At 64.8% G+C, this 56,260-nt stretch carries 50 protein-coding genes (1 of these 50 cut by a window edge); 27 read left to right on the forward strand and 23 right to left on the reverse strand.

Annotation, left to right across the window (positions count from 1 at the left end; all coding sequences use genetic code 11):
- Positions 1-639 precede the first annotated feature (639 nt).
- A complete protein-coding gene (locus PSEMO_RS19600) occupies positions 640-2,133 on the reverse strand; it encodes a CoA-acylating methylmalonate-semialdehyde dehydrogenase (protein ID WP_075804631.1) in 1,494 nt (497 codons plus the stop codon).
- 62 nt (positions 2,134-2,195) lie between these two features.
- Entirely contained in the window at positions 2,196-3,542 is a 1,347-nt protein-coding gene (locus PSEMO_RS19605; protein ID WP_075804979.1) for an aspartate aminotransferase family protein, read from the reverse strand.
- A gap of 117 nt (positions 3,543-3,659) precedes the next feature.
- On the opposite strand from PSEMO_RS19605, the gene PSEMO_RS19610 reads away from it, so the two are divergent.
- The 3 genes from PSEMO_RS19610 (at position 3,660) to PSEMO_RS19620 (ending at position 5,931) form a co-directional block, all read left to right on the forward strand.
- Positions 3,660-4,577, forward strand: coding sequence for a LysR family transcriptional regulator (locus PSEMO_RS19610; RefSeq protein ID WP_075804632.1), 918 nt, complete (start codon positions 3,660-3,662; stop codon positions 4,575-4,577).
- Between the two features lie 99 nt (positions 4,578-4,676).
- Positions 4,677-5,336 (forward strand): TetR/AcrR family transcriptional regulator, encoded by a 660-nt coding sequence (locus PSEMO_RS19615; protein ID WP_075804633.1) that lies wholly within the window; start codon positions 4,677-4,679, stop codon positions 5,334-5,336.
- A gap of 10 nt (positions 5,337-5,346) precedes the next feature.
- Entirely contained in the window at positions 5,347-5,931 is a 585-nt protein-coding gene (locus PSEMO_RS19620) for an IMPACT family protein (protein WP_075804634.1), read from the forward strand.
- Between the two features lie 276 nt (positions 5,932-6,207).
- Here the strand turns inward: PSEMO_RS19620 and PSEMO_RS19625 are convergent, their stop codons facing one another.
- A complete protein-coding gene (locus tag PSEMO_RS19625; protein ID WP_075804635.1) occupies positions 6,208-6,633 on the reverse strand; it encodes a hypothetical protein in 426 nt (141 codons plus the stop codon).
- Between the two features lie 84 nt (positions 6,634-6,717).
- Between PSEMO_RS19625 and PSEMO_RS19630 the strand changes: the two genes are divergently transcribed.
- The 4 genes from PSEMO_RS19630 (at position 6,718) to PSEMO_RS19645 (ending at position 10,297) form a co-directional block, all read left to right on the forward strand.
- The gene (locus tag PSEMO_RS19630) at positions 6,718-7,083 is read left to right on the forward strand and encodes a MerR family transcriptional regulator (RefSeq protein WP_075804636.1); all 366 of its coding nucleotides are present in this window, start codon (positions 6,718-6,720) and stop codon (positions 7,081-7,083) included.
- Positions 7,080-7,763, forward strand: coding sequence for an SDR family oxidoreductase (locus tag PSEMO_RS19635; protein WP_075804637.1), 684 nt, complete (start codon positions 7,080-7,082; stop codon positions 7,761-7,763). The genes PSEMO_RS19630 and PSEMO_RS19635 overlap by 4 nt, the downstream gene beginning before the upstream one ends.
- A gap of 114 nt (positions 7,764-7,877) precedes the next feature.
- Positions 7,878-9,233 carry an 8-oxoguanine deaminase gene (locus tag PSEMO_RS19640; protein ID WP_075804638.1) on the forward strand — a complete coding sequence of 452 codons (1,356 nt, stop codon included), beginning with the start codon at positions 7,878-7,880 and terminating at the stop codon, positions 9,231-9,233.
- 110 nt (positions 9,234-9,343) lie between these two features.
- Entirely contained in the window at positions 9,344-10,297 is a 954-nt protein-coding gene (locus PSEMO_RS19645; RefSeq protein ID WP_075804639.1) for an adenosine deaminase, read from the forward strand.
- 7 nt (positions 10,298-10,304) lie between these two features.
- Here PSEMO_RS19645 and PSEMO_RS19650 read toward each other — a convergent pair whose 3' ends face one another.
- Positions 10,305-11,024, reverse strand: a complete 720-nt coding sequence (locus PSEMO_RS19650; RefSeq protein ID WP_075804640.1) for an ArsR/SmtB family transcription factor — start codon at positions 11,022-11,024, stop codon at positions 10,305-10,307.
- A gap of 412 nt (positions 11,025-11,436) precedes the next feature.
- The gene (locus PSEMO_RS19655; RefSeq protein WP_075804980.1) at positions 11,437-12,342 is read right to left on the reverse strand and encodes a LysR family transcriptional regulator; all 906 of its coding nucleotides are present in this window, start codon (positions 12,340-12,342) and stop codon (positions 11,437-11,439) included.
- 117 nt (positions 12,343-12,459) lie between these two features.
- Here PSEMO_RS19655 and PSEMO_RS19660 point away from each other — a divergent pair, with 117 nt between their 5' ends.
- Entirely contained in the window at positions 12,460-13,473 is a 1,014-nt protein-coding gene (locus PSEMO_RS19660) for a zinc-binding alcohol dehydrogenase family protein (protein WP_075804641.1), read from the forward strand.
- A gap of 111 nt (positions 13,474-13,584) precedes the next feature.
- Positions 13,585-13,752, forward strand: coding sequence for a hypothetical protein (locus PSEMO_RS33560; RefSeq protein WP_178392027.1), 168 nt, complete (start codon positions 13,585-13,587; stop codon positions 13,750-13,752).
- On the opposite strand, the gene PSEMO_RS19665 is transcribed toward PSEMO_RS33560, so the two are convergent.
- Together PSEMO_RS19665 and PSEMO_RS19670 are read right to left on the reverse strand one after the other, a co-directional pair.
- Positions 13,736-14,917 carry a multidrug effflux MFS transporter gene (locus PSEMO_RS19665; RefSeq protein WP_075804642.1) on the reverse strand — a complete coding sequence of 394 codons (1,182 nt, stop codon included), beginning with the start codon at positions 14,915-14,917 and terminating at the stop codon, positions 13,736-13,738. The genes PSEMO_RS33560 and PSEMO_RS19665 overlap by 17 nt on opposite strands.
- A gap of 178 nt (positions 14,918-15,095) precedes the next feature.
- Positions 15,096-15,293, reverse strand: a complete 198-nt coding sequence (locus PSEMO_RS19670) for a heavy-metal-associated domain-containing protein (RefSeq protein WP_075804643.1) — start codon at positions 15,291-15,293, stop codon at positions 15,096-15,098.
- A 147-nt stretch (positions 15,294-15,440) separates the two neighbouring features.
- On the opposite strand from PSEMO_RS19670, the gene PSEMO_RS19675 reads away from it, so the two are divergent.
- Genes PSEMO_RS19675 through cueR form a run of 3 tightly spaced genes read left to right on the forward strand, consistent with a single transcriptional unit; the run spans position 15,441 to position 18,481 of the window.
- The gene (locus tag PSEMO_RS19675; protein WP_075804644.1) at positions 15,441-15,827 is read left to right on the forward strand and encodes a hypothetical protein; all 387 of its coding nucleotides are present in this window, start codon (positions 15,441-15,443) and stop codon (positions 15,825-15,827) included.
- A gap of 54 nt (positions 15,828-15,881) precedes the next feature.
- A complete protein-coding gene (locus PSEMO_RS19680; protein ID WP_075804645.1) occupies positions 15,882-18,086 on the forward strand; it encodes a heavy metal translocating P-type ATPase in 2,205 nt (734 codons plus the stop codon).
- Positions 18,083-18,481 (forward strand): Cu(I)-responsive transcriptional regulator, encoded by a 399-nt coding sequence (cueR, locus tag PSEMO_RS19685; protein WP_075804646.1) that lies wholly within the window; start codon positions 18,083-18,085, stop codon positions 18,479-18,481. Before PSEMO_RS19680 ends, cueR begins: the two co-directional genes overlap by 4 nt.
- Before the next feature lie 161 nt (positions 18,482-18,642).
- On the opposite strand, the gene PSEMO_RS19690 is transcribed toward cueR, so the two are convergent.
- From PSEMO_RS19690 to PSEMO_RS19700, 3 genes are all read right to left on the reverse strand, one after another.
- A complete protein-coding gene (locus PSEMO_RS19690; protein WP_075804647.1) occupies positions 18,643-19,536 on the reverse strand; it encodes a PA4780 family RIO1-like protein kinase in 894 nt (297 codons plus the stop codon).
- A gap of 131 nt (positions 19,537-19,667) precedes the next feature.
- Positions 19,668-20,459, reverse strand: a complete 792-nt coding sequence (locus PSEMO_RS19695; protein ID WP_075804648.1) for an AraC family transcriptional regulator — start codon at positions 20,457-20,459, stop codon at positions 19,668-19,670.
- Between the two features lie 76 nt (positions 20,460-20,535).
- On the reverse strand, positions 20,536-21,813 hold the full coding sequence (locus PSEMO_RS19700; RefSeq protein WP_075804649.1) for an acetyl-CoA C-acetyltransferase: 1,278 nt from the start codon (positions 21,811-21,813) through the stop codon (positions 20,536-20,538).
- Positions 21,814-21,932: 119 nt separating this feature from the next.
- Between PSEMO_RS19700 and PSEMO_RS19705 the strand changes: the two genes are divergently transcribed.
- Positions 21,933-23,285 (forward strand): 3-oxoacyl-ACP reductase, encoded by a 1,353-nt coding sequence (locus PSEMO_RS19705; RefSeq protein ID WP_075804650.1) that lies wholly within the window; start codon positions 21,933-21,935, stop codon positions 23,283-23,285.
- Between the two features lie 2 nt (positions 23,286-23,287).
- On the forward strand, positions 23,288-24,139 hold the full coding sequence (locus PSEMO_RS19710) for a MaoC family dehydratase (protein ID WP_075804651.1): 852 nt from the start codon (positions 23,288-23,290) through the stop codon (positions 24,137-24,139).
- A gap of 130 nt (positions 24,140-24,269) precedes the next feature.
- Here the strand turns inward: PSEMO_RS19710 and PSEMO_RS19715 are convergent, their stop codons facing one another.
- Positions 24,270-24,566, reverse strand: coding sequence for a DUF3077 domain-containing protein (locus PSEMO_RS19715; protein WP_075804652.1), 297 nt, complete (start codon positions 24,564-24,566; stop codon positions 24,270-24,272).
- Between the two features lie 648 nt (positions 24,567-25,214).
- Between PSEMO_RS19715 and PSEMO_RS19720 the strand changes: the two genes are divergently transcribed.
- The 5 genes from PSEMO_RS19720 to PSEMO_RS19740 all read left to right on the forward strand — a co-directional run bounded on the left by PSEMO_RS19720 (position 25,215) and on the right by PSEMO_RS19740 (position 29,620).
- Positions 25,215-25,520 (forward strand): MazG-like family protein, encoded by a 306-nt coding sequence (locus PSEMO_RS19720; protein WP_075804653.1) that lies wholly within the window; start codon positions 25,215-25,217, stop codon positions 25,518-25,520.
- Positions 25,517-26,266 carry a methyltransferase gene (locus PSEMO_RS19725; RefSeq protein WP_075804654.1) on the forward strand — a complete coding sequence of 250 codons (750 nt, stop codon included), beginning with the start codon at positions 25,517-25,519 and terminating at the stop codon, positions 26,264-26,266. The genes PSEMO_RS19720 and PSEMO_RS19725 overlap by 4 nt, the downstream gene beginning before the upstream one ends.
- A 10-nt stretch (positions 26,267-26,276) precedes the next feature.
- A complete protein-coding gene (locus tag PSEMO_RS19730; RefSeq protein WP_075804655.1) occupies positions 26,277-26,894 on the forward strand; it encodes a DUF4136 domain-containing protein in 618 nt (205 codons plus the stop codon).
- 17 nt (positions 26,895-26,911) lie between these two features.
- Positions 26,912-27,472, forward strand: coding sequence for a DUF4136 domain-containing protein (locus tag PSEMO_RS19735; protein WP_075804656.1), 561 nt, complete (start codon positions 26,912-26,914; stop codon positions 27,470-27,472).
- Positions 27,473-27,670: 198 nt separating this feature from the next.
- Positions 27,671-29,620: a pilus assembly protein TadG-related protein gene (locus tag PSEMO_RS19740; protein ID WP_075804657.1), complete on the forward strand. Its 1,950-nt coding sequence runs from the start codon at positions 27,671-27,673 to the stop codon at positions 29,618-29,620.
- On the opposite strand, the gene PSEMO_RS19745 is transcribed toward PSEMO_RS19740, so the two are convergent.
- Both PSEMO_RS19745 and PSEMO_RS19750 read right to left on the reverse strand, forming a co-directional pair.
- The gene (locus PSEMO_RS19745; protein WP_075804658.1) at positions 29,605-32,262 is read right to left on the reverse strand and encodes a PAS domain-containing sensor histidine kinase; all 2,658 of its coding nucleotides are present in this window, start codon (positions 32,260-32,262) and stop codon (positions 29,605-29,607) included. The two genes, PSEMO_RS19740 and PSEMO_RS19745, sit on opposite strands and share 16 nt — an antisense overlap.
- A complete protein-coding gene (locus tag PSEMO_RS19750) occupies positions 32,259-32,702 on the reverse strand; it encodes a TadE/TadG family type IV pilus assembly protein (protein WP_075804659.1) in 444 nt (147 codons plus the stop codon). The genes PSEMO_RS19745 and PSEMO_RS19750 overlap by 4 nt, the downstream gene beginning before the upstream one ends.
- A gap of 74 nt (positions 32,703-32,776) precedes the next feature.
- Here PSEMO_RS19750 and PSEMO_RS19755 point away from each other — a divergent pair, with 74 nt between their 5' ends.
- A complete protein-coding gene (locus PSEMO_RS19755; protein WP_075804660.1) occupies positions 32,777-33,247 on the forward strand; it encodes a prepilin peptidase in 471 nt (156 codons plus the stop codon).
- Between the two features lie 142 nt (positions 33,248-33,389).
- Positions 33,390-34,166, forward strand: coding sequence for a response regulator transcription factor (locus tag PSEMO_RS19760; protein WP_075804661.1), 777 nt, complete (start codon positions 33,390-33,392; stop codon positions 34,164-34,166).
- 117 nt (positions 34,167-34,283) lie between these two features.
- Here PSEMO_RS19760 and PSEMO_RS19765 read toward each other — a convergent pair whose 3' ends face one another.
- A complete protein-coding gene (locus tag PSEMO_RS19765) occupies positions 34,284-35,297 on the reverse strand; it encodes a type II and III secretion system protein family protein (RefSeq protein ID WP_081430298.1) in 1,014 nt (337 codons plus the stop codon).
- Between the two features lie 22 nt (positions 35,298-35,319).
- Positions 35,320-36,249, reverse strand: coding sequence for a Flp pilus assembly protein CpaB (gene cpaB / locus PSEMO_RS19770; RefSeq protein WP_075804662.1), 930 nt, complete (start codon positions 36,247-36,249; stop codon positions 35,320-35,322).
- 319 nt (positions 36,250-36,568) lie between these two features.
- Here cpaB and PSEMO_RS19775 point away from each other — a divergent pair, with 319 nt between their 5' ends.
- Positions 36,569-36,757 carry a Flp family type IVb pilin gene (locus tag PSEMO_RS19775; protein WP_075804663.1) on the forward strand — a complete coding sequence of 63 codons (189 nt, stop codon included), beginning with the start codon at positions 36,569-36,571 and terminating at the stop codon, positions 36,755-36,757.
- Between the two features lie 75 nt (positions 36,758-36,832).
- Positions 36,833-37,249: a response regulator gene (locus PSEMO_RS19780; protein WP_075804664.1), complete on the forward strand. Its 417-nt coding sequence runs from the start codon at positions 36,833-36,835 to the stop codon at positions 37,247-37,249.
- A 112-nt stretch (positions 37,250-37,361) separates the two neighbouring features.
- Here the strand turns inward: PSEMO_RS19780 and PSEMO_RS19785 are convergent, their stop codons facing one another.
- The 3 genes from PSEMO_RS19785 to pbpC all read right to left on the reverse strand — a co-directional run bounded on the left by PSEMO_RS19785 (position 37,362) and on the right by pbpC (position 43,808).
- Complete coding sequence (locus PSEMO_RS19785) at positions 37,362-39,032, reverse strand: ShlB/FhaC/HecB family hemolysin secretion/activation protein (protein WP_075804665.1); 1,671 nt, start codon at positions 39,030-39,032, stop codon at positions 37,362-37,364.
- A 106-nt stretch (positions 39,033-39,138) separates the two neighbouring features.
- Positions 39,139-41,160: a collagen-like triple helix repeat-containing protein gene (locus tag PSEMO_RS19790; RefSeq protein ID WP_144443597.1), complete on the reverse strand. Its 2,022-nt coding sequence runs from the start codon at positions 41,158-41,160 to the stop codon at positions 39,139-39,141.
- Positions 41,161-41,453: 293 nt separating this feature from the next.
- Entirely contained in the window at positions 41,454-43,808 is a 2,355-nt protein-coding gene (gene pbpC, locus PSEMO_RS19795) for a peptidoglycan glycosyltransferase PbpC (RefSeq protein ID WP_075804667.1), read from the reverse strand.
- Between the two features lie 80 nt (positions 43,809-43,888).
- Here pbpC and PSEMO_RS19800 point away from each other — a divergent pair, with 80 nt between their 5' ends.
- A complete protein-coding gene (locus tag PSEMO_RS19800) occupies positions 43,889-44,182 on the forward strand; it encodes a hypothetical protein (RefSeq protein ID WP_075804668.1) in 294 nt (97 codons plus the stop codon).
- A gap of 91 nt (positions 44,183-44,273) precedes the next feature.
- Here the strand turns inward: PSEMO_RS19800 and PSEMO_RS19805 are convergent, their stop codons facing one another.
- Entirely contained in the window at positions 44,274-49,172 is a 4,899-nt protein-coding gene (locus PSEMO_RS19805) for an alpha-2-macroglobulin family protein (protein ID WP_075804669.1), read from the reverse strand.
- A gap of 220 nt (positions 49,173-49,392) precedes the next feature.
- Here PSEMO_RS19805 and PSEMO_RS19810 point away from each other — a divergent pair, with 220 nt between their 5' ends.
- The 3 genes from PSEMO_RS19810 to PSEMO_RS19820 all read left to right on the forward strand — a co-directional run bounded on the left by PSEMO_RS19810 (position 49,393) and on the right by PSEMO_RS19820 (position 51,945).
- Complete coding sequence (locus PSEMO_RS19810) at positions 49,393-50,727, forward strand: MATE family efflux transporter (protein ID WP_075804670.1); 1,335 nt, start codon at positions 49,393-49,395, stop codon at positions 50,725-50,727.
- Positions 50,728-51,155: 428 nt separating this feature from the next.
- Positions 51,156-51,542 (forward strand): polymorphic toxin type 44 domain-containing protein, encoded by a 387-nt coding sequence (locus tag PSEMO_RS19815; protein ID WP_086937247.1) that lies wholly within the window; start codon positions 51,156-51,158, stop codon positions 51,540-51,542.
- The gene (locus PSEMO_RS19820; RefSeq protein WP_075804671.1) at positions 51,520-51,945 is read left to right on the forward strand and encodes a hypothetical protein; all 426 of its coding nucleotides are present in this window, start codon (positions 51,520-51,522) and stop codon (positions 51,943-51,945) included. The genes PSEMO_RS19815 and PSEMO_RS19820 overlap by 23 nt, the downstream gene beginning before the upstream one ends.
- 329 nt (positions 51,946-52,274) lie before the next feature.
- Here the strand turns inward: PSEMO_RS19820 and speA are convergent, their stop codons facing one another.
- The 4 genes from speA to PSEMO_RS19840 all read right to left on the reverse strand — a co-directional run.
- Positions 52,275-54,188: an arginine decarboxylase gene (gene speA, locus PSEMO_RS19825; RefSeq protein WP_075804672.1), complete on the reverse strand. Its 1,914-nt coding sequence runs from the start codon at positions 54,186-54,188 to the stop codon at positions 52,275-52,277.
- A gap of 149 nt (positions 54,189-54,337) precedes the next feature.
- Positions 54,338-54,709 (reverse strand): translation initiation factor Sui1, encoded by a 372-nt coding sequence (locus PSEMO_RS19830; protein ID WP_075804673.1) that lies wholly within the window; start codon positions 54,707-54,709, stop codon positions 54,338-54,340.
- A 194-nt stretch (positions 54,710-54,903) separates the two neighbouring features.
- The gene (locus tag PSEMO_RS19835; RefSeq protein WP_075804674.1) at positions 54,904-55,440 is read right to left on the reverse strand and encodes an NUDIX hydrolase; all 537 of its coding nucleotides are present in this window, start codon (positions 55,438-55,440) and stop codon (positions 54,904-54,906) included.
- Position 55,441: 1 nt separating this feature from the next.
- Positions 55,442-56,260: the 3' portion of a DUF2333 family protein gene (locus tag PSEMO_RS19840; protein ID WP_075804675.1), read on the reverse strand. Its footprint extends 252 nt past the window's final position; only the last 819 of its 1,071 coding nucleotides appear in the window; its start codon lies off the right edge, out of view; it ends in the stop codon at positions 55,442-55,444.

Here is a 56,260-nt window from a genome sequence, read left to right on the forward strand (position 1 = left end):
TGTGTTAGGCCTGCCGCCAGCGTTCAATCTGAGCCATGATCAAACTCTTCAGTTCAATACTGCTTGGGTTTTGAGAAAACCCTAAACTTGGCTCAGCAATCTCAAAATGAACTATTTCGATTTCTCGCATAGTCACTTGTGATGCTGATAATCTTTCTGACTATCAGTCCATTATCACAAGCACCCACACGAATTGCTTGATTCAGTTGTTAAAGAGCGGTGGTTGAAGTCTTTCGCTTCAACCGAGGCGCGCATTCTACGCTTTCCTCAGAGTCTGTCAAGCGTTTATTTTGAAGTCTTTCAGAATTTCTCTTTGAACTTCAACCACTTGACTCGCTGCGATCTCTCGTTAGCGGGAGGCGAATTCTACAGCGTTACAACCTGCTGTCAACCACCTTTTTCAACCGCTTTCGGAGAAGACCGAAACACTTCCTACACTCTCAAGAACATCTAACTCGTTGAATCTCAAGGAGTTTTCCGTTCCGACTGCGCCGGAAGTGGCGCGAATTATAGAGAGATAAAACGGGGCGTCAAGCACTTATTGCAACAAATCTGTCATTGCGGTCAAAAAGCCCTTAAAAGCACAGCGGGGAGGCCCAAAGGGCCTCCCCGCTTCTTCTATATAGAAGAGAACCGCGCTTACAAGCTCGGGAACGCGAACTGCGAAGCCTCATGGCTTGCACGTTGCGGCCAGCGCTGGGTGATCGCCTTGCGCCGGGTGTAGAAGCGCACACCATCCGGACCGTAGGCATGCAGGTCGCCAAACAGCGAACGCTTCCAGCCGCCGAAGCTGTGGTACGCCACCGGTACCGGCAGCGGCACGTTGACACCGACCATGCCCACTTCGATCTCGTCGCAGAACAGACGCGCCGCTTCACCGTCACGGGTGAAGATGCAGGTACCGTTGCCGTATTCGTGATCGTTGATCAGTTGCATCGCCTCTTCCAGGCTGTTGACCCGAACCACGCACAGCACCGGCCCGAAGATCTCTTCCTTATAGATGCGCATCTCAGGGGTCACGCGGTCGAACAGCGTACCGCCAACGAAGTAGCCATCTTCATGACCGGCCACGCGCAAACCACGACCATCCACCACCAGCTCGGCGCCAGCCGCCAGGCCGTCGTCGATATAGCCCACTACCTTGTCGCGAGCCGCCGCGGTGACCAGCGGGCCCATGTCCAGGCCGCAGGAAGTGCCGGCACCGATCTTCAGGCCCTGGATCTGCGGAACCAGCTTGGCCACCAGCGCATCGGCAACCTGGTCACCCACGCACACCGCCACCGAGATCGCCATGCAACGCTCGCCGCAGGAACCGTAGGCCGCGCCCATCAGTGCGCTGACCGCGTTGTCCAGGTCCGCATCCGGCATCAGTACCGCATGGTTCTTGGCGCCGCCCAGTGCCTGGACGCGCTTGCCGCGCTTGGTGCCTTCGGCATAGATGTATTCGGCGATCGGCGTCGAACCGACGAAGCTCAGCGCCTTCACTTCCGGCGCCTCGATCAGCGCGTCCACCGCTTCCTTGTCACCATGCACCACGTTCAGCACGCCTTTCGGCAGACCGGCTTCCTGCAGCAACTGGGCGATCAGCAGGGTCGAGCTCGGATCGCGCTCGGACGGCTTGAGGATGAAGCAGTTGCCGCAGGCGATGGCCAGCGGATACATCCACAGCGGCACCATGGCCGGGAAGTTGAACGGAGTGATACCGGCGACCACGCCCAGGGGCTGGAAGTCGGACCAGGCATCGATGTTCGGGCCGACGTTGCGGCTGTACTCGCCTTTCAGCACTTCAGGGGCGGCACAGGCGAACTCGACGTTCTCGATCCCGCGCTTCAGTTCACCGGCAGCATCTTCCAGGGTCTTGCCGTGCTCCTCGCTGATCAGCTGGGAGATGCGCGCTTCGTTCTGCTCCAGCAGTTGCTTGAAGCGGAACATCACCTGGGCACGCTTGGCCGGTGGGGTGTTGCGCCAGGCCGGGAACGCAGCCTTGGCCGAATCGATCGCTTGCTGCACGGTGGCGCGGCTGGCCAGGGCCACCTTGTGGATCGCCTGGCCGGTGGACGGGTTGAAAACGTCGGCGGTGCGCTCGTTCGGGGAAACCAGCTCGCCATTGATCAGATGTGCAACGGTGCTCATGCATTAACTCCGGTATTCAGGTTCGAGCGGGCCAGGCGGCCCGCCCCGGGAAGAGGAATCGATCAGTCGATGGCGTTCAGTGCTTCGCCCACCGCATCGAACAGGCGGTCCAGTTCCTGCGGCTGGGTATTGAAGGTCGGGCCGAACTGCAGGGTGTCGCCGCCGTAGCGCACATAGAAGCCGGCTTGCCACAGCTTCATCGCTGCTTCGTAAGGACGCACGATCGCATCACCGTCGCGCGCGGCGATCTGGATCGCGCCGGCCAGGCCGTAGTTACGGATGTCGATGACGTTCCTGGTGCCCTTGATGCCGTGCAGCACGTTCTCGAAGTGCGGCGCCAGTTCGGCGGCGGACTGCACCAGGTTTTCCTTCTGCAGCAGATCCAGCGCCGCGATACCGGCCGCGCACGCCACCGGGTGTGCCGAGTAGGTGTAGCCATGGGGGAATTCCACCGCGTATTCCGGCGTCGGCTGGTTCATGAAGGTCTGGTAGATCTCGCTGCTGGCGATCACCGCGCCCATCGGGATGGCGCCGTTGGTGACCTGCTTGGCGATGCACATCAGGTCCGGGGTCACGCCGAAGGCGTCGGCACCGAACATCGAGCCCAAGCGGCCGAAGCCGGTGATGACTTCGTCGAAGATCAGCAGGATGTTGTGCTGGTCGCAGATTTCCCGCAGGCGTTTCAGATAACCCTTCGGCGGCGGCAGGACACCGGCGGAACCGGCCAGCGGCTCGACGATCAGCGCGGCGATGTTCGACGCATCGTGCAATTCGATCAGCTTGAGCATTTCATCGGCCAGGGCGATACCGCCCTCTTCCGGCATGCCCTTGGTGAAGGCGTTGCCAGGCAGCACGGTGTGCGGAATGTGGTCCACATCCAGCAACTGGCCGAACAGTTTGCGGTTGCCGTTCACCCCACCCAGGCTGGTGCCGGCGATGTTCACGCCGTGGTAGCCACGGGCACGACCGATCAGCTTGGTCTTGGTGGCCTGGCCTTTCAGGCGCCAGTAGGCACGCACCATCTTCACCGCGGTGTCGCAGCACTCGGAACCGGAGTTGGTATAGAAGACGTGATTCAGATTGCCCGGGGTCAGTTCGGTGATCTTCTCGGCCAACTGGAACGACAGCGGGTGACCGAACTGGAAGGCCGGCGAGTAATCCAGCACGCCCAGCTGGCGGGCGACGGCTTCCTGGATTTCCTTGCGGGTGTGGCCGGCGCCGCAGGTCCACAGGCCGGACAGGGCGTCGAAGATCTTGCGGCCCTTGTCGTCGACCAGGTAGTTGCCTTCGGCGGCAACGATCAGGCGCGGATCACGCTGGAAATTGCGGTTGGCGGTGTACGGCATCCAGTGCGCATCCAGCTTCAGCTGGCTGGCCAGACCGACAGGAGCGTTTTCAGGCAGGTTCATCGACAGGACCTCGCAAGGCAGGTTGAACAGCATTCGGTGTATTGCCGATAACTTGTCACGGCTATAAAGTCTGGAAAACTCTACTTTTCCAATCTTTGGATTACCGGACACTAAACTATGAGCCGCCGCCCCGAACCGCTTTCCCAGGTCAGCGATTTCGATATCCGCCTGCTGAAGATTTTCCGCAGCGTGGTCGAGTGTGGCGGCTTCTCCGCGGCGGAGAACGTGCTGGGCATTGGCCGCTCGGCGATCAGCCAGCAGATGGGCGACCTGGAGCAACGTCTCGGCCTGCGTCTTTGCCAGCGCGGCCGTGCCGGCTTCTCGCTGACCGAGGAAGGTCGCGAGGTCTACCAGTCGGCGCTGCAACTGCTCAGCGCCCTGGAAAGCTTCCGCACCGAAGTCAACGGCCTGCACCAGCACCTGCGTGGCGAACTGAACATCGGCCTGACCGACAATCTGGTGACCATGCCCCACATGCGCATCACCCACGCCCTGGCCCAGCTCAAGGACCGTGGCCCTGACGTGCGAATTCGTATCAGGATGATTCCACCCAGCCAGGTGGAACAGGGTGTGCTCGACGGCAGCCTGCATGTCGGCGTAGTGCCCCAGGCCAGCCCGCTGTCCGGCCTGGAATACCAGCCGCTGTACAGCGAGCGCTCGCTGCTGTACTGCGCCGTTGGCCATCCGCTGTTCTATGCCGACGACCGGCAACTGGATGACCAGCGCCTCAACGCCCAGGACGCCGTCGCCCCGACCTACCGCCTGCCCGCGGAAATCCAGGCCCTGCACCAGGCGCTCAACTGCACCGCCAGCGCGTCGGACCGCGAAGGTATCGCCTTCCTGATCCTCACCGGTCGCTATATCGGCTACCTGCCGGATCACTACGCCACCTTCTGGGTCCAGCAGGGTCGCCTGCGCGTGCTCAAGCCGACCGAGCGCTTCTATGACCTGTCCCTGGCGTGGGTCACGCGCAAGGGCCGGCGGCCCCATCTGGTCCTGGAAAGCTTCCTCGAGAGCCTGGCTGCGACACGATAGGGCGCAATTGCGATATTCTCGCGTCTTCGCGCTTGTCTGCCCGCCGTGCCTGGGGTATCAACGCATGTGCCTTAATTTCCTTGCTTGCCGGAATTGCCCATGACCCTTGAAGTGCCCGCCCACCGCACCCTCGCCGCCAAGCCCGCCGGGCGAATTCGTCAGAAGAACGAACAGGCGATCATCCAGGCCGCCGAGGACGAGTTCGCCCGTCACGGCTTCAAGGGCACGAGCATGAACACCATCGCCCTCAACGCCGGGCTGCCCAAGGCCAACCTGCACTACTACTTCACCAACAAGCTGGGGCTGTATATCGCGGTTCTGAGCAACATCATCGAATTGTGGGACAGCACCTTCAACGCCCTCAGTGTCGAGGACGACCCGGCCGAAGCCCTCGCCCGCTACATCCGCGCGAAGATGGAGTTCTCCCGACGCAACCCGCAGGCCTCGCGGATCTTCGCCATGGAGATCATCAGCGGCGGCAATTGCCTTACCGATTATTTCAGCCAGGACTACCGCGAGTGGTTCAAGGGCCGCGCCGGCGTGTTCCAGGCCTGGATGGACGCCGGCAAGATGGACCGGCTGGAACCTGTGCACCTGATCTTCCTGCTGTGGAGCAGCACCCAGCACTACGCCGATTTCGCCACGCAGATCTGCCAGGTCACCGGCCGCAGCCGCCTGACCAAGCAGGACATGGAAGAAGCCGGCGACAACCTTATCCACATCATCCTCAAGGGCTGTGGCCTGACGCCGCCGAACTGAACACCCGCTTATGCCTTCTACCCTGCTGGACACCTGCGAATTTCGCGAAGAGATTCGCAAGAGCCGTTTCATCACCCTCGCCGCGCCGATCAGCACGCCTGCCGACGCCCAGGCCTTCCTCGAACAGCACAGCGACCTCGCCGCCACCCACAATTGCTGGGCCTGGAAGATCGGCGCCCAGTACCGCAGCAGTGACGACGGCGAACCCGGCGGCACGGCGGGCCGGCCGATCCTCGCCGCCATCGAGGCCCAGGATTGCGATCAGGTCGTGGTTCTGGTGATCCGCTGGTACGGCGGCATCCAGCTGGGTACCGGCGGCCTGGCCCGGGCCTACGGCGGCGGGGCCAACAAGTGCCTGCAACAGGCGCCGAAGCGCCTGTTGATAAGTCGTACCGAACTGAAATGCAGCTGCTCGTTCAGTGAACTGGCCCTGCTCAAGCTGCGGGTCGCCGAGGCGGAGGGCGTAATCCTCAACGAGGCATTCACCGCCAACGGCGTCGATGTGCAACTCGCCCTCGGCGCCGAACATATCGCTAGCGTCCAGCGCCAGCTGGCCGACCTCAGCCGCGGCCGCATCCTCCTCGAAACCTGCTGAGCAATTGCCCACATCCACTGTGGGCCTGGCTGTGGATAACCTCTGGGCAGGCCGCTGCAAGCCTTCTGCGACAAGGCTTGCAGGGAAACGATCATATTTTGATCAAAGTTTGATGACAGCGCCTCATTCACCGAAAAATCAGCAGCTTGACTGTGTTTATCGCCGTTCGAAGGCAGCGAATCCGGGCTTATATCCAGCGAAGCGGCTTGCTCACAGATACTGTGGAGCAAGCTGTGGATAAACCGTGCACGCCTGCGCCAATCGCTTGCCGGGCCGTCACGCCAGGGACTTGATCATTTTTTGATCAGGATTGACCACCGGCCACAACTGCAGGACGCCCCAGGCCAACTCCAGAACCAGGAACCCCCAAAGCAGCTGGGTTGCACCGTGCATCAGCGCGTAGCCCTGCCACGATGCAAACAGCAGGCGCCCCACCGCGTCGTAGCGACCGAACTGCAACTGCGGGTCGCGAATCCGCAGGACTGACCATACGCAGATGATCGACCCCATCAGGTTGCCCATCAGCATGTGCAGCGAACCGAACTCGGGGAGATCACCAGACAACCCCAGGTAAGTGCTCACCTGGCCCAGCAGGCCATGCAGCAGCATGAAGCTCCAGGGGGTGACGAATGCCGCCGCCACCAGTAAATCGTACCAGCCGCTCGCCCTGACCAAACGACGGTAACCGCTCTGGCTCCACATGAAACGCTCCTTCCTGAAAAGTGAAGGCGGCAGGCTAAAGCCTGGAGTATGCTCCAAGGTCAACCCCTTCCCCAGGAATTGCCCGTGCGAATCGGAGAACTGGCGCAAACCTGCAGCGTCAGCCGCGACACCCTGCGTTTCTATGAAGAGCGCGGCCTGATCCGCTCCAGCCGCAGCGCCAACGGCTATCGTAACTACCCGGTGGAAACCGTGCAGTTGGTGCTGCTGATCAAGACCGCGCAGAAGCTCGGTTTCAGCCTCGGCGAAATCAGCCAGAACGTCGCCGAGCTGTGGCAGGCGGCCGACCCCGAAGCACTGGTCACCCGCTTTATCCAGGACAAGCTGGCCCTGGTCGAGACCCGCATCGACGCCCTCGTCGAATTGCGCCAGGCCCTCAGGCAGCGCCTGCAGGACCGCTGCCCTCTCACACTGAAAGGAGTTCCCGCATGACCGAGAAAACCGCCCTGATCATCGGCGCCTCCCGTGGCCTCGGCCTCGGCCTGGTACAACGCCTGAGCGAAGACGGCTGGAAGGTCGTCGCCACCGTGCGCGACAGCGCCAAGGCCGACGCGCTCAAGGGCGTGCCGGGTGTCCAGGTGGAAACCCTGGAAATGAACAGCAGCGCCCAGCTCGACGCCCTGCAACAGCGTCTCGCCGGCCAGAACTTCGACCTGCTGTTCGTCAACGCCGGGGTCAAGGGCCCGGACAACCAGGACGCCGAGGTCGCGCAACTGGCCGATATCGGCGACCTGTTCATGACCAACAGCGTGGCGCCGATCCGCGTTGCCCAACGCTTCGCCGGGCAGTTGAACGCCGACACCGGCGTCATCGCCTTCATGAGTTCGGTGCTGGGCAGCGTCGCCATCCCGGACGCTCCTGACCTGGCGCTGTACAAGGCCAGCAAGGCGGCGCTCAACTCGATGATCAACAGCTTTGTGGTGCGCCTCGGCGACAGCCGCCTGAGCGTACTGGCCATGCACCCGGGCTGGGTGAAGACCGACATGGGTGGCGACGGCGCCGATATCGACGTGGCCACCAGCACCCGCGGCATGGTCGAGCAGGTCAAGGCCTACAGCGGCAAGCCGGGCCTGTACTACCTCAACTACAAGGGCGAACCGCTGATCTGGTGATTTTCCGCGCGGTGGGTGTAGACTCGCCCCTCGCCCACCGCGGCGGACCTGGATCAGCAGACAGGGCAACACTGAGCTGGCTTACCTGAACCCACTTTCAGAGGAGCCGGCATCATGCCCGCGAACCGTATCTGGCTGAAAAATCCCCTCGCCATCTTCACCGCCAACGAGCTCGACGCCCGCGGCGGGCTGGTCATCGAAGACGGCGCCATCCGTGAAGTCCTTGCCCTGGGCCAGGTGCCCTTCCTGCGCTGCGAGCAGACCTTCGATGCCCGCGAGCACGTGGTCCTGCCGGGCCTGATCAACACCCATCACCATTTCTACCAGACCCTCACCCGCGCCTGGGCACCCGTGGTCAACCAGCCCTTGTTTCCCTGGCTGAAGACCCTGTACCCGGTCTGGGCACGGCTGACCCCGGCACGTCTGGAACTGGCGACCCAGGTAGCCCTCACCGAACTGCTGCTGTCCGGCTGCACCACCGCCGCCGACCATCACTACCTGTTCCCCGAGGGCCTGGAGAACGCCATCGACGTGCAGGTCGAAGCCGTGCGCAAGCTGGGCATGCGCGCCATGCTCACCCGCGGCTCCATGAGCCTGGGCGAAGCCGACGGCGGCCTGCCACCGCAACAGACGGTGCAGCAGGGCGAAATCATCCTGGCCGACAGCCAGCGACTTATCCACAGCTACCACGAGCGTGGCGCAGGGGCGCGGATCCAGATCGCCCTGGCGCCCTGCTCCCCCTTCTCGGTCACCCCGGAAATCATGCGCGCCAGCGCCGAACTGGCCGAGGAACTGGACGTGCGCCTGCACACCCACCTCGCCGAGACCCTCGATGAAGAGGACTTCTGCCTGCAGCGCTTCGGCCTGCGCACCGTGGATTACCTCGACAGCGTCGGCTGGCTCGGCCCGCGCACCTGGCTGGCTCACGGCATCCACTTCAATGCCGGTGAAATAGCCCGTCTTGGTGCAGCCGGCACCGGGGTCTGCCACTGCCCGAGCTCGAACATGCGCCTGGCCTCGGGTATCTGCCCCACCGTCGAACTGACCGATGCCGGCGCACCGGTAGGTATCGGCGTGGACGGCTCGGCCTCCAACGACGCCTCCAACATGATCCTCGAAGCGCGCCAGGCCCTGTACCTGCAACGCCTGCGCTACGGCGCCGAGGCCATCACCCCCGAACGCGTGCTGAGCTGGGCCACCCGCGGCTCGGCCAGGCTGCTGGGTCGCAGCGATATCGGCGAACTGGCGGTGGGCAAGCAGGCCGACCTGGCGCTGTTCAAGCTCGACGAGCTGCGCTTCTCCGGCAGCCACGACCCGCTCTCTGCCCTGATCCTGTGCGGCGCCGACCGTGCCGACCGGGTGATGATCGGCGGCCAGTGGCGGGTGGTCGATGGCCAGGTCGAGGGCCTGGACCTTCAGGAACTGATCCTCAAGCATCGCAAGGCCGCCGCACAACTGATCGCCGGCTGACGGCCTGCGGGGCACGGCGCTTGCAGAGTTGAACTTGCCGGTCAGGTTTCACCGCACCGGCCTGACAACCCCTGTAGAATGTGCCGATTGCACCTGATGAGATTTCCCACATGTACGACTGGCTTAACGCGCTGCCCAAGGCAGAACTGCACCTTCACCTGGAAGGTTCGCTGGAGCCCGAGCTGCTGTTCGCCCTGGCCGAACGCAACAAGATCGCCCTGCCGTGGAACGATGTCGAAACCCTGCGCGGGGCCTATGCGTTCAACAACCTGCAGGAGTTCCTCGACCTGTACTACCAGGGCGCCGACGTGCTGCGCACCGAGCAGGACTTCTACGACCTGACCTGGGCCTACCTGCAACGCTGCAAGGCGCAGAACGTCATCCACACCGAGCCGTTCTTCGACCCGCAGACCCACACCGACCGTGGCATTCCCTTCGAAGTGGTGCTCGACGGCATCACCCGCGCCCTGAAGGATGGCCGCGAGCAACTGGGCATCGGCAGCGGCCTGATCCTCAGCTTCCTGCGTCACCTCAGCGAGGAAGAAGCGCACAAGACCCTCGACCAGGCCCTGCCCTTCCGCGATGCCTTCGTTGCCGTCGGCCTCGACAGCTCGGAAATGGGCCATCCGCCGAGCAAGTTCCAGCGCGTCTTCGATCGCGCCCGCAGCGAAGGCTTCCTGACCGTGGCCCACGCCGGCGAAGAAGGCCCGCCCGAGTACATCTGGGAAGCCCTCGACCTGCTGAAGATCCAGCGTATCGACCACGGCGTGCGCGCCATCGAGGACGAACGCCTGATGCAGCGGATCATCGACGAGCAGATCCCGCTGACGGTGTGCCCGCTGTCCAACACCAAGCTCTGCGTGTTCGACCATATGAGCCAGCACAACATCCTCGACATGCTCGAGCGTGGCGTGAAGGTCACCGTCAACTCGGACGACCCGGCCTACTTCGGTGGCTATGTCACCGAGAACTTCCACGCCCTGCACACCCACCTGGGCATGAGCGAAGACCAGGCCCGCCGTCTGGCACAGAACAGCCTGGACGCCCGTCTGGTCAAGGCCTGAGGCACACTCAGCCCATCCGCAGGGGCGGCGGCATCCGGGCGATCTGCTGGATGCCGCGCAAGCCTACGGTGGTCACCTGGGCAGCGCGGGTTTCGTCCGTGACCCGCACCCAGCCGGACTGCACGAACAACTTGAGCACGCTGCTGCCCAAGGCGCCTCCCAGGTGCGGGCGGCGCTCGTCCACTTCGCTGCAACAACTGCACAGGCTGCACAGCCGGCGATCACGTTGCGCCAGGGCATCGATGAAGATGCCCTGGCTGGCGAACTCCTCGCGTCCGGTCAGGGTGATCTCCAGTTGCTGCTCGGTCTGCTGCAGCCATTGCGCGTCCAGCAGACGCTGGAGCAGATCCGCCGCCACTTCCCCGCCCAGGTGGTCCCGACACAAACGCGCCTTGCGCATCGCCAGGGGCACGGCGATGACCGGCTGCCTGGTCGGCAACGACTCGTGCTCGCGGATCGTCACGCTGGCCAGGGCCTCGACGGCGGTACCGATTTCCGGGGCCGCCAGGCGGAAATAACGCTTGCGCCCACGGGCTTCGCGCTTGAGCAGACCACTGGCCGACAACCGGGCCAGGTGCGCGCAGGCCGATGAAGGGGTAAGCCCGGCAAGCAGGGCCAACTCCTCCGACGGACGCGCCACTCCATCGATCAGTGCCCAGAGCATGGCGCTGCGTTTCGGGTCGGCCATCAAACTGGCCACCTGGCTGATGCTGGCTATCGGTTGCATGTGTCCACTCCCTGCGTAATCGTCATTGGCGAATTAGGTTCCCCTCTATCCAGGACTGGACAGGAGTTGCTGCGCGACAGGGCATCCAGCCCTGGTCCAGCCGAGGAAACGTTGTCTTGATGGCGCTGATTGCCCGGCCCAGTATAAGCATGCTGACTTTCGAGAATCGCGGCTGTTTTGCGACAGATCGCCGAAGGTTTGCCAACCCTCTGCGTCCACGTGACAGGGCGCTGCCGGCCACGCAAGTGCCTGGAAATGCCCGCAAGAGCCCATGAATTCACGGATGCGTGGAATGTGGGAAATAGTGCTCGAGAAGTTCGCCCGAGTAGTCGCCCTACATGGGAAGTAATGATGTCTCTCAAGCAAATGCGCAGTGGATGTAAGACCCTGCCAATAATCAAACACGCTGCGTTTAAAGTTCATCGAGCAAGGTACGACAACGCTCCTTGAGCAAAGCGCTCAAGAGTTGTACCGGCTTGCCCAGCTGGGCCCGATGGGTACACAAAAGGTTTAGCGGCGTTGACTCGCCACGGTAGTGCGCAAGCACTACCCGCAAGCGCCCGGCACGCACATCGGCGGCGACGTCCAGCCAGGATTTGTAGGCAATCCCTGCGCCCGCCAGGGCCCAGCGCCTGACCACGTCGGCGTCGTCGCAGAAGCGGTCGCCGCGGACCAGCACGCCCTCCTCCTGCCCATCCAGATGAAAGCGCCAATGGTCATGCACACCGCTGCCCAACTGGTACAGCAGGCAATTGTGCTCGCCCAGTTGCGCCACGCTGCGCGGTTCGCCATGTCGCGCCAGGTAATCCGGCGAAGCGCAGACCACCCGGCGGTTGTCCGGGCACAGCGGCACCGCCACCAGGCTGGAATCTTCCGGCGCACCGTAGCGCAGGGCGATATCCACCGGCTGGCGGAACAGGTCGGCATTGCGATCGCCGAGCAGCAGGCGCACGTTGAGCAGCGGGTGATCCCTCTGCAATTCGTCAAGCCAGGGCAGCAAGACATTGCGTCCGAAGTCCGACGGCGCCGACAACTGCAGGACGCCGCTGATCTCGTCCTGCTCCCGGGCCAGCAGGCGCCGCCCCTCATCGAGGCTGGCCAGGGCCACCCGCGCATGGGCAAGAAAGCCCTCGCCCTCGGCGGTCAGGCGCAGGCTGCGGGTGGAGCGGGCCAATAAACGCGCGCCCAGTTGCGCCTCCAGACGCTTGAGCGCCGCGCTGGCTACTGCCGGCGACAGGTCCAGCAGGCGCGCCGCCGCCGACAGGCTGCCCTGCTCGGCAGCGCGGACAAAGAGTTGCAGGTCATCGAAACGCAGCACGGGCGCCGCCTCCATTTTCAAAATAATTTTGAAAGTTTCTGCGGTTTTAGCGGCTTTTAACCGGAAACGAAAGGATCAATCATGGCCGCCATCCACTTCTTCACAAGGACTCCCACAATGAAAGCCATTGCCTACTACCAGTCGCTGCCGATCGAGGACGCCGCCGCGCTGCAGGACCTCGAACTGCCCGCGCCCCAGCCAGGCCCGCGCGACCTGCTGGTGGAAGTCCGGGCGATCTCGGTCAACCCGGTGGACACCAAGGTGCGCCGCAATGTCCAGCCGGAGAACGGCGCCGCCAAGGTGCTGGGCTGGGACGTCGCCGGTGTGGTCACGGCCGTGGGCAGCGAGGTCAGCCTGTTCCAGCCGGGTGACAAGGTCTACTACGCCGGCTCCATCGCCCGTGCCGGCGGCAACAGCGAACTGCACGTGGTGGACGAGCGCATCGTCGGCCATATGCCGAAGACCCTGGGCTTCGCCGAAGCCGCTGCCCTGCCGCTGACCGCGATCACCGCCTGGGAGCTGCTGTTCGAGCGCCTGCAAATCGCCGAAGGCCAGGATGACCTGGGCGAGAGCCTGCTGATCGTCGGCGCCGCCGGCGGTGTCGGTTCGATCCTCACCCAACTGGCCAGCCAGTTGACCGGGCTGAAGGTGATCGGTACTGCATCCCGTCCTGAAACCCAGGCCTGGGCCCGCGAGCTGGGCGCCGACCTGGTGATCGACCACCGCCAGCCGCTGGCCGAGGCCCTGCGTGCAGAAGGCGTGGCGCAGGTAACCCATGTCGCCAGCCTGACCCAGACCGACCTGCACCTCGATCAACTGGTCGAAGCCCTGGCCCCGCAAGGCAAGCTGGCCCTGATCGACGATCCGAAGCAGCTCGACGTGGTCAAGCTCAAGCGCAAGAGCCTGTCGCTGCACTGGGAGTTCATGTACACCCGCTCGCTGTTCGAAACCCCGGACATGCTGGAACAGCACAAGCTGCTCAACCGGGTCGCCGAGCTGATCGACGCAGGCACGCTGAAGACCACCCTGGGCGAGCATTTCGGCACCATCAACGCGGAAAACCTGCGTCGCGCCCATCAACTGCTGGAAAGCGGCGCGGCCAAGGGCAAGATCGTCCTCGAAGGCTTCTGATCACCCGACGCACGGCATGACCGCCAGTCCGTGATTTGCTCCAGGTCATGTCGCGCGCAAGAGGCTCGCGCCTACAATCCAGCGACCTTTGCCAACCGGAGGTATGCCGCGATGAAAGTAGTGCTCGATGCGTCAGGCAAAAAACCGGACCGCCCATGGGAAGTCCGGCTTGATCAGCATGTCGTGAGTTTTCGCAGCGAGGCCGAAGCCCGGGCCTTCATCAGTACCTTGCAGGCGCGGATCCGCGCCCCGCATCCGTTGTTCAGGCAGGCCGGCTGAGCTGCAGGCGGCGGGTCAGCGTAGCCGCTGTCACCGCCGCCACGCCGCACAGGGTGATGACCATGGCCATGGGCATCGCGCTGCCATCGTGCAATACCCCCACCAATGCCGCCGCACCCGCGGCGACGCTGAACTGCAGGCAACCCAGCAATGCCGAAGCACTGCCCGCCCGTGCGCCCTGGCCATTCATGGCGCAGGCCGAAGCATTGGGGATGATGCAGCCGAGGCTGGCGATACAGACGAACAGCGGAATCAGCAACGGCCACAGCGCCTCGGTATGCAGGGCGCTGACGCCGAGCAGCACCAGGCCCGCCGCCAGGTACAGCCAGACCATCCGCGCCAGCAGGAAGGCCGGGCCACGCTTGGCCAGCAGGCGTGCATTGATCTGTGCAACCAGGATGAAGCCCGCCGCATTGGCGCCGAACAGCCAGCCATAGTGCTCGGCCGGCACGCCGTAGAGCTTGATGAAGACGAAGGGTGAGCCGGCAATATAGGCGAACATCCCGGCCATGGAGATCCCGCCGGTGATGGCATGACCGAGGAAACGCGGGTCCTTGAGCAGGCGCCAGTACTGGCCCAGGGCGCCGGACAGTGGCGGACGCGGCTGGTTGGCCGGCAGGCTTTCCGGCAGGCCGAGGGCCACGGCCAGGGTGCACAGGGCGCTGAACAGGGTCAGGGCGATGAAGATCGACTGCCAGCCATACACATTGACCAGCACCCCGCCGAGCATCGGCGCAAGGATTGGCGCCAGGCCCATGACCAGCATCAGTTGCGAGAAGACCTTGGCCGAGCCGACTGCATCGCACTTGTCGCTGACGATGGCCCGGGACAGGACCATCCCGGCGCAACCGCCAAGGGCCTGGACGAAGCGGGCGGCGATCAAGGCGTCGAGGGTGGGCGCGTAGGCACAGGCCAGGGAGGCGACGGTGAACAGCACCACGCCGCCAAGCAGCGGGATACGCCGGCCGAAGCGGTCGGCAATCGGTCCGTAGGCGAGCTGGCCGATGGACAGGCCGAGGAAATAGGCGGCCAGGGTGCTCTGGATATGTTTTTCGTCGGTGCCGAAAGCCAGTGCCATGGCCGGGAAGCCGGGCAGATAGAAGTCGATCGCCAACGGCCCGAACGCACTCAGGGCGCCGAGGATCAGGATGGTTCGCAGGTTCATGGGAATCCGTAGCTAGCTAAGCAAGTTGGCTAGTCTACCGGGGCACTGCTGGAGAGTTGTGAAAATTTGAGGGCCTCATCGCTGGCAAGCCAGCTCCCACAGGTTTTGCGGTGCACGCGATACCTGTGGGAGCTGGCTTGCCAGCGATGAGACCCGAAAGATCGATGAAGCTCCCGGATCAGATCACCCGAGCCTCATACCCCTCATCCCGGATCAACCCGAGAATCTGCTCGGTCGGCAGTTCACTCTTCACCGACACCTGCTTCTGCGCCAGGTCCACCTTGACCTCGGCACCCGCGTCCTCGCGCTGCACCGCGTTGGTCACCGCCTTGACGCAGTGGCCGCAGGTCATCCCTTCCACGTTGAATACTTGCATCGTTGCTGACTCCTGGTTGGATTTGTCCGCAGTCTCAAGCTTGCCACCGGGGCAAGGTCAAGTTTGCCGTGATGCTGCCGGGCTGGAAATCCTTGCCCGGGTCGGCCAAGCTGCGTGCTTGTCGATTTATCAGCAGGAGTTTCAGCCATGGGCAAGGCAGCACTCGGCCTTCTCGGTCTGCTCGGACTGTTCAGCCAGATCCCCCTGGCCAGCGCCGCAGGCCCGTCGGATTACAGCGTGATGATCATTTCCCGCGAGCGCCTGGAAGTGGCCACGTCCTGCGAGATCGGGATCTACCTTAACGACCAGCTCGCCGGACGCCTGTTCCAGGAGCAATCCACCTCCTTCAACCTGCCTGCAGGCAATGTCGCGGTGCGCCTGCGCCTGTTGCCGGGCCAGGCCCCGGGCTGCCTCAATGGCGTCGAGAACCAGCAAAGCCAGACGTTCACCCTGAAAGCCGGGCAGATCACCAAGTACCGCATCGCTACGGGCCAAACCGGCCTCTACCTGAAACAGGCCAGCCTGGGCTATTGACCTTGCCAGCGTGGCAAGGTTGATGCTGGAGGCCAGTCCACGGAGGAGAGCCCCATGCCCGAGTCAATCACCTTCGACCTGCCGATCAGCGGCATGACCTGCGCCAGTTGCGCAGGTCGGGTCGAACGCGCGCTGAACAAGGTCCCCGGCGTGCAGTCGGTCAGCGTCAACCTGGCCAATGAACGCGCCCACGTCGAAACCAGCGCCGGCCTCGACGGCGCCATCCTGGTCGCTGCGGTCGAACGCGCTGGCTACAGTGCCAGCCTGCAGCAGGATGAACAGACCACCCAGGACGACAGCGAACGCCGCCTGCGCAACGAGCGCTGGGCCGTGGCCCTCGCCGTGCTGCTGGCCTTGCCGCTGGTCCTGCCGATGCTCCTGCAACCCTTCGGCATCAGCTGGATGCTGCCGGCCTGGGCGCAGTTCGCCCTGGCTACCCCGGTGCAGTTCATCCTCGGAGCACGCTTCTATGTCGCCGCCTGGAAAGCCGTACGCGCCGGGGCCGGCAACATGGACCTGCTGGTCGCCCTCGGCACCAGCGCCGGCTACGGCCTGAGCCTCTACGAGTGGTCCCAGGCCATGCCCGGCATGATGCCGCACCTGTATTTCGAAGCCTCGGCGGTGGTGATCGCCCTGGTCCTGCTCGGCAAGTATCTGGAAAGCCGCGCCAAGCGCCAGACCGCCAGCGCCATCCGTGCCCTCGAAGCACTGCGCCCAGAGCGCGCGCTGCAGGTGGTGGACGGGGTGGAGCGCGACGTGCCGATCAGTGCCCTGCGCCTGGACGACTTGGTGCTGGTCAAGCCTGGCGAGCGCTTCCCGGTGGACGGTGAAGTGGTCGAAGGCCAGAGCCATGCCGACGAAGCCCTGATCAGCGGCGAGAGCCTGCCCGTGCCGAAACAGCCCGGCGACCGCGTCACTGGTGGCGCCATCAACGGCGAAGGCCGGCTGCTGGTGCGCACCCTGGCCTTGGGTACGGAAACCGTGCTGGCGCGGATCATCCGCCTGGTGGAAGACGCCCAGGCCGCCAAGGCACCGATCCAGAAGCTGGTGGACCGGGTCAGCCAGGTGTTCGTCCCGGCAGTGCTGGTCCTGGCCCTGGTCACCCTGACCGGCTGGTGGCTGGCCGGTGCGCCCATGGAAGTGGCGCTGATCAACGCCGTCGCCGTGCTGGTCATCGCCTGCCCTTGTGCCCTCGGCCTGGCGACCCCGACCGCGATCATGGCCGGCACCGGCGTCGCCGCCCGCCACGGCATCCTGATCAAGGACGCCGAGGCCCTGGAGCGCGCCCATGCGGTGAACCGCGTGGTCTTCGACAAGACCGGCACGCTGACCTCCGGCAGCCCGCGCATCGTGCATCAGCACGCGCTGGACGGCGACGAGGCGCACCTGCTGCAACTGGCCGGCGCCCTGCAGCGCGGCAGCGAGCACCCACTGGCGAAAGCCGTGCTGGACGCCTGTGCCGAACGGAACCTGAACGTCCCGGATATCCGCGACAGCCAGTCCCTGACCGGCCGCGGGATCGCCGGGAGCCTCGACGGTCGCACCCTGGCCCTGGGCAACCGCCGCCTGCTCGACGAGAGCGGCCTGCAGCCCGGCGCACTGGCGGACGACGCCAAGGCCTGGGAAGCCGAGGGTCGCACCCTGTCCTGGCTGATCGAGACCGGCTCGCAGCCCCGGGTCCTTGGCCTGTTCGCCTTCGGCGACAGCCTCAAGCCCGGCGCAGAGCAAGCGGTGAAGCAACTGGCCGAACAGAACATCAGCAGCCACCTGCTGACCGGCGACAACCGTGGCAGCGCCGCCGTGGTCGCCAGGGCCCTGGGCATCGAAGACGTGCACGCCGAAGTGCTGCCGGCGGACAAGGCGGCGGAAGTGGCCTCGCTGAAGAAATCCGGGGTGGTGGCGATGGTCGGCGACGGCATCAACGACGCCCCGGCCCTGGCGGCTGCGGATATCGGCATCGCCATGGGTGGCGGCACCGACGTGGCCATGCAGGCGGCCGGCATTACCCTGATGCGTGGCGATCCGCGCCTGGTGCCGGCGGCCTTGGAGATCAGCCGCAAGACCTACGCGAAGATCCGCCAGAACCTGTTCTGGGCCTTCATCTACAACCTGATCGGCATTCCCCTGGCGGCGTTCGGCCTGCTCAACCCGGTACTGGCCGGCGCCGCCATGGCCCTGTCCAGCGTCAGCGTGGTGAGCAACGCCCTGCTGCTGAAAACCTGGAAACCGGAAACCCCTGCGGAGGAACACAAGGCATGAACATCGGTCAGGCAGCCAAGCGCACCGGCCTGAGCGCGAAGATGATCCGTTACTACGAATCCATCGGCCTGCTCAAACCCGCCTCGCGTACCGACAGCGGCTACCGCCTCTATGGCCCGGACGACCTGCACAGCCTGACCTTCATCAAGCGCTCGCGGGACCTGGGGTTCTCCTTGGAGGAAGTGGCGAAGCTGCTGACCCTGTGGCAGGACCGCCAGCGCGCCAGTGCCGATGTGAAGGCACTGGCCAACGAGCATATCGCCGACCTGAACCGGCGTATCGAGGAGCTGGTGAGCCTGCGCGACACACTGAGCGAACTGGTTGCCCATTGCCATGGCGACGACCGGCCGGACTGCCCGATCCTCAAGGATCTGGCGGCCGGGTGTTGTCACTGAAAACGCGAGGGTGGGCTCACTACCGCCATCGCTGGCAAGCCAGCTCCCACAGGGTCTTGTGTCGTTCGCAAAAATCCGGCTCGGCTCGATCACTGTGGGAGCTGGCTTGCCAGCGATAGCGATGGTGAGCCCACCGCCGTAATCACCAGTAGCTTAGAGGGTCACTGCACCCACGGCGGCGGAGGCTCTTCGCCTTTGACCGGCCCGCGCTCGGCCTCTTCACGGCCAGCACGGCGCCGGGCATCCTCGAACTTCGCCGCTTCGATCTCGCGCATCACGCCGCCTACATCGGCGATGTGCTCGTCGTCTTTCCAGGTCCCGCTCAACACACTGTCCGGCAGCAATTTGCCTTCCTGGAACAACGCCCACATTTCCTTGGCATACCGAGTCTGCTTCAACTCTGGAGCAAACCGCCCGAAGTAATGCGCCATGTTCGCCACATCCCGCTCCAGCATGCTGAAGGCGTGGTTGTTGGCCGCCGCGTCCACCGCCTGGGGCAGGTCGATGATCACCGGACCATCCGGCCCGAGCAGCACGTTGAATTCGGACAGGTCACCATGCACCAGCCCGGCGCACAGCATCAGCACGATCTGGCGAATGATGAAGGCGTGGTATTCCCGGGCCTGCTCGGCCTCCAGATGCACATCATTGAGGCGCGGCGCGGCCTGGCCGTCTTCGTCGGTGACCAGCTCCATCAACAGCACGCCATCGAGGAAATCATAAGGCTTGGGCACCCGCACCCCGGCGCCGGCCAGGCGGAACAGCGCCGCCACCTCGGCGTTTTGCCAGGCTTCCTCGGCTTCCTTGCGCCCGTACTTCGAGCCCTTGGCCATGGCCCGGGCCTGGCGGCTGTTGCGCACCTTGCGCCCTTCCTGGTACTCGGCGGCCTGGCGGAAGCTGCGCTTGTCGGCTTCCTTGTAGACCTTGGCACAGCGCAACTGGCGACCGCAGCGCACCACGTAGACCGCTGCTTCCTTGCCGCTCATCAGCGGGCGCAGCACTTCATCGACCATCCCGTCTTCGATCAGCGGTTCTATCCGTTTGGGAGTCTTCATCGGCTTTTGTTCTTGCTCCTGTCTGCCACTGTCTTTGGAGGTGCCTCGTCGGCGAGGCGCACACGATATATCAAGCGCCCTGCCGGTGACGGTCCCGAGGCAAAGGCGACATGGTTTCAATTTACGTCAGCTCATTCCCGGAACAGTTCCCCAGGCGTCGCGCCGAACAGCCCCTTGAAGGCGGCAATGTAGGCCGAGGTGGAATCGTAACCGCATCCCAGTGCCGCCTGTGTGACGCTCTCCCCCTGCTCCAGGGCATCCAGCGACGACAACAGGCGCATGCGCTGGCGCCAGGCACGGAAGCTCAGGCCGGTCTCGCGCTGGAACAAGCGCATCAGGGTCTTTTCCGAACGCCCCAGGCGCTGTGCCCAATGCTCGAGGTTGTGGGTCTGCTCCGGGTTTTTCAGCAGTTCGTTGCACACCCCGAGCAAACCCGGGTGTTGCGGCAACGGCAGGGAAAAACCCACCTCGGGCAAGGTCCGCAACTGATCGAGCAAAACCCGGACCAGATGGGCCTCGTCGCTGTCGCCTTCCGGGTAGTCCACCGGATACTGGCAGAACTGCTTGATCAGCTCCCGGGCCAGCGGCGTCACTTCCAGCACCCGGCAATGCCTCGGCGCCCAGCTAGAGTCGCTGCGGCGCACGTACAGGCTGCGCATCTCCGCCCGGGTCGAGGTGATCACCTCGTGCTCGACCCCGGCCGGCACCCACACGCCCCACTGTGGCGGGGCGAAGTAGCTGCCCTCGGCGGTGTACACGCCGAGCACGCCGCTGATGGCGTAGGAAAACTGCACCCAGTCATGCCGGTGCCGGGTCGTCCACGAGCCGGCGCCGAGGCTTTCCGCCCGTGCATACAGCGGCCGCGGCAAGGCGCTGAGGTCGGGAATCCGCCGCGGCGAGGTGTTCTGTCCGTTGGTCGGCATCGCTGGGCCTTGTGTCGCAAGACGGAAATGCCTTGCAGGTTAACGCGCCGACTGATTATTACAAGGTGATTCGAGATCAGCGCTCGATGATCGCCGTCACCCCCTGGCCGCCGGCAGCGCAAATGGAAATCAGGCCACGGCCCTGGCCGGCGTGATCGAGCAACTTGGCCATATTGGCGAGAATGCGCCCGCCCGTCGCGGCGAAGGGGTGACCGGCAGCCAGGGAACTGCCCTTCACGTTCAGCTTCGAACGGTCGATGGAACCCAGCGGCTGTTCGAGACCAAGGCGGTCGCGGCAGTACTCCGGGTCTTCCCAGGCCTTCAGGGTGCACAGCACCTGGGCGGCGAAGGCCTCGTGGATTTCGTAGTAGTCGAAGTCCTGCAGGCTCAGGCCGTGGCGGGCCAGCAGGCGCGGCACGGCGTAGACCGGCGCCATCAGCAAGCCTTCATGGCCTTTGACGAAGTCCACTGCGGCGGTCTCGCCATCCAGCAGGTAGGCCAACACCGGCAGGCCGCGTTCTTTCGCCCATTCCTCGCTCGCCAGCAGCACCACCGAGGCCCCATCGGTCAGCGGTGTCGAGTTGCCGGGGGTCAGGGTGCCGTTGCCGTTGCGCTCGAACACCGGCTTGAGGGCGGCGAGCTTTTCCGCCGTCAGGTCGGGGCGCAGGTTGTTGTCGCGGGTCAGGCCCAGGAACGGGGTGAGCAGGTCGTCCTGCCAGCCTTCGTTGAAGGCCGCCGCCAGATGCTGGTGGCTGAGCAGGGCCAAGGCGTCCTGTTCTTCCCGGGGGATGCCCCAGTGCTGGGCCATCTGCTCGCAGTGCTGGCCCATGGACAAGCCGGTGCGCGGCTCGCCGTTACGCGGGAATTCCGGCTTGAGATACGACGGCCGCAGCTTGAGCAGGGCCTTGAGCTTGTCGGCCGTGGTCTTGCCGCGATTGGCCTCCAGCAGCACCCGGCGCAGGCCCTCGCCGACCGCGATGGGCGCATCGGAGGTGGTATCGACGCCGCCCGCGATGCCGCAGTCGATCTGCCCGAGGGCGATCTTGTTGGCCACCAGCAGCGCCGCCTCCAGGCCGGTGCCGCAAGCCATCTGGATGTCATAGGCCGGGGTCTGCGGCGACAGGCGCGAGCCGAGCACGCATTCGCGGGTCAGGTTGAGGTCCCGGGAATGCTTGAGCACCGCCCCGGCCACCACCTCGCCCAGGCGCAGGCCATGCAGGCCGAAGCGCTCGATCAGCCCTTCGAGGGCAGCGGTCAGCATGCTCTGGTTGCTGGCCGTGGCATAGGCACCATTGGAGCGCGCGAAAGGGATTCGATTGCCGCCGATGATCGCGACCCGACGCAGACTTCGCATGAGAGACATTCCTTTTATTCCCGAAATAGACGCATAGAGCGTAGGAGTTTTTTCCCGGTTCGAACGACCAACGGCCGATCATGGTCCACACTCTGATGCTTATTTCAGGGAGACGTGCCATGACCGACCGCTATATCAACTTCGCCAACTCCGATCTCGGCCGGCGCGTGGTAGGGGCTGTCGGCCTGCCGCAGCCTGCTCGCCTGGAGCGCTGGCAAGCGGGCCGGCTGCGGCCCGTGGAGGGCGCGCTGTTGCTCGGCGGCGGGCCGTTGGCGGTGAAGGTGGCGGCGTTCGGCCAGCGCCTGACCGGCGAGCTGTTCAGCTTCGCCGATGAAGACCTCGGCCTGCCGGCCTGGGTTGCGGGGCTCGGCAGCAAGCTCAAGGCGGTAGTCTTCGATGCCAGCCACCTCAGCGATATCGACCAGCTCAAGCAGTTGCGCGAGTTCTTCCAGCCGCTGCTGCGCAGCCTCGACCGCAGCGCCAAGGTGGTGATTCTCGGTCGTGCGCCGGAGCAGCTTGACGAGGTGCTGGCCCGGGTCGCCCAGCGTGCCCTGGAAGGCTTCGCTCGCTCCCTGGCCAAGGAACTGCGCAGCGGCGGCACCCTGCAATTGCTCTATGTGGCAAAGGAGGCCGAGGATCAGCTGGAAGGTGCGCTGCGCTTCTTCCTCTCGCCGAAAAGCGCCTTTGTCAGCGGCCAGGTCCTGCGCCTGGAAGCCTGCGCCACTCAAGTGCAGGACTGGACCCGCCCGCTGGCCGGGCGCAAGGCGCTGGTCACCGGGGCCGCGCGGGGTATCGGCGCGTCCATCGCCGAAACCCTGGCCCGGGATGGCGCCGAGGTGGTGCTGCTGGACGTGCCCCAGGCCGCCGATGATCTCAAGGCCCTGGCCGAACGCCTGGGCGGACGGGCGCTGGACCTGGATATCTGCGCCAGCGATGCCTCGGCCAGATTGCTCGAAGGGCTGCCGGACGGTATCGATATCGTCGTGCATAACGCCGGCATCACCCGCGATAAGACCCTCGCCAACATGACCCCGGAATACTGGGATTCGGTCATGGCGGTCAATCTCAAGGCCCCGGCGATCCTGACCCAGGCGCTGATCGATGGCGGTGCCCTGCATGAGCACGGGCGCATCGTGGTCATGGCCTCGATCAGCGGCATCGCCGGCAATCGCGGCCAGTCCAACTATGCCGCCAGCAAGGCCGGCTTGATCGGCCTGGCCCAGGCCTGGGCGCCGCTGCTGGCCGAGCGCGGGATCAGCATCAATGCCATCGCCCCGGGCTTTATCGAAACCCGCATGACCGCGGCGATTCCCTTCACCCTGCGCGAGGCCGGGCGGCGCATGAGCTCGCTGGGCCAGGGCGGCTTGCCCCAGGACGTCGCCGAAGCGGTCGCCTGGCTGGCCCAGCCGGGTAGCGGCGCGGTCAGCGGCCAGGTGCTGCGTGTCTGCGGCCAGGCGGTGATGGGAGCCTGACCATGACCCAGACCTGGCACGACCTCGGCAGTACCGCCAGCCTCTCCGGGCTGTACCTGAAGGCGGCGAGCAAACGCAAGATCAGCGGCGACACCCTGCCCCGCTATGGGCTGCGCTGCGGGATCAATGTCGACGAGCGCAACCTGGAGGCTTATCGCAAGCTATGCCTGTTCATCCAGGACGGGCGCCTGCCGCCGACGTATCCCCATGTGATGGCGTTTGCCTTGCAGATGCAGTTGCTCACGGCCAAGGATTTTCCCGCGCCGTTGCTGGGGATGGTCCACCTGAGTAACCGGATTCGCGTGCTGCGGCCGTTGGGCGGCATCTCGCGGCTGCGTTTCTCGGTGTCTGTGGATAACCTCCAGCCTCATGAGAAAGGCGCCACCCTTGATATGCGCACCGATGCCGAGGATGGCATCGGGCTGATCTGGTCCGAGACCAGTCGCATGCTGTGTCGGGGGATGAAGGTGGCGGGTGAGGTGCCGCTGGTGGAAGCGCCGGAGCCGCTGGCGATGACCGAACTGACGCGGTGGTATGCGGACAGTGATATCGGGCGGCATTACGCCAAGGTGTGTGGCGACTACAACCCGATTCACCTCAGTGCAGCCAGTGCCAGGCTGTTCGGTTTCCCCCAGGCCATTGCCCATGGGATGTGGAGCAAGGCCATGGCGATGGCGCATTTGCGCGGGCATTTGCCGCGTAGCGGGTATGAAGTCGCGGTGGAGTTTCACAAGCCGGTGCGCTTGCCGAGCGAGGTGATTCTGGATGGGAGCGAGGTGGCGGCGAATGGGCAGTTTCGCTTGGGCGGGCATGCTGGGATTATCCACATGACCGGCACCTGGCAACCGGCCTGACAATCCTTCTGCCGCCAACACAAAACCCTGTGGGAGCTGGCTTGCCAGCGATTTGGCCCGATCTGACAACATCATTGTTCAAACCGGCCTCATCGCTGGCAAGCCAGCTCCCACAGGTCACCGGCCAGCCTTACGGGCGCTTCCAGCCCTCCTGCTCTATTCCTTCCAGCAGTGCATCGACCAAGCCCTTGGCCGCCTCCACCGCATGCATCGTCAACCACGGAAAGCTGCTGCTCGCCGGGTCCGGCAGTACCGAGTGCTGGGCGGATTCATAGGCACAGCGCAAGAACATCGAGGCATGCACGAGAGCACTGTGGGGGTCGATCCCGGCATTGACCGAGAACAAGGGCGGGTGGCTGCCGGGGCATTCACCGAAGTGGCGGGAACAGGTTGAAGCGAGGGGTGGATCGGGGACGATTTTCTTCATTTGGCTTTCTCTGTCGGGTTACGCCGACACCCTCAGTTTCCACACTGAAGGGTGGCAGCTGCGCACGGGGTGGAAAACCGAGCGACAGAGAGACCCGGCAGGCCAAGGGCCTCCCGTGCACAGCTGCCATAAAGCAGTCTCTGTCGAGCGTTTCCGAGGTTTCCACACCCCGATCACCGGACCTCCGGCGACCGCGAAAGACTAGAAGGAGTAGTTTCCATGAGCAAGGAAGCCAACGCCGACAGATCGCGTAGGTTACGTCCTAGGATTTTCAGCTTCCAGAAACTTTGTGTTTAAGCATGCTGAAGAACTCCGGCGCAGAGCTCTTCAAGAACAAGCATGAATGGGTGGCAGCTGAGTGCAGAGTGGAAAACCGGGTGAAAAGGTAAACCCGGCAGGCCCAAGGACCTCCTGCAAGCAGGGTGGAAAACCGGATGAGTAGGAATCCGGTAGATCCTTGGCCCTCCTGCACACAGCCGCCATGAAGAGGGGGCTGGACAGATTAAGGACCAACTTTCCATCGCTCCAGCAAACATGTGTTTAAGAATGCTGCCCGCAAGGCCACCTCAGGGTTCTCCCCCAGCCATACGATCCCTCTTGCCAGCCACCCGCTTCCCCCTGAAGCTATACCGCCTCAGGAGACCCGAAATGAATCTGCAAGAACTCACCCAACGCCTGCACACCATCCGCGACAACAACGACTGGCGCGGTTTCCATAGCCCGAAGAACCTGGCCATGGCCGCCAGCGTGGAGATGGCCGAGCTGGTGGAGATCTTCCAGTGGCTGAGCGAGGACCAGTCCCGCCAGTTGCCCGCCGATCAGCTCGCCCACGCCGGCCAGGAAGTCGGCGATATCGTGCTTTATCTGCTCTTGCTGTGCAGCGAACTCGGCCTGGACATGGAACAGGTCGTCAAGGCCAAGCTGGCCGATAGCGAGAGGCGCTTCGCCAAATGAACGACCGCCATTTCGATGCCCTGGCGACCCGCTTCGCCGAGAAGATCTACGGCGGCGCCAAGGGCGCGATCCGCCTGGCGGTGCTCCAGGCCGACCTCGCCGAGTGCCTGCCCGACCGCCCGCTGCGCATCCTCGATATCGGCGCCGGCCTCGGCCATATGGCCCTGTGGCTGGCCGAGCGCGGCCACCAGCTGACCCTGGCCGAACCCGCCGCGCCCATGCTCGACGGCGCCCGCGAACGCTTCGCCGCCGCCAACCAGCCCGCGACCTTCATCCAGGCGCCCTGGCAGGACCTGCTCGGCGAACTGACCGAACCCTACGACCTGGTCCTGTGCCACGCCGTGCTGGAATGGCTGGCAGAACCCGAGGCGATCCTCCCGGTGCTGCACCAGCTGACCCGCGCCGACGGCCTGCTGTCCCTGGCCTTCTACAACCGCGATGCGCTGGTCTACCGCAACCTGCTCAAGGGCCATTTCCGCAAGATGCGGCGCAACGACATGGCCGGCGAGAAACAGAGCCTGACCCCGCAGAAGCCTCTCGATCCACGCGAACTCCGGACCCAGCTCGAAGGTCTATGGGAAGTGGAGACCGAGAGCGGCGTGCGGGTGTTCCATGACTACATGCCCAGCGAGTTCCAGGGCCGCGCCGAGCTGATCGACCTGCTGGAAATGGAACTGGCCCACCGTCGCCATCCGGCCTTCGCCGGCCTTGGCCGCTATCTGCACTGGATCTGCCGTCCCCGCTAGGGAGAATTCCATGCGCTACCTGCTTGTCCTGTCCTGCCTGACCCTGGCCGCGTGCCAGGGCAGCAATCCCTATGTCGCCAGTTCCAACCCGCTGCCGCCGGCACCGGCGCAGGCAGCGAACACATTCGACCGCAGCGCCTATCCTGCCCCGGCCCGTGACTACGGGCGCTACCGCAGTTGGACCTGGCGCAATAACCAGTTGCCCGCCGGCAGCGCGTCCATCGATCCGGCGCAACTGGCCGAGGCCGTCAGCAACGCCCTCGACCAACGCGGCCTGCGCCCGGCCCGGGACGGCCGCAGCGACCTGCTGGTCAGCGCCAACATGCATCTGGAACGGCGCCTGCGCCAGTACCGCGACGATGACTACTATCCCTATGGCGGCTACGGCGGCATGGGCTACGGCCGCGGCCCCTACGGCAACAGCTACGGCGTGTATGGCAGCGTGCCGGTGGTGCGCACCTACGAGGTCGAGGTGATGGTGGTGCGGGTCGACCTGTTCGATGCCGGCAGCGGCCAGCCGGTCTGGAGCGCCAGCGCCGAGACCGCCAGCCAGGGCTCCCTGGCCGAGCGCGCCGACGCCGTGCGCGAGGCCGTCGATAAAGCCATGAGCGGCTATCCTCCCAGCTAGGCCTTTGGAGAATCATCATGTTCCGACGTCTCGCTTTACTGTCCCTGCTGGCATTGCTTTCAGCCTGCCAGAGCAACAACGTGTCCCAGGACTTCGACGCCAGCCGCGATTTCGCCGGCTATCGCAGCTGGACCTGGCAGGAGCCGGCGCTGCAATACCGCCCGGATGATCCGCGGATCAAGAGCGACCTGACCGAACAACGCATCCGCCAGGCGGTCAGTGGCGAGCTTGACCAGCGCGGCCTGCGCCCGGCCCAGGCCGGCACCCGCGGCGACCTCAAGGTGCAGACCTACCTGATCGTGGAAAACCGTCACCAGCAGGTCACCACCCAGTACGGCGGCGGTTGGGGAGGCTACTACGGCGGCTACTGGGGCGGCCCGATGTTCAACGAGACGCGCACCGTGGAATACAAGGTAGCGACTATCCAGGTCGATATGTTCGACGGGCGCGACGGCAAGCTGGTCTGGCGCGGCAGTGCCGAGCAGGTAATGAACCACTACCCGCCGACGCCGGAAGAGCGCAACACGGCGATCCAGAAGACGGTGGCGCAGGTGCTTTCCAACTATCCGCCACGTTGAGGCGACGTTCCACCGACCCTGTGGGAGCTGGCTTGCCAGCGATTACGATGGTGAGTTCACTACCGCTATCGCTGGCAAGCCAGCTCCCACAGGGTACCAAGTCGCTCTCTCGGGCCAGTACAGGCGACTGGCCATAACCTTGACTACACTCCTTGAACGCACGCGACGTGCACGGCATGTGCCGGCAAAGGAGTGCTCGTGTCTCCCCGATTCGCGAAACGCCAGCGCGGCGCCATTGGCCTGGCGGCCGTCCTGACCCTGGCCATGGCCCTGGTGTTCGGCCTGCTGGCGGTAGATGGCGGGCGCCTGTACATGGAGCAGCGCAAGCTGCAGCGGGTGGTGGATATGGCCGCCCTCGAAGCCGCCGGCCAGAGTGCTACCTGCAATGGCGTCGGTCCACAGGCCGCAGCACTGGCCACGGCAGCCGCCGCTCGCAACGGTTTCGCAGTCGGCGGCGGCAACACCCTGGCCACCAGTTGCGGCAGCGTCACCACCGGCGAGGCCAGCCGACGCAGCTTCAGCGCCAATCCGGCGATCGCCCAGGCTATCAGGGTTGTGGCGACCAGCAATGTATCGAACAGCTTCGCGGCAGGCATACGAAGCCTGGTGAGCGGTCAGGCGATCACCCCGCTCCTCCAGCTCCAGGCCCAGGCCGTAGCAGCCGCGCCGCTACCGCCGCGGGCCATGCTGCGCCTGAAATCGACCCTGGCGACGGTGGACTCGACCAAGTCGGCATTGCTCAACGCCCTGGTCGACCCGCTCGGCGGACGGGTCAGCCTGAATGCCGTGGGCTGGCAGGGCATTGCCAATACCGATATCAAGCTGCTGGACTTCCTCGACCAACTGGCCATCGACGTCAATGTCGGCGCCGGCCACTACGACGAGTTGCTGAGCAAGAACATCCGCGCCACAGATCTGATCCGCGCCGCCGCCACCGTGCTCGCACGCAGCGGCGCCGCAGCCGATGTGGTCACCAACCTGGGCAGGGTGGTGGTAGGCGCCGACGACACCACGCTGATCAAACTGGGGGACATCCTCGACCTGAAGAACGGCACCTCCGCAGCCGGTCTCGATGCCTCGCTCAAGGCCATCGATCTGGTCCAGGCCGCCGTGATGCTGGCGGCGAAGAACAGCGCGGCGATCGCGCAGATCCCGCTGAACCTGCTGGGCCTGGTGAACGGCACGATCCGGGTGAAGGTGATCGAGCCGGAGCAGCTTTCGGCCATCGGCAACCCGGCCACCGACGAGATCAAGGTGCACACCGCCCAGGTCCGCGTGCTGGCCTCCCTCGACCTGCCCGTGCTCGGCACCATCGCCGGCCTGACCAATGCGGTGACCAACCTGGCCACCCCACTTACCAACATCATCAACCCGCTGCTCAGCCTCAACCTGCAAGGCACCCTGCAATCGGTGGGCTGCCTGATCCTGGTACCGTGCAAGGTCGCCGATATCCAGTTGGTGCCCGACGCACCGCCGCATATCGACATTGGCCTGGAAGTCGCTTCCGCCACCAGCCAGGTGACCAACTACAGCTGCTCGCCGAACAAGACCCTGACCGCCACTACGCAGTCGGCCGCAGCCAAGGTAGCGATCGGCAAGTTCACCACACCGAACGACTTCTTCACCTCGGGCAATGCGGCAGTGCAGCCCATCCCGCTGATCGACTTCGGCACCAACGTCTGCACCAAGCTGACGATCCTCACACTCGGCTGTGGTACCCGGATACCCCTGGTCGGCGGGGGTGTCGGGATCAAGGTCAGCACTACGGTGATCGGCTCGCCAGCCGATGCCACCCCGCTGGTGTTCAGCGGCGCCAGCGCGCCACCCAACCTGAACCAGGCACCGGTGTACCAGACCCTGCCCAGCGCCTCCAATGTGGTCAACAGCCTCGGTACCACCTTCAACGGCATCCAGCTCCTCACCTACCAACCCCAGGACGCCTACCCCCTCGGCACAGTGGTGACCTCCGCCACCAGCCTGCTGAACAACGTGGTGACCCTCCTCGTGCCCCAGATCACCACCCTGCTCGGACGTATCACCGACCCGCTGATCAACTCGCTGCTCAAGGTGCTCGGCATCGACCTGATGGTGGTGGATGTCGGCGCCAACCTCGACTGCAGCAACAACCGCGCTCAGTTGGTGCTCTGAAGCGGCAGGGCGATGACGAAACGCGCCCCGTGCACCGAGTTATCCACACTCAGGCTGCCGCCCATGCTCTCGACGATGCGGTAGCTCACCGACAGCCCCAGGCCGGTACCGACGCCGGCCGGCTTGGTGGTAAAGAAGGGTTCGAAGATGCGCTCTAGCAGCCGCGGTTCGATGCCGCCACCGCTATCTTCCACGAATAGCCGCAGCCACTGCCCGTCGCGCTCGCCGTGCAGTGAAATCCAGGTGTGTGCCGGCTTTTTCTCCAGCAGCACATCCCGGGCATTGACCATCAGGTTGATCAGCACCTGCTCAAGCTGGTCCTGATGCCCGTAGACCGCGCCCTCCAGCGGATCGCCCAGGCGAATGTCGATGCCCTTGCCAGCCAGGCCGTCGGCCAGCAGCGAGAGCGCGCCTTCCACGGCCAGCCAGGGCTCGAACAGCGAGCCCTCGACCTCCGAACGCCGACCGAACACGCGCATGTGATCGACCACCTTCGACGCCCGCACCACCTGGGCGTCGATGCGCCTGAGTTTTTCCTGCAGGTAGTCCACGTCCAGATCACCGTTCTCCAGACGCTTGAGGGCGTTGACCACGGCCATGCGCATGACGTTGAGCGGCTGGTTGATCTCATGGGCCAGGCCCGTGGACATTTCGCCCAGGGTGGCCATTTTCGCGCTTTGCAACACCAGTTGCCGGGCACGCCGGACCTCGGTGTTGTCGCGCCCGACAGCCTGGATTTCCACCAGCCGGCCCTCGCCGTCGAACAGCCCGCGGTCGGACCAGACCCACCAGGCATGCTGGCGCCCCGGCAGTTGCAGGCAGACCTCGTCGCTGCTCATCGGCGCCTGCGGACTGAGCGCGGCGATGCGCTGCACGAACAACTCGCGCTGCTCCGCCGACATCCAGGCGCCGAGATTCATGCCCGGCAGTTGCACAGGCGTGCACTCCAGATAATCGGCGAGGGGCTGGTTGCCGTAGAGCAACTCCAGGTCCGGGCGATAGCGGCAGATCATCGCCGGTGAGTCTTCCACCAGCACGCGGTAGCGCTCCTCGCTCTGGCGCACCCGCTCGGCAGCCTGGGTTGCCTCGGTGACATCCAGCCACAGGCCCACCGCTTCCACCGGCATGCCGAGGTCATTACGCAGCAGGCGGGCCTCGTCGAGTATCCAGTGCCAGCCACCGTCATGGTCGCGCAGGCGGTAACGGCTGCGCACCTGGCCCTCGCGCAGCAAGGTGCGGGTGCGCTCCAGCCATAGCGGCAGGTCGTCCGGGTGCACCCAGTGGCCCGGCTGCAGGCGCTCGCCCGGCACGCTGCGCCAACCCAGCAGGGGCTGCAGGCTGGCACTGAAGAATTCCGCGTGCAGGGCGCCGTCCTCGTAGCGCTGGATGTAGATCACTGCCGGCGAGCTGGCGATCAGGTTGTCGAGCCGCGCATGGGCGGCGCTGGCCTGCTGTTCCTGTTGCTTGATATCGCTGATGTCGAGCATGAAACCGTGCAGGCGCCGGGCATCGCCCTGACCACTGATTTCGCCGCACAGGCGATACCAGCGCGGCGCCTCGCCGTGCAGGCGCAGGCACAGTTGCAGGCTGTCACCCTGGCGCTGCAGGGCAGTGAAGGCCAGGAGCGTCGCCTCGCGATCGGCCGGGTGCACCAGGGTCAGCCAGTCCGCCAGGCTGACCCGTGCCGGTACGCCGAAGCTGGCCGCCAGGCCGGGGGCCAGGTGCAAGGTCGAGTCGTGTGGCATCCACTCCCACCAGCCGGCGCCGAGCAGGCCCTGGACGTTGTCCAGGCGCTGCTGGCTGGCTTGCAGGCGATCACCGGCAAGACGGGCGAGCAAGGGTTCGAGCAGGGCATCGGCGAGCAACAGCGCCTCGTCGCCCAGGCGCTGGCCGCCTGCGTCCTCGCACAGCAGCCAGGCGCGCACTTCATGCTGTTGGCGGTGCGGCATCAGGTAGAACGGCAACTGCAGCGCCTGCAAGGCCGGCTGGCTGGAGCTGTGGGACAGCTGGGTGGCGGGCAGACTGTCGAGCAGCTGGCTGAGGCGCGCTTCGCTGAGAGGCAGGCTGTCGCCGCTGTGGGCAAAGCAGGTCCAGGCATGGCCCGCCGGCAGCAGGATCGCCGCCCAGGTCGCTCGCCAGTGCCAGGCCAGGCGCTGCAATTGCTCGCCGGCTTCGTCGCTCAGGTGTTGCAGGCTGCAATCGCGCAAGGCGGCGGCGATGGTGCCGGCCAGCAGTTGCTGCTGGCGGGCCTCGGTGCCCTGGCGCTGCTGCTGGATCAGGTCGCCGATATCGAACAGTTGCAGCAGCCAGCCCTCGGCCTGGGGCAACAACCAGCCACGGGTATGCAGGCTGTGTCCGGCGGCGGCGCGGAAATCCAGGTCCAGCGGGTGCGCCTGCCAGTCCGCCGGAGTGCCTTCCAGGGTCAGCAGGCTGTGCGGCAACACGTAGTCGCGCAGGTGCGCCGACATCTGCGCCGGCAGCACCAGCGCAGTCCGCAGCGGGCCGCCCAGGCGCAATACGCGGCCTTGCGCATCGAGCCACAATTGCAGGCCCACCGCCGGCGGCGCCGAAGCCTCGGGCCAGTTCCCGGTTTCGCCGGCGCGGGTCCGCCAGCGGTCGAACAGCCCCGAACCGCCGTTCAAAGCTGCAGGCTCGTCTGGGTGGTCAGGGTCGCCGGCAAGCGCGGGACCTCGCCGATACCCGGCAGCACCAGCACCGGCAAGGTCGAGGTGATCTTGGCCTTGCTGTAGTGGACGCTCACAGTGAGCAAGCGGGTGCCGCTCAGGGTCACGGTCGCGTCCGTGGCGAACTGGAAGCCCAGCGACCCCGGCAGCCACGCCAGTTGCTGCTCCAGTGTCTGCCTGGCCAGATTGTTGACGTCGGCCGCGTAGGTGCCGCTCGCCGGGTCCAGGGCCACGCAACGACGCACCGCCTCGCTGCTGGCCTGGTTGAACGACTGCACCATCAGCATCGGCAGGCTGTAGGTGAGCAGCCCGTAGAACACTGCGAAGAACATCAGGAACACGATGGCGAACTCGATGGCCACCGCACCTTTTTGCCGTCCAGCAAGGCTTGCTTTCATGATCGCGTCTACCCTGACAAAGACCTCTCCTGACAAATATAGAATCAATCAGACCAAGGGATGGCGTTTCGCCAATGCAAAGTCTCGTCCTGCTGTTATGGCTTGCCCTCTGCGCCGAACAGGATGTCCGTGAACGGCAGATCGCCAACACCCTGACCCTCGGTGCAGCCGCCTTCGCCCTCGCCTATCTGTTCTTCACCGGCCACACCTGGATCGGCGCCGAACCCGCCGATGCGGCGCTGGCCCTGGCCCTGGTGATGTTGTTAACCCTTCCGGGCTATATCCTTGGTCGGCTGGGTGCCGGGGATGTGAAATTGCTCGGTGCTCTGGCCCTGGCAACCGACCAGTGGTATCTGCTGGGCACCTTCATCGGTGCCGGGGTAGTGGTGCTGGCCTGGCTGCTGGGGCGGCGCTGGTTCTGGTCCCTGCTGAATCAGAAGCTTAAGAAGCGCCTGCGCGAACTGCAGGAGGAGATGTCAAAAAAACAGCCCTTCGCGCCGTTCCTGTTCGCCGGCTTCCTGCTCGCAATCTTATGGATCCATTAGTCGCCTGGGGGCTCTAACCTGGGTGTCACTCCTTGTAAATAATCGCAAGGAGCGACTACTTTCTAGTTAGTGCCCCACCGTGACCGGGACCGCTCCTTGGCAGCATTCAGGGAGGGCACGTCAGCATGGAGTCGCGATTCAAATGCCAGCCAGCAAAGTGAAAGTCCTGGTCGTCGATGACCAGCCCCTGATCGTCGAAGAGCTTTGCGAATTCCTCGAAAGCAGTGGTTACCGTTGCGTGCCTTGTGAGTCCAGCAGCCATGCCGTCGAATGCTTCATCGCCGACCCGGCCATCGGCCTGGTGGTCTGCGACCTGAACATGCCCGGCCTCGATGGCATCGAACTGGTGAAGAAACTCAAGAGCGAGACCGGGCCGGATCGCATCTTCGAAGCCATCATGCTCACCGGCCGCGCCGACAAGCAGGACGTGATCAAGGCCCTGCGCGAGGGTTTTGCGGACTACTACCAGAAACCCGTGGATCTGGAAGAGTTGCTGGACGGCCTCAAGCGCCAGGAAGAAGCCCTGCAGGCCCGGCAGAAGGATTACCAGCAGTTGGGTCATCTGAACCAGAAGCTGCAATGCCTGGCCAGTTCCATCGAAGAGCTGTACCAGGATCTCGACAAGGCTCGGCCCCAGGCGCACTCGCGTAGCGACAGCAGTGAGGAAAGCGATGCGCAGAGCGACGTCATCCCCACCATCTTCGCCCCGCTATCGCCGCGCCAGCTCGACGTGGCGCGGCTGGTGGGCCAGGGCAAGACCAACTACCAGATCGCCTGCGAACTGGGCATCACCGAGAACACGGTGAAGCTGTATGTCTCCCAGGTGCTGCGCCTGACCCATATGCACAACCGCACCCAACTGGCCCTGGCGTTGTCGCCGAGCGGGTCGGCGTTGCGGCAGAGGGTTACCGAACACTGAGTTGTCGTGTGTTTGATGGCCTCATCGCTGGCAAGCCAGCTCCCACAGGTTCAGCGGCGCCGCAGACACTGTGGGAGCTGGCTTGCCAGCGATGAGGCCATCACAAGCAACACAAGGCTAATTGTCTCCTCCGCCTTTCGCCCCGCCACTGTCCATCTTCTCCCACTTGAAGACCTCCGGAATCTTGTACTTATACACATTCAACCAGCGCTCCATGCTCTTGTCATCCTTCAGCGCCGGCACCGTGACGCCGGCGATCTGCACGGCGTTGGTGAAGTCCAGCTCGCTGACCTCCGGGGCCACCTTGAGGCTGATGCGGTCACGGCTGACCACCGTGGGCGACAGGGCCAGGCGGATGCCGAACTCCTTGTACTCGATCGACAGGCTGTCGCTGCCGCTGCTGGGCACCGGGATGGGGATTTCGCCACCGGCGAGGAAGCTCGCGGTCATGCCGCTGAGCACGGTCAGGCTGGGACGCGCCAGGGTGTAGGCGAAGCCGGTGTTCTCCAGGGCATTGATCGCGGCGAGGAAGCGGCTGCTGCCCCCACCCCAGACGATATTGAAGGCACCGTTGTCGAGCGGGATCAGTGGCGTGGTCACTGGCACGTTGCCCGGCGACACCAGGGTCCCCGGCACGGTGCCCGGAGAGCCGATCAGCGAACTGTTGGAGCCTTTGAAGAACAGCCTGGCCCCGGCCTCCTTGAGCTTGCTCCGGCTGACCTCGACAAAGCGGATATCAGCCTGGATCTGCATCGGCAGGTCGGCTTCCTGGGCCACGGCCATGTCGGCGCTGGCCTGGCCGCGCACGAAGATCATGGTCTGGCGTGGCGTGCTCGAGCAGGACGTCCACAGGCTCAGGCTGGTGGCGCCTGGGCCCATGGCGGTGAGCAGCACGGCGTCGTTGCCCACCGCATGCACATCGGCAACCTTGGGATCGCCTACCGCCGCGCGGCTGATGCTCACCGGCAGGCGCAGTTCCTGTTGCAGGCCCTGGTCGATCTCGAGGGTGGCCGGCACCCGCGGCAGCGCCGCACAACCGCTGACCGCTGCCTGGGCCTGGGCCGGCGGCAACAGGGCCAGCAACGAGGCGACCAGGGTGCAGGTGGAAATCCGCGAGGAACGATGGCTCATCGAAGGGGCATCCTTGCTGAATTCAGTGAAGTGTCTCGGGCGCCTGCGCGCCCCGAATGATCTCGATTCCACGCCTGGCCACCGGCGCCGCGGCCGGGCCAGGCGCCGGGGCGGTCATGGCCAGTTGGTTGAAGCGATAGAGCTGGCGGGTGGCATCCTCGACGGCGCGGGTGGCGGTCTTCGGATCGGCCCAGTACGTGGCCAGCAGCTTTTCTTCGGCGCTGCGCACCGCCAGGTCCACCTTGCCGCCCTGGGCAGCGAGGGTCAGGCGGCTGGCCAGGGCCTGGGGCACCGCGACCACGACGGTGCGGGCCGGGGTGCGGCGTTTTTCTTCGCGGGCCTTGGGATCGGGGTCGAGGGGTTCGGCCGTGCGCCCGTCGCGAGCCACGCCGATCTGCTGGCCGACGCTGAGCACACGCAGGGCCGGCACCACCACCTGGGCGCTGGCCAGCGGATTGGCCTGTTCTTCCCGCAGGTAGACCAGCACATCCACATAGTCGCCAGGGCGCAGGTAACCGGCGGCGCCGCTGACCTCATCGACCGCCAGGGTCAGGGCGCGCTCGCCGGGCCCGATCATCCGCGCCAGCGGACCACCGGCCTCGAAGCTGCTCTCCTCCAGCCAAGTGCCGGCTGGCAGGTCGCGCCAGGGGGTGCGTCCGGCAACCTGTTCAAGGGTCTGGAAACTGCCGGCCGGCGCCACCAGCAGGCGCTCCACGGCAAGATCTTCGGTATTCAGCGGCTGGTTGGCGGCAACATCGCGGCGCAGCACCACCACCGGTTTGCGCAGTTCATCCTGGGCCGTGTTGACCGCCTGGGTCACTGGCGGAACGGCGGGTTGCGCGACAGGGGCGGAAGGTTCAGGCCGCTTGCTGAGGACCAGGCCCCAGTAGCCGGCGAAGATCGCCCCTAAAAGGAACAGTCCGGCAAGAATCAAGGTGATGCGACTGCTCATGGCTGGCCCCTCCCTGCCTCATTCCGCAGCCCGTGACTTCTTGTTAACAGGCTTGAACCCACACGTTGGAAGTAACTATTTCGCTATTTCACGGTAGTTGAGCTAGGACAAAACGCCATTACGCTTGTGCAAATTTTTCCCTGTGACGTGCATCACGTTTTGAAAACAACGGGTTATTGGCGGCGGCTTTCCGCTATCACTTTGGGATTAATGCTTTCTTACATTTGCTCAGGTGTTAACTCTTGACGATGCTCTGATGGCGAAGGGGAATCACCCAAGCCCCCGTGTTACAGGCCTTTCTGGCGCAAGGAGCTACATCATGTCGGTCACTAAAAAAGTCATTCAATCCATTCGGAAGTTCTGCCAGCGCACGGACGGCGCATCGGGTATCGAGTACGCACTGGTCGCGGCCATGGTTGCCGTAGCACTGGTGGCGTTCGTGCCGACCATCTCCGAAGGCGTAACCACCATCTTCACGAGTATCCAGGGCGCGCTGAACCCGGCCTGAGTCTTTCGAGCTGTCCAGCGGGGTCATCACGCCGTGCCCCGCTGGTCTATCGCCACCGCATGACAGGACAGCGCCATGCCAGCTTCCCGCCCACGAGAACAATTGCTGTTGGTGGATGATGAAGAGGACGCGTTGCTGGAACTGGCCGAACTGCTGGAAAACGAGGGCTTCCGTTGCCATGTGGCGACGTCGGTGAAAAACGCCCTTCAGCAGTTGACCCGGCATCCGGATATCGCCCTGGTCATCACCGACCTGAACATGCCGGAAGAATCCGGTATCTCCCTGATCAAACGCCTGCGCGAGCACACCGCGCGCCAGCACCTGCCGGTGATCGTCACCACCGGGCATGCCAACCTCGATGCGGTGACCGAGTTGCGGCAACTGGAAGTGCTGGACCTGTTCCGCAAGCCCATCTATCACATCCGGTTGCTGGAGACCCTGGGGAACCTGTTTCCGCCGGAGGTTGCGCAGGGGCGGCGGGTGGCTCACTGAAATACCTATTGGCCTCATCGCTGGCAAGCCAGCTCCCACAGGTTCGGCGGCGCCGCAGACACTGTGGGAGCTGGCTTGCCAGCGATGAGGCCATCAGCAACACCCGCACTCCTCAGAGTTGATAGCTGAAACTCACGGTAAACCGCGGCCGCCGGTTGAAGCTGTCCAGGGCGATGTCGGACATCGGCTTGGCCACCTCCAGCGAGATGTTGTAGTAGTGCGCATCACCAAAGCGCAGGCCCAGGGCCGCCGAGGACATTTTCGAGTCCTGAACCTGCAATTCATTGAACCAGGTCTTCGCCGCATCCAGCACCACATAGGGCTGAAGCAACTTTACCCACTCACCCTCACGTCGAAAGCTGTAGTTGAGCTCGTAGGCCGCCCCCCAGCCCTTGTCGCCGGAGGCCTGGTCGACCGGGTACCCCCGACCGAAGTTCTGCCCCCCAAACACCGCGCGCTCGCTGTCGGGCAGACTGTCGTCGGTCCAGTACAAAGCCGCAGAAACCACCCCTTGCCAGTTGTCGGCGAAACGATCGCTCTGGACGCCGGAAAGGCGCAGGCGGAAGAAATCAAGGTCATAGTCGGCGTCGGTGTTGGCACCAAAGCGGTCGAAGCCCTGGTACACCCCGGCGCTGAGGATGCGCAGTTGCCGGTCCGTGGCCTTGCGCCAGTCGCCCTCGAAGGCCAGCGCACGGATATCGGTCTCGATACTGACTTTCTGCGAGCCGCGCAGCACCCGGTAATCCGTAGTGTCGTCCACCGCGTAAAAACGCGCCGACACACCTAGCCATTCGTTGGGCGACGCGATCAGGGGATGGTTGAGACCTACTGAATAACGGTCGTTTTCCCGGTGCTGCTTGAGATCGACGCCGTTGTCCAGGCGGATCACCGCGCTGGGATCGCTGCGATAGCGCGAGGCCGACAGCGCCAGTTGCGTCCCTTCGCTGTTAAGGTACTGCGAATAGTCAGCACGGAAATAGTGCTCCTTGTCTTGCCCGGGTGGTGCCAACGCACTGACGCTCAATTGTTCTGCGAACGCCGTTTGCGCGTTGCTGCTGGCACCCAGCAGTACCTGGAGATCGTCGCGGCTGCTATCACTGAGGCTCATAGTGGTCGTGAAAGGCTTGCGCGCGGCCTGCACGAACAGTTTACTGGCCCCATCGGTGGTCGAAGGTGGGGGCACCCGCGCCTGCAGGGTGATACCGGGCACCCGGCTCATGAGGGTGGTGTAGCGGTCGAAGGTTTTCCGGGTCAGCGGGCGCTCGGCCTTGAGCTTGGCAACGAGCTTGTCCAGGTAGACCGAGACCCGGCCAATATCGCCCTGCATCTCGTGATCACGAATATAGCCCTCGACCAAAACCACACGCAGGCGACCTTCGGCAAAATCCTGCACCGGCAAAAAGGCGTAGGACAACAGGTAACCATCCTGCTGGTATCGCTGGGTCAGGCGCCGGGTGGCCTCGATCAGATCGGCAATGGTGACCTCGCGGTTCAACAGGTCCTTGTAATTGTCACTCAGTTCGCTTAGCGGGTAGACGCTCCCCCCCTCGATACGCACTTTGCGGATTAGTACCCGGGTGTTCATCATCAGCGCCTGAGGCTGACTGGCTGCGGGGGTCGGCATCTGAAGCTGCGGTGTGGACGGCCGAAATGCATCTGCCGGCAGGTTGGGTGCCGGCAGGTTGCGTTCAGTTTCGTTGCTGTTCAGAAAAGTGGGAAGTGGCTCGGCCTGTAGCGCACTTACCCAGGAAAGACTCACTAACGCGATTGCCATCGACCGCATAGGACACTCCATCATCCTGAAAAGTACGAGGGAACCAAGACGGTTCCCTCGTCAGACTCAAGCGTAGGTGTTGCCCGTAAGATCGTCTAACCAGGATGATGGCTTTTTACTTCGCACCACCCAATAAACCACCCGTCACGCCGTTCAGCACTCCCCCCAGACCTCCGGTACTCGTGGCGGTGGTGCCGGCGCCGCCCGAGACCGCTACGCCAGCACCGGTGCCCGCGGTTGCACCACCGAGCGCCCCGGTCACGGTATTGACCACGCTGCCAACCGTCCCGGTAACGGCGCCGAGACCGCCAGTGCCGCCGGTAGCACCGCCCAGGGTGCCGGTCACGCTGTTCACCACACCGCCTACGGTGCCCGTCACGGCGCCGAGACCGCCAGTTCCGCCGGTAGCACCGCCCAGGGTGCCGGTCACGCTGTTCACCACACCGCCTACGGTGCCCGTCACGGCGCCGAGACCGCCAGTTCCGCCGGTAGCACCGCCCAGGGTGCCGGTCACGCTGTTCACCACACCGCCTACGGTGCCCGTCACGGCGCCGAGACCGCCAGTACCGCCGGTAGCACCGCCCAGGGCACCGGTCACACCGCCCAAGGCGCCGCCAAGGCCGCCATTCCCGGTGCCCGGGCCGTTCAGTACCGTGCCCACGCTGGTGACGGTGTCACCCAGGCCACCCACACTGATGGCCAGGCGTTCGCCGACCGGGTTGGTCGGCCCAGGGTTGGTTTGCGCACCAAGGCTGGTAAGCGCACCGCCGAGCTTATTCGTCACACCGCTGACCACAGTACCAAGCCCGGTTGCAGCGCCCACCTGCTGCGTCACACCCAGCGCAGTGTCGACCACCGGCTGCACGACGCCACCCACGGTGCTGGTAACCGTAGCAGTGAGATAAGGGGCAGGTCCGTTGTTGACGTGACCAGTACCGCCGACCACAGGCCCGGCCGAAGCCAGCAGGTTGCCCACACCCAGCAGGTTCAAGGCGGTGGTACCGACCACGCCATCCTGGTCATGTACGGTCAGGCCACCGCCGACACCGGCGACCACCCCGCCCACGGTTTCCAGAAGCCCGCCAGTACCTGGTGCACCGCCGCCATTGGCATTACCGCCGCCCACCAGATCACCCGCCTTGCCAGCGATATTGCCCACGGTTGCGACCAAGCCGCCAGCCAGGTCGGTCACCTGATTGCCACCCGCACCCGCGACCTGCTGGCCGACAGAGGTGACGGCAGTACCTACGGTTTTCAGCACCGAGTTGAGTGGCGCACCGAGGCCGGTGGTTTCGCCCAAGGTACCTGCAGTGTTTTCCACCAGCGCCACGAGTTGCACAGCGCCGGTGTTCAACTGCTGGGTAACATTGTTCAGCGGGCCGGAAGAGGTAGCACCGCTGATAGTGTCGCCCAGGGCGACCACGGTGGTGCCCAGAGAACCCACGACACTGTTGACCACAGGCACCTGTTCGATCACACCGCTGTTGGCCAGGCCCTGCACGCCGCTGCCGAGTTGCGCAACACCGGCGCCGACGCTGCCGAGCGTGTTGCCGATCGCGTTGTTGCCGGTACCGAGTTGGCCCAGCCCCGAACTGACGCCACCACCGATGGTGGAGACGGTAGCTCCCACACTGCCGACCAGGCCACCGGCGGTATCGCCCAGTACCGGCAGGCCATTGACGCTCCCACCGACGCCGCTGACGGCATTGCCCAGTGCGGACACTGCAGAGCCTGCCTGATCTGCCACCTGGGCGGTAATCAGCGGATTGCTGGTAGTGGTGCCAGTTCCACCTGTGGAACCATTCCCGCCTGTACCGACCGAGCCACCTGCTCCATCGGTGCCGCCCGTGCCACCAGAGCCACCGATCACCGTTCCGTCACCACTGCCACCGCCACCCGAACCGCCGGTTCCGGTTCCGGTTCCGGTGCTGCCACCACCACTGCCCGCAGTACCGCCGGTACCGCTGTCGGTGGTGCCCGAGCCGGCGTCGCCGGTCGCAGCATCGGCCGCAGCCGGTGAAGATTCGTCGACCACGCTATGAGAACCGCCACCACCGCTGCTGCATCCTGCCGAGAGGCTCACAGCCATCACCAGTGCCAGTGCCGAACTTGCTTTCATCCACGCTTGAGTGTTCATGGCGACTCCATTGCTTTCGCTGCCGCTGCTTTATGTATGCGGAAACTCCAGGACGGAAATCCGCGTCGGTGCAGCTATCTCAGTCCGGCGGGCGTGGTGTCACAATTCTGAACTTGGTATTAACCGGATATATACGTTGGTGATGGCAAAAAAAATCCTTCTCTTTCAGAAGCTTGAAATAGTGATCAGGGCGCAGTGATAGCACTTCGACTTTCGCGCTATCACCAATTGACGGGTATCTGACGCCAAATCGCCGCGCATTCGCGGCGATTTTCCGGGCGCGCTCTATGACGTCAGTCGCTGACCTGGAACGTCAGGCGGGCGGTCTGCCCGCTGGCGTCGAGCACACTCAATTCGTACTGACCGGCGGCGTCGAAGCGCGCCTTGAGCACGTCCTGCCCGGCGCTCTCGCCCAGGGGGGCACCATTGAGGAACCACCAGCGCTGGCCATCGCCGCCCAACGCCGACAGGTCCAGTTGCAGCGCCTCGCGGCTGGTCGCCGGGCGCCGGAGCTGGTCGCCCTGGCGCACCCCGACGATGGACAACGGCGGCGCACTGGCCGGCACCTGTGGCGGGCAGCCCGGATCGATGGCCGGCAGCCGGGCGTCGCGGCGCTCGGCCCGGGTCAGCCAGGGCTCCAGCGGCGCCGGCCACAGGGCGATGTCCCGGGACTGTGCGCCCGGGCAGGTGGCGTCAACCCGCAGCCCCTGATCATTGACCCAGACATGCTCCAGCAAACCGACACCCAGTGGCTGGTCCTGCGCCAGCAGGGTCGGTGGTGTGGTGCCGTCGAGGGTCCAGGCGAAACGCTGGCGCCGACAGTTGCCATCGCTGCGCGCCAGCGGCTGGCCCTGCGGCCAGCAGATCGCCGCGACACCAACGCTGGCCGGCACCGACGGGACCGGCGTGCGAATACCGCGCTGGCTGTCGCGGTTACTCAGCACGTCATGGACCTGCAACATCAGCGGCGCTGCCGAGGCCAGGCCGAACTGGCCCGGCACCGGCGTGCCATCGGGGCGGCCGATCCACACGCCGATCAGGTAGCGCGGGCCGACGCCGATCGACCAGGCATCGCGGAAGCCGTAGCTGGTGCCGGTCTTCCAGGCCAGTTGCGGGCGCTGCACCAATTCGGCGTGAGGGTCGCGGTCCGGCCGCGCCTGGCCGCTGAGGATGCGCCGCACGATCCACGCCGCGCCGGGCGAGAGCATGCGCCGCTCCACCAGCGGTGCATCCGGTTGCAGGCGCAGGCTGGCGCTCATGCCGCCGCGGGCGAAGGCGCTGTAGCCGCTGACCAGGTCTTCAAGGCGACTGCCGCCCCCGCCGAGGATCAGCGCCAGGTTGGGCTCGGCCAGGGCCGGCAGGCTGATGGGGATGCCGCCGGCCCGCAGTTGCGCGGCAAAGCGCTTCGGCCCGTAGGCTTCGAGCAATTGCACCGCCGGCAGGTTGAGCGACAACGACAGCGCCGAACTGGCCGCCACCGGACCACTGAAGCCCATGGAGAAGTTGCCCGGGCGGTAGTCGCCGTAGCGCCGCGGCACATCCTGGAGCAGCGATTCGGAATGGATCAGGCCGTCGTCCATCGCCATGCCGTAAAGAAACGGCTTGAGGGTCGAGCCCGGCGAGCGCCAGGCGCTGATCATGTCGACATGGCCGAAGCGACGCTCGTCGTTGAGGTCCACCGAGCCGAGGTAGGCGCGCACGGCCATGGTCTCGGATTCCACCACCAGGATCGCCGCCGAGGTGCGCTCGGGCAGGCGCGCGCGCCAGCCGGCGAGGAGGTCTTCGAGACGGCGTTGCAGGGAGGCATCGAGGGTGGTGCGGATCAGCGGCGGGCTGTCGGCGCGGTTCAGGCGTCGCGCCAGCAACGGCGCCAGCGCCGGCTCCTGGCGTGGGGCGAGCAGCAGCGGTTCCTCCATCGCTTCACTGATCTGCATTTCCGGCCACACCTGATATTCGCCGAGGCGTTGCAGGACCTTGTCGCGGGCCGCCGTGGCGCGTTGCGGATGGCGATCCGGACGCAGGCGACTGGGAGCCTGGGGCAGTACCGCGAGCAGCGCCGCTTCGGCGGGCGTCAGTTGGCTCGGCGGCTTGCCGAGGTACGCCCAACTCGCCGCCGCTACGCCTTGCAGGGTACCGCCGAAGGGCGCGCGGTTGAGGTAGATCTCGAGGATCTCGCGCTTGGACAGGTGCCATTCCAGTTGCAGGGTACGCCAGAGTTGGCGCAGTTTGCCGGGCAGGGTTCGTTCATGGGGATCGAGCAGGCGCGCCACCTGCATCGACAGGGTGCTGCCGCCGGACAGCACCCGGCCACCGCTGAGGTTCTGCCAGGCGGCGCGGCCGAGAGACAGCGGGTTGACCCCGGGATGGCTGTAGAACCAGCGGTCCTCGTAGGTCAGCAGGGCTTGCAGGTAGAGCGGCGAGACTTCGTCCACCGACACCGGATAGCGCCATACGCCATCGGCATCGGCGAAGCGCCACAGTGGCGTGCCGTCTTCGGCCAGGACGACCCGGGCCAGGTCGTCGGCGGGCAGTGGCAATGGCCAGACGCGGTCAGCCAGCCATAGCAGGGCGATCAGGGCCAGTGCCGACAGCCCCGCGATACTCGCCAGACGGGCCTTGCGCCCCCGTGGCAGGGCTAAGCTGAACATGGCCGGGAACCGAGGCGGCCCAGTGACGGCCAAAGGCTGGAAGGCAGCGCGAATGCTGTGACGACCATCAGGACACGACCATGCGGGTAGAAGGTTTTTTCGAGTGGCTGGGCCAGGCGCTGGGCGCCGTCATCAAGTTCGTGGTGGACTTGCTCAGCGGATTGTTCGCCATGCTGGCCAGTGCCGGGACGAAGTTCATCGACGGGTTGGCCAACACCCTGGGGATGGATACCTCGCTGATCAGCATCCTGATCCTGATCATCGGGCTGCTGTTGCTGTATTCGGCGGTGCGGGCGTTCATGCGGGCATCGGTGATTGCGGGGATCATCTGGGCACTGCTGGGGCTGTGGGTGTTGAGTTGGGTGGTGCATTGAAAAGCATCGCTGGCAAGCCAGCTCCCACAGGGACCGCGTGCACCGCTGAACCTGTGGGAGCTGGCTTGCCAGCGATGAGGCCCTCGAGGGCTCAGCGGCCCTTGATGACCATCTCTCCTGCACTCTCCCCCACCGCCTGCCAGTCCGGCCGGTACATCGACTCGACCTGCGCCGGCGGAATCCGGTAGCTGCCCGGGGTCACCGCCCGCGCCAGGTACAGCAGGTGGGTGGTGCCGTAGCCATCCAGGTTCAGCGCGGCGACATAGCGGTCATCGCGATACTCCTGGTGCACCACGTTGGCATTCTCCATCGCTTCGCGCCATTGCTTCACCGCGCTGCTGGCGTTGTCCAGGCTGGCAGCACTTTGCGCGAGGTTCTGGTTCTCCAGTTCCAGGCCCGCCGGCAGCAGGTCCACCACCAGCGCATCCGGCACCCGCTCCTTGGCCTGGATCGCCAGGTGGACCAGCACCAGGTCACCACTTTCCAGCGACTTCAAGTCCAGCGCCTGGCCGTTCATGCCCAGGTAGTCGCGGCGGATACTCATGTTGTTGCCGCTGGCCGGCGGTGCCTGGCGTGGATAGCCGGACAGGGTCAGACGCTGGTACAGGGTCTTGTCGCCGTCGTTGCGCACGCTCAGCGGCGAAGCCAGCAACGCACCTTCCAGATGCAGGCCGGACTGCTCCGGGCCCAGCTCGCGGGTCTGCCCGGCACTGTCCAGTTGCGCCGTCCAGTTGCCTTCCGGCTGCAGCGCCAGGCCACGGCCGGCGAGGAACAGCGCATTGCGCTCCTGGGTCGACAACCATTGGCTGCCGGCCAGTTGATCGGAGAGCTTGAACAGGCGATCCGGAATGTCCTTGCTCGCCAGCTTGTATTCATCCAGCAGCGCGATGATCAACGCCTGGTCACGCAGCGAGCTGCCATAGTCGGCCAGCCAGCCCTTCTCGCGACCGGCCGCAAGACCGGCGATCAGCGCCTGATCGGCCCGCGGCTTGTCGCCCATGGTGTCGAGGGCGATCGCCAGTTGCACCAGCGGCAGGCCGGAACGGGCATCGGCACGCCGCTCGAACAGGCTGCGCAGCGCACCCAGCGGCGCCTGCTTGCTGCGCGACAGCACCAGCGCCGCGTAGGCCTGCACGGCAAAGCGGCTGTGCTCGGCATTCTCGCTGTAGTTCACCTCGATCAGGTTGCGCTCCTGCACATAACGCAGCAGCCGCTCGCTGGCCTTTTTCAGGGCGTCCGGCGGCACGGCGAAGCCCTGGTCGCGGGCACGCAGGAGGAAGTCGGTGACATAGGCGGTCAGCCAGTACTCTTCCTCGCCATCGGAACTCCACAGGCCGAAGCTGCCGTTGTAGCGCTGCATGCCCAGCAGGTGCTCGATGCCGATTTCGATCTTGCGCTTGCGCGCATCCGCCGGCTCGCCGGTGATGCCCAGGCGCTTGAGGGTCGCGGCATCGGCGTAGAGCGACGGGTACAGGCCACTGGTGGTCTGCTCGGCGCAGCCATAGGGGTAGGCCTTCAGCGCCCGGATCTGCTCGGCAAGGTTCAGCGGCGGACGGCTGGACAGCGCCAGGGTGCCTTCCAGGCCGGCCGGTTCGAAGGTCGCCAGGTCCTGCTCGGGCAGGGTCCACGGCTCACCACCGTTCAGCGCCACGCGGTAGTGCTTGAGCTGCGCCGGGTAGGCCGGGCGGATGCCCAGGGTCCAGTCGCGGGAGAAGCCGGTATCGGTTTCGCCCGGCAGTACCAGGCCATCGACGCGCACGGTGACGCGGCCCTGGCCGTAGCCGCCAGTGGCCTGCACCGGGATCTTCAGGGTGACGCGCTGGCCCTGCTTGAGCTTCAGCGACTGGTGGGACTGGCCTTGCAGGTCCAGCTGGCCTTCGGTGGCCAGGGCCACGGCGAGGGTCTGGTCCTGACCGGACAGGTTCGACAGGTCCAGCGCCAGGCTGGTGCGGTCGCCGCCGGCGAGGAAGCGCGGCGCCGACAGTTCGGCGATCAGCGGCGCGGCGACTACGGTCCTGGCCTCGGCCACGCCGAAGCGGTCTTCGCTCCAGGCCTGGGCCATCAGCCGCAGTTCGCCGTTGAAGTCGGGGATATCCACCGTGGCCTGGCCCTTGCCTTCGGCATCCAGGGTGACCGGGGCGCTTTGCAGGGCAACGATGGTCACGCTGGTGTCCGGACGCTTGCCGCCCTTGGCCATGCCGGCGTCACCACCGAAGGCCAGGCTGGCCAGACGGCCCTGCCCGGCTTCAATCAATTGGCCGTAGATATCCAGTTGGTCGGCGCCGTAGGCCTTGCGCCCGAACATGCCGGTGAACGGGTCCGGGGTGACGTAGCTGGTGATGTTGAGGATGCCCACGTCCACGGCGGCGAGCAGCACCTGGACCTGCTTCGGCACGCTGCCGTCGGCATTGTGCGCCTGGATATTCACGGTCAGTGGATGCTTGGGTCGCATCTTCTCCGGGGCGTCGAGGGTCACCGCCAGCTTGCGCTGGGCGCGGTCCAGCGGCAGGTGCAGCACACCAACGGCACGCTTGGGCGTGACATTGGCCTTGCGCTCGCCGGGGCGGATCACCAGGGCGCTGACATAGAGGTCATGGCGGGCCCATTTCGGGTCGAGCTTGATATCGAAGGCCTTGCCCTCGGCAGGCACGTCGATCTCCTGCCACCACAGCGGGCCGTCGCCGCCTTCGACCATCAGGTAGCCCTTGCCGGCCGCCGGCGGGGTGACCGTGATCTTGGCGGTGTCACCGTCGTTGTAGGCCGGTTTGTCCAGGGCCAGGCGTACCTGGTCCGGGCGTACCGCGCCGCCGTCGGCGTTGTCCTGGGCGCGGTAGCCGGCCCAGAAGCGCAGGCTGCTGGTGATACCGGTGTCCGGGTCTTCCACCTCGACGCGGTACGGGCCCCACTCCACCGGGAAGCTCAGCTTGGTGGTGCTGCCCTTCGGCACGCTGACGCTCTGTTCGCTTTCGGTGAGGTACTTCTCGTTGAAGTTGTAGCTCCAGCCGTCGCTCTGCGAGTAGTTCCAGTAGTAGTCGCGACGCTCGCGGACCAGGCGCACCCGCAGGTTGTCGGCGGCCAGCTTGTTGCCGTCGCGGTCGGCCATCAGCAGCTCGATTTCCACCGGGGCATCGCCGTCGGTTTCCTCGCCATCGAACAGGCCGCGCAGACCCGGCAGATGGTCCGCCGGCCAGATCGGTTGCTCAAGGCGGCGGGTGATCGGACGGCCACCGGACTCCTGCAGGCTGGCCTGCACGGTGAGTTGCAGTGGCGAGCGGGCTTCGGCCCATTCGCTGGCGATGGCGAGGGTGGCTTCGCCGTCAGCATCGAGGGTGGACTCTTCCAGTTCCAGGTCGTGGCTCAGGTCTTCTTCGGTGATCGAGCCGAACTGATAGCCGGGCAGTGCCGGGACGGCTTCACGCAACGGACGCACGTAGACCTGGCCGCTGAGACGATTGCCTGCCGCCGGGGCGCCGTAGAGGTAACGGCCATTGACGCTGATTTCCGCGGTTTCATCCGGGCTCAGCGGGGTATCGCTGCCCTTCAGTTCCAGGGCCAGGCGTTCAGGCAGGAAGTCTTCCACCAGCACTTCGTAGACTTGCTTGTGTCCGCCGCCGAGGTCGAACAGCAGTTGCCAGCGCCCGGTCGGCGCTTCGCCGGCCAGTTGCAGCTGGTACTGGTAGAAACCGTTGGCATCCGCCTCCCAGACGAACTTGCGGCTGACCTGTTCATCCGGCCGGCGCACTTCGACATTGATCGGCTGGCTCTTCACCGGCTTGCCGTCCTGGTCGCGCAGCAGGCCGTTGAGCAGCACGGTTTCACCCGGGCGATAGAGGTCGCGCGGGCCGAAGACGAAGAGTTGCAGCGGGTTGGCCTGGGGGCCGGTGACGGTGAATTCGGAGAGGTCCAGGGCCGAGCTGTTCAGGCGCAGCATCGTGGTGTTCGGGCCCTGGCGCGCCAGCAGCACGTCGGCCTTGGGCGGCAGGGGCAGTTGCGCGTGGCCGTCGCTGTCGGTCTTGCCCTGGGCGAGGACCTTGCCGTCGTGGTCGAGCAGGTCGAGGTCGATCGCGCCCAGCGCCTTGCCGCCTTCCAGGGCCTGGGTGAAGACATCCAGGCGGTTGCTGTAGCGGTGCACCGACAGGCCGATATCGCTGAGGGTGAATAGGGTCGCCGGCTGCGAATAGTTGTAAGTGCCGGCCTCGCGCATCACCGCCAGGTACACCCCGGCTTCCTGCAGGGGCTTGATCCCGGCCATGGGCAGCAGCAGGGTTTCGCGGGTGTTGGCCGGCGGGTTGAGGTCGAAGCGGCCGGCGTAGACCAGGTCGGCCATCGGCAACAGGTCGTTGGCTTCATAGCTTTGCAGCGAGCTGCTGCGGCCCCAGGCGCCGAGGAAGCTCGGCAGCGCCTCAGGCTTGATGCGGAAGAACTCCACCTCGACCTTGTTCACGTTCAGGGCGATCACCGGCAGGCCTTCGGCCAGACGGGTCGGCAGCAGCGAGCCGCGGCTGGCGAAGCCGATGCTCGGCTGCATGTCGCGGGTTTCCAGGCGGCTGACGTATTCGTTGGCCAGTTGGTTGCCGTTGAGGCTGCGCAGGCCGGCGTCGATGGTCAGCACCAGCTTGCGCTTGGGCTCGAGGTGGCGCAGGCGCAGTTCCATGCGGTTGTCGGAGAGTTCCCAGGCACCGTCGACCTTGCCCTTGGTGGTGTCGACCAGGTGCAGGCGCTCGGCGAAGCGCTGGTCGGCTTGCAGCGGGGCGGAGAAGGTCACCGACAGGGCACTGGCGCCATCGACCTGCACTTCCGAGACATCCACCACGTTCAGCTCGCGACCGGCGTAGCGCTGGGCCAGGGTCGCGTCATCGACCTTCGGCGCGCTGGCGGCCGGGGCGGCGGCTTTCTCAGCCGGGGCCGGAGCGGTTTTTTCGGAAACAGACGAGTCGCAGGCACTCAGCAGCGCCAGCGCGCAGGCCAGCCACAATCCTTTGTTCAGCATGGGAGAAAACTCTCAGGGCAGCAGGGGGCAGACGGGAAACTATATATCAAGGTCCGCGGTTTCACCGGGGAGCGGTGCCGAGGTGAGACAGGGTTCACCGAGCAAAGTGCCGTCAGGTGGGTAGAATGTCCGGCTGGCGACCCACTGCACTCCCCCTGTGGGAGCGAGCTTGCTCGCGAAGGACCGCGAAGCGGTCCCAAAACTCACAAGGACTTCTTGAATGTCTCTGCTAAAAGACTGGCGCCACCGCCCCACCCACCACAAGGTCTGGGCCTTGGCTGCACCGATGATCCTGTCGAACATCTCGGTGCCCCTGGTGGCCCTGGTCGACAGCACGGTCATCGGTCACCTGCCCCATGCCCACCAGTTGGGTTCGGTAGCGGTCGGCGCCAGCCTCTACACCCTGCTGGTGGGCGTACTCGGCTTCCTGCGCATGGGTTCAACCGGCTTTGCCGCCCAGGCTGCCGGCCGCTCCGATGGCGACGGCCTGCGCCAGGTGTTGGTACAGGGCCTGAGCCTGGCGCTGCTCTTCGCCCTCACCCTCGGTCTGCTGGCGATCCCCCTCAGTCACCTGGCCCTCGGCCTGATGCAACCGGGTGCAGAGCTGGAACAGGGCACGCGGGACTTCTTCAGCACCCGCCTGCTCGGCCTGCCGGCGGCGCTGGCCACCTATGCCCTGGTCGGCTGGTTCCTCGGCACGCAGAACGCCCGGGCGCCGCTGATGATCCTGCTGACCACCAACCTGCTGAATATCGTGCTCAACCTGTGGTTCGTGCTGGGGCTGGACTGGGGTGTGGTCGGTTCGGCGCGGGCTTCGGTGATTTCCGAATGGGTCGCCGCCCTCCTCGGCCTCGCCCTGACCCGGCCCTCGCTGCGCGCCTATCCCGGGCGAGTGGTGTGGCCGCTGCTGGCGCGCTGGCAAAACTGGCGGCCGCTGCTCAGCGTCAATCGCGACATCTTTATCCGCAGCCTGGCGTTGCAGGGGGTGTTCTTCCTGATCACCGTGCAGGGGGCGCGGCTGGGTGAAGCGACGGTGGCGGCCAATGCGCTGCTGCTCAATGGCTTGCTGGTAACGGCCTACGCACTGGACGGGCTGGCCCATGCGGTGGAGGCGTTGTGCGGACATGCCATCGGCGCGCGGGACCGGGATGCGCTGCGGCGCTCGCTGACGGTGGCCAGTAGCTGGTCGCTGATTGCCAGCCTTGGGTTCGCGCTGTTGTTCCTGTTCGGTGGGCATCTGTTCATCGCCATGCAGACCGATATCCCCAGCGTGCGCGAGACCGCGTTCGAGTACCTGCCGTACCTGGCGCTGCTGCCATTGATTGCGGTGTGGAGCTATGTGCTGGACGGGTTGTTCATCGGCGCGACGCGGGCACGGGAAATGAGGAATGCAATGTTGCTCAGCGTGGTGATCGCCCTGCCCTTTGCCTGGGTGGCGCGGGATCTGGGGAATCATGGGTTGTGGCTGGCGTTCCTGCTGTTCATGGCGGTGCGCGGCGGGACGCTGGGGGTGATGGGGTGGCGGTTGCAGCGGCGGGATGGGTGGTTTTGCTGATGGCCTCATCGCTGGCAAGCTCCACACAGGGCTCTCGGCCAGCCTCTGGAAGCACGCTCGACGCCGTCACTGTAGGAGCTGGCTTGCCTGCGATGGACCGCAAAGCGGTCCCAAAGACCATCCAGCACGAGCCAAGGATTGGATCTGGATTTGGATTCAGCGCCTGATGGACTGCATTTATCCAGATACTCGGTGGGGGCAGATTTTGGGACCGCTGCACGGTCCATCGCAGGCAAGCCAGCTCCTACAGGAATCTCCGTTAGTCACCAAACTCAGAGTCGGCATACATCGGTGGGGACACTGACAACGCCCTCGCACAACACAAGCTGTCACATACCTATCGTTGACGCTGCTGCCCCGCTGGCGGAAAAAGCAACGTCCCAAGGAAGGGAGACCTTAATAAACAGATCAAACGAAAAGGACATCTCATGCCAGTTCCAAAAAACCCTCCCGGCGTCTCGGTCGAGAGCAACATGCGCGAAGCCCAAAGTAAAAAGAATTTCTTCAGCAAAGGCGGAACCTCATTTCTTTTTTCCTGGTTCTACACCAAAGTCAGAAACCGGGGTGCCTGGGACTACAAGCAACAAGGTGGCGATTACGAGGCCTTCGGAAACCTCAACTACGGCGCCTGCGGTACGGCAGCTGGCATTTCGGCAGAGGTACTGCTTAGAGGAGCCGGATGGGCACAAGTCAGAGCAGGTACTGGTAAACCGGAATATGGAAGCTGGTGGTTCAATGCCCCCTATGGCGACGACCCAAGAGATCAACAATGGATCAAGAAGGGCATTGAGTATGCGAAGTTCCTCGGGTACTAAGTGGCTGATCATCGGATTACTGCTGGTGATTGCAGCCCAGTCGCTGTGGATCTTCACACCTGGTCCAAAACCTGAACTGAGCAAGATCATCAACAGCTACCCCATCGGTACCCACAGCGCTGTCTACGAAGTACTGAGTAACAGCGGCGGCGCCACGGTTCCCATGACCTACCTCTACTTCGTCGCCAGCCGGCAGTCCGACGAAGCCGAGGCGCTCAAAATGCTGGGTGATCACACGCCGTTCCTGGTTACCAGACATCCAGGTGCCATTACCGCTGTAGACGGTCTGAAGATCACCGCCCAGACACACGACAGCGTCTACAGCTTCACCAGTACATCGCTATTGCGGGAAGACAATGAGATCAAACCTGTTCTCATCGATCTGACGGCGACCAGCGAGTAGCACCAAAGTCCAGGGTGCTGCTGATGACCTCATCGCTGGCAAGCCAGCTCCCACAGGGTTCTCTGTCAGCCACAAAGTCCGATTCGACGCGGTCAATGTGGGAGCGGGTTCACCCGCGATTGCAGTAGCGGATTCACCAACCTAATCGCGGATAAACCCGCTCCCACAGAGTCCGCGTCAAACCTGCTTCCTGAGGCTGGCAGAGAACCCTGTGGGAGCTGGCTTGCCAGCGATGAGGCCAGCAGGAGCAATACGGCTGCCTGATCAGCCCACAAAAAAGGCCCGCCCCCGAAATCCCGGGAGCGGGCCTTTTCTACATCGGCAAAGCCTTACGACGACAGATACGAAGACCGCGTCAGCCCCAGCCGCAGCGCATCGAGGAACTGCGTGCGCTCACGTTCGCTGAGCCGTGCACTGGCCACCTTGTCACGGTAGTGAGTCATCAACTCCTCCGGCGACAGGTGCACGTAACGCAGCATGTCCTCGATGGTGTCGTGGGTCTCGATGCCGGCGTGGTACACGCTGCCATTCGGGTTCTGGTAGATGTTCACCGAGTCGGTATCACCGAACAGGTTGTGCATGTCACCCAGGATCTCCTGGTACGCACCGACCAGGAATACGCCCAGCAGGTAATCCTCGCCTTCATTGACCGAGTGCACCGGCATGCTGGTCTCGATGCTCTGCTCGTCGACGTACTGGTTGATCTTGCCGTCGGAGTCGCAGGTCAGGTCCTGCAGCACCGCACGACGCAGCGGTTCTTCGTCGAGACGGTGCAGCGGGATGATCGGCAACACCTGGCCGATGGCCCAGGTGTCCGGCAAGCTCTGGAATACCGAGAAGTTGCAGATGTACTTGTCGGCCAGCTTGTCGTTGAGCTCGTCCAGCACCTGGCGGTGCGAGCGCTGGCGCGCCTTGAGCGAGTTGTGCAGGCGCCGGCAGACGGCGAAGTAGCACTGCTCGGCCAAAGCCTTCTCGGACAGGCTGATCTTGCCGTCGGCATACTGCGCGGCCACGTCGCTCATGTAGTGGGTGGCACGCCAGTAGGTCTCGGTGACCATCTCGATATCGGTCGGGCCGAGCAGGTCGACCAGCCATTGCACGGTTTCCGGCAGGGCTTCCTTGTTCTCGATGGTCGGCACTTCGTCGTTGTGCTTCTCGACGTCGGTGACCTGGATCACCAGCATGGCGTGGTGCGCGGTCAGCGAGCGGCCACTCTCCGAGAAGATGTGCGGATGCGGCAGGCCCTGGGCATCGCAGAATTCCTTGAGCATGCCGACCACGACACCGGCATAGTCGTCCATGTCGTAGTTGATCGAGCTGGCATTGCGCGAGTGGGTGCCGTCGTAGTCGACGCCCAGGCCGCCACCGACGTCGATATGGTCCACCGGCAGGCCGAGGGCGCGCAGTTCGCCGTAGTAACGGATGGCTTCCTTGAAGCCGTGCTGGTAGTCGGCCAGGTTGGCGATCTGCGACCCCATGTGGAAGTGCAGCAGGCGGATGCCCTGGTCGAGACCGGCGTCACGGAAGCGCTGCACCACCGAGATCAGTTGCGCAGCGGAAAGACCGAACTTGGACTTCTCGCCCCCGGTATCGGCCCATTTGCTCGACGCCAGCGACGAAAGGCGCACGCGCAGGCCGACCTGGGGCTTGACCTTGAGCTCGGCAGCTTCCTCAATCACCAGGGCCACTTCCGACTCTTTCTCGATGACGATGAACACGTTGTGGCCGAGCTTCTGGCCCATCAGCGCCAGGCGGATGAACTCGCGGTCCTTGTAGCCGTTGCAGACGATGGTGCCGCCCTTCGGTGCCAGTGCCAGCACCGCCAGCAGCTCCGGCTTGGAGCCGGCTTCGAGGCCGATGGAGACGTTCTGGGTGGCGATGATGTTCTCGACCACCGCTTCCTGCTGGTTGACCTTGATCGGGTACAGGGCGGTGTACTGGCTCTGGTATTCCAGGCGCGCGATATTGGCGTCGAAGGCACCGGTCAGCTGGCGCACGCGGTCCTGCAGGATGTCAGGGAAGCGCACCAGCAACGGCAGCGACAGGCCGCTCTTGCGCAGTTCGTCGACCTGCTCGTACAGGTCGATCGGCGCGCTGCCCGGGCCGTTGGGGCGCACTTCGACACGCCCGGCTTCATTGATCGCGAAATAGCCCGCGCCCCAATGGCGAATCCCGTAAACACTGCGGCTGTCGGCCACGGTCCATTGGCTGCCATCGTCTTTGCGTGTGCGTCGTACGGACATCGAAGTCCCCTATAAAGAAAGTCAGATAACACCGGCCATGCGGGATGGCGCAGTGTAGAAAATGAAAATGACGATTTTCCCTGTTCGGGTTTGGACCCTTCACAAGGCAACGAGTTTAGACGCAGGCTGAAGAGCACCGCTGCCAGCGATCAACCGCCGGATTTCTTCGCTTTGAAACCCTGCTTGATCAACTCGCCGAGCAGCAGCTCGACATGGTCGCCCTGGATTTCGATGACGCCGTCTTTCAACGCGCCACCGGTACCGCAGCGCCGTTTCAGGGTGCTGGCCAGGTCCTTGAGCTGTTCGAGCGGCAGGGGCACGCCGCTGATGGTGGTCACCGTCTTGCCGCCGCGACCTTTGCTTTCGCGGCGCACACGGGCGATGCCATCACCTTCCGGGATGAGCGTCTGCTTGCAGATGCAGGCATCGATGGGTTGGTTGCAGTCCGGACAATGCCGACCTGCATCGGTGGAGAACACCAGGCCGCCAAGGGCGGAGAATGACGAGGCTTTCTTGGCCACTTTTGATCCTCACGTTTGAGGACAAAAAACTGGTCGCCGACCCGGACGGGCCACGACCGCGAAGCCCCACTCTGGCAGGGGCAGCGCACCTGCCACGAAGGGTGCGCGGCAGGGTAAAAAGGCCGCGCAGTGTAACGGCAAATGTCCCACTTGCTAAGTACAGAACTGCGCCAATTTGGACAAATATTGCGACGTCAGGATTGCCGGTCGAGCGCCCGGGCCAATGCAGCGAGGGAGTCGGGGCAATACGGCAGTGTCTGCGACTCTTCCCAGACCACTTCCGGGTTGACGAAACGGGCCTCGCTGACCTCTTCCGGCTGCAAGTGCAGGGGGCCGTCCCAGACCGCCGAGAACACCGCGCACCACAGGCGGTTGCCCGGCACGTCGAAGAAGAAACGGTCATGGGGGCGCAGTTCGACGCCGCTCACGCCCAGCTCTTCTTCCAGCTCCCGCGCCGCCGATTCGGCGTACGCCTCGCCGGCCGCGACCATGCCACCGGCCGCCACATCCCAATAGCCCGGATACAACGCTTTGCTCAGGGTGCGCTTGTGGATGCACAACTGGCCGGCGCTGTTGAACAGCAGGATGAAGGTGCAGCGCCCGATCAGCCCGCGTTCGCGCAACTCGGCACGAGGCAGCGCGCCAAGCAGTTGGTCGTCGGCATCGACCCAGGCGACCTGTTCCTGGTCCGAGGCGGCACGGTGCGCCGCCTCTTTCTCGCTGATGGTCATATCAGCCCTGCGACAGCAACTGGCGCAGGTCGATGACCGCGGCGTTGGCCCGGGAGATGTAGTTGGCCATGACCAGCGAGTGGTTGGCCCACATGCCGAAGCCGCTGCCGTTCAGCACCATCGGGCTCCACAGCGGTTCCTGGGACGCCTCCAGCTCGCGGATGATCTGGCGCACGCTGACGGTGGCGTTCTTCTTCGCCAGCACGTCGGCGAAGTCCACCTCGATGGCGCGCAGCAGGTGCGACAAGGCCCAGGCCTGGCCGCGGGCCTCGTAGAAGACGTTGTCGATCTGCAGCCACGGAGTCTCGACCATTTCCTCGTCGACCTGCGGCGCCTGGCCTGGCACCACCACTTCGGTCTTCAGCGTGCTGTTCAGCTTGACCCGGCCAACGCTGGCCGACAGACGCTGGGACAACGAACCCAGGCGGGTGGCGACGTCGCCCAGCCAGTTGTTCAGGTTGTCGGCGCGGGTATAGAAGATGGCGCCCGAGTCACCGGCGGCCAGACGGGCCTGGTAGCGGTTCAGCGACTTGATGCCTTCCTCGAACTCGGACTCGCTCGACGGCAGGATCCAGCTCTTGTTGTCGAAGTTGAAGCGCGGCTCGGCCTTGGCCAGGTCGGCGTCTTCGGTGGACTGCGACTGGGAGCGGGCGAAGTCCTTGCGCAGGGCGCGGGACAGGTCGCGGACCTGGACCAGCACGCCGTACTCCCAGCTCGGCATGTTGTCCATCCACAGGCCCGGCGGGAAGCGGTCGTTGGAGATGTAGCCGCCCGGCTTGTTGAGCAGGGTGCCGGCGACGGTCTTGAGGGTTTCGATGGT

The sequence above is a fragment of the Pseudomonas putida genome (genome assembly GCF_001941965.1).
Classification (GTDB): domain Bacteria; phylum Pseudomonadota; class Gammaproteobacteria; order Pseudomonadales; family Pseudomonadaceae; genus Aquipseudomonas; species Aquipseudomonas putida_L.

Excerpts from the sequence above, each read along its gene's own strand:
- PSEMO_RS19700 (WP_075804649.1), bottom strand. The coding sequence starts at position 21,813 with ATGCGAAGTCTGCGTCGGGTCGCGATCATCGGCGGCAATCGAATCCCT.
- PSEMO_RS19675 (WP_075804644.1), top strand. The coding sequence starts at position 15,441 with ATGGGCAAGGCAGCACTCGGCCTTCTCGGTCTGCTCGGACTGTTCAGC.
- PSEMO_RS19835 (WP_075804674.1), bottom strand. The coding sequence starts at position 55,440 with ATGACCATCAGCGAGAAAGAGGCGGCGCACCGTGCCGCCTCGGACCAG.
- PSEMO_RS19650 (WP_075804640.1), bottom strand. The coding sequence starts at position 11,024 with ATGCAACCGATAGCCAGCATCAGCCAGGTGGCCAGTTTGATGGCCGAC.
- PSEMO_RS19645 (WP_075804639.1), top strand. The coding sequence starts at position 9,344 with ATGTACGACTGGCTTAACGCGCTGCCCAAGGCAGAACTGCACCTTCAC.
- PSEMO_RS19615 (WP_075804633.1), top strand. The coding sequence starts at position 4,677 with ATGACCCTTGAAGTGCCCGCCCACCGCACCCTCGCCGCCAAGCCCGCC.
- PSEMO_RS19665 (WP_075804642.1), bottom strand. The coding sequence starts at position 14,917 with ATGAACCTGCGAACCATCCTGATCCTCGGCGCCCTGAGTGCGTTCGGG.
- PSEMO_RS19760 (WP_075804661.1), top strand. The coding sequence starts at position 33,390 with ATGCCAGCCAGCAAAGTGAAAGTCCTGGTCGTCGATGACCAGCCCCTG.
- PSEMO_RS19690 (WP_075804647.1), bottom strand. The coding sequence starts at position 19,536 with ATGAAGACTCCCAAACGGATAGAACCGCTGATCGAAGACGGGATGGTC.
- PSEMO_RS19640 (WP_075804638.1), top strand. The coding sequence starts at position 7,878 with ATGCCCGCGAACCGTATCTGGCTGAAAAATCCCCTCGCCATCTTCACC.
- PSEMO_RS19810 (WP_075804670.1), top strand. The coding sequence starts at position 49,393 with ATGTCTCTGCTAAAAGACTGGCGCCACCGCCCCACCCACCACAAGGTC.
- PSEMO_RS19815 (WP_086937247.1), top strand. The coding sequence starts at position 51,156 with ATGCCAGTTCCAAAAAACCCTCCCGGCGTCTCGGTCGAGAGCAACATG.
- PSEMO_RS19670 (WP_075804643.1), bottom strand. The coding sequence starts at position 15,293 with ATGCAAGTATTCAACGTGGAAGGGATGACCTGCGGCCACTGCGTCAAG.
- PSEMO_RS19720 (WP_075804653.1), top strand. The coding sequence starts at position 25,215 with ATGAATCTGCAAGAACTCACCCAACGCCTGCACACCATCCGCGACAAC.
- PSEMO_RS19730 (WP_075804655.1), top strand. The coding sequence starts at position 26,277 with ATGCGCTACCTGCTTGTCCTGTCCTGCCTGACCCTGGCCGCGTGCCAG.
- PSEMO_RS19775 (WP_075804663.1), top strand. The coding sequence starts at position 36,569 with ATGTCGGTCACTAAAAAAGTCATTCAATCCATTCGGAAGTTCTGCCAG.
- PSEMO_RS19725 (WP_075804654.1), top strand. The coding sequence starts at position 25,517 with ATGAACGACCGCCATTTCGATGCCCTGGCGACCCGCTTCGCCGAGAAG.
- PSEMO_RS19800 (WP_075804668.1), top strand. The coding sequence starts at position 43,889 with ATGCGGGTAGAAGGTTTTTTCGAGTGGCTGGGCCAGGCGCTGGGCGCC.
- PSEMO_RS19785 (WP_075804665.1), bottom strand. The coding sequence starts at position 39,032 with ATGCGGTCGATGGCAATCGCGTTAGTGAGTCTTTCCTGGGTAAGTGCG.
- PSEMO_RS19805 (WP_075804669.1), bottom strand. The coding sequence starts at position 49,172 with ATGCTGAACAAAGGATTGTGGCTGGCCTGCGCGCTGGCGCTGCTGAGT.
- PSEMO_RS19635 (WP_075804637.1), top strand. The coding sequence starts at position 7,080 with ATGACCGAGAAAACCGCCCTGATCATCGGCGCCTCCCGTGGCCTCGGC.
- PSEMO_RS19660 (WP_075804641.1), top strand. The coding sequence starts at position 12,460 with ATGAAAGCCATTGCCTACTACCAGTCGCTGCCGATCGAGGACGCCGCC.
- cueR (WP_075804646.1), top strand. The coding sequence starts at position 18,083 with ATGAACATCGGTCAGGCAGCCAAGCGCACCGGCCTGAGCGCGAAGATG.
- PSEMO_RS19710 (WP_075804651.1), top strand. The coding sequence starts at position 23,288 with ATGACCCAGACCTGGCACGACCTCGGCAGTACCGCCAGCCTCTCCGGG.
- PSEMO_RS19610 (WP_075804632.1), top strand. The coding sequence starts at position 3,660 with ATGAGCCGCCGCCCCGAACCGCTTTCCCAGGTCAGCGATTTCGATATC.
- pbpC (WP_075804667.1), bottom strand. The coding sequence starts at position 43,808 with ATGTTCAGCTTAGCCCTGCCACGGGGGCGCAAGGCCCGTCTGGCGAGT.
- PSEMO_RS19765 (WP_081430298.1), bottom strand. The coding sequence starts at position 35,297 with ATGAGCCATCGTTCCTCGCGGATTTCCACCTGCACCCTGGTCGCCTCG.
- PSEMO_RS19695 (WP_075804648.1), bottom strand. The coding sequence starts at position 20,459 with ATGCCGACCAACGGACAGAACACCTCGCCGCGGCGGATTCCCGACCTC.
- PSEMO_RS19705 (WP_075804650.1), top strand. The coding sequence starts at position 21,933 with ATGACCGACCGCTATATCAACTTCGCCAACTCCGATCTCGGCCGGCGC.
- PSEMO_RS19680 (WP_075804645.1), top strand. The coding sequence starts at position 15,882 with ATGCCCGAGTCAATCACCTTCGACCTGCCGATCAGCGGCATGACCTGC.
- PSEMO_RS33560 (WP_178392027.1), top strand. The coding sequence starts at position 13,585 with ATGAAAGTAGTGCTCGATGCGTCAGGCAAAAAACCGGACCGCCCATGG.
- PSEMO_RS19625 (WP_075804635.1), bottom strand. The coding sequence starts at position 6,633 with ATGTGGAGCCAGAGCGGTTACCGTCGTTTGGTCAGGGCGAGCGGCTGG.
- speA (WP_075804672.1), bottom strand. The coding sequence starts at position 54,188 with ATGTCCGTACGACGCACACGCAAAGACGATGGCAGCCAATGGACCGTG.
- PSEMO_RS19735 (WP_075804656.1), top strand. The coding sequence starts at position 26,912 with ATGTTCCGACGTCTCGCTTTACTGTCCCTGCTGGCATTGCTTTCAGCC.
- PSEMO_RS19715 (WP_075804652.1), bottom strand. The coding sequence starts at position 24,566 with ATGAAGAAAATCGTCCCCGATCCACCCCTCGCTTCAACCTGTTCCCGC.
- PSEMO_RS19790 (WP_144443597.1), bottom strand. The coding sequence starts at position 41,160 with ATGAACACTCAAGCGTGGATGAAAGCAAGTTCGGCACTGGCACTGGTG.
- PSEMO_RS19750 (WP_075804659.1), bottom strand. The coding sequence starts at position 32,702 with ATGAAAGCAAGCCTTGCTGGACGGCAAAAAGGTGCGGTGGCCATCGAG.
- PSEMO_RS19820 (WP_075804671.1), top strand. The coding sequence starts at position 51,520 with ATGCGAAGTTCCTCGGGTACTAAGTGGCTGATCATCGGATTACTGCTG.
- PSEMO_RS19755 (WP_075804660.1), top strand. The coding sequence starts at position 32,777 with ATGCAAAGTCTCGTCCTGCTGTTATGGCTTGCCCTCTGCGCCGAACAG.
- PSEMO_RS19620 (WP_075804634.1), top strand. The coding sequence starts at position 5,347 with ATGCCTTCTACCCTGCTGGACACCTGCGAATTTCGCGAAGAGATTCGC.
- PSEMO_RS19600 (WP_075804631.1), bottom strand. The coding sequence starts at position 2,133 with ATGAGCACCGTTGCACATCTGATCAATGGCGAGCTGGTTTCCCCGAAC.
- PSEMO_RS19780 (WP_075804664.1), top strand. The coding sequence starts at position 36,833 with ATGCCAGCTTCCCGCCCACGAGAACAATTGCTGTTGGTGGATGATGAA.
- PSEMO_RS19605 (WP_075804979.1), bottom strand. The coding sequence starts at position 3,542 with ATGAACCTGCCTGAAAACGCTCCTGTCGGTCTGGCCAGCCAGCTGAAG.
- cpaB (WP_075804662.1), bottom strand. The coding sequence starts at position 36,249 with ATGAGCAGTCGCATCACCTTGATTCTTGCCGGACTGTTCCTTTTAGGG.